We start from the raw sequence: 57,671 nt of genomic DNA on the forward strand, positions 1-57,671 counted from the left end.
AAAAGACTTAAAATCTTAAACGTTGACGTTTGGTTGTTTAGTTTTCAAGGTTCAAGTACTTCTTTCCGCTTCACTTCTTTATAAGGAAGAAACGCGGCGTTGCTCTCTCAAGCGACCAATATATCATAACATCTTTCAGCGTTTTAAGTCAATCACTTTTTTGAAAAACTTTTTCGCTTTGTCATTCAATTGTTTGCTGCGCTGTTGAAGCAACGAGGAATAATATATCATGGGACTTTGTACAAACGCAAGACTTTTGAAAAAGACTATTAATTTAGATTATTTATCACAATTTTCGTGTCATCCAAATCAATAGAAAAACGCCTGACACCTTTACCGGCTATCAGACGCAAAATCATTATCCCTGCACCCACTCTCTCCGTTTCAAATAGCCGATTGCCCCACTAACCATTACTGCACACACAACGATTGTGCTGATCACTGCCTTCCATAGACCATCAAGCATTTCACTCTGAATTGCCAGGTTTGAAAGCGCCAGTAAATGACCAGGCGTCCACATCATAGGTTCTACAAAAATAGAGGATGCTAACGCAAGAACGATTAATATGACCAATCCTGCTCCTGCCACAGCTGCACTCCTTTTCAAACATGTACTTAAAAACAATACCAATGTGACCGTGAATAACAGCCACATCATATAAAATAGTGAAGATAACAGAACCTGCTCAAATGCAATTGGGTCAAATAGTAAAAAAATATAATAAAGTGCTGCAGCCGCTCCAGTAAGATATGAAACGATTGCAAGGAGCATACCCGCTGCCCATTTAGCTAAAAAGTAACTGGCATGGGAAACAGGCTTAGCGAGTATCATAATGGCCGTCCCGCTCGAACGCTCTCCTGCAAGTGACCCCATCAATGCAAGTACGACTACAAATACACCAATCTGTGAAAACTGACCTAGCGTTTCTGCGAAAACCTGCTCGGAACCCGGGAGAGGGATTTCAAATACCGCACCTTCAGGAAGACCGCCAAACTCTTCAAGGATATCAGGGAGATAATAACTGGTCAGAGGCTGCATGATGCCAAGCGCAATAAAGACAAGCGGCATCCAGACCCATTTATAGCTTCTAGCCATTTCAAGCATTTCCTTTTTGAATAGTACGCTCATTTTTTCATCACCTCGTGGAAGACATCTTCAAGTGAAGCTGTACCGACTTCAAGTGAGCGAAGAGGCAGCTGATAGGTCAGTGCTTCCTCAAGAATGATTTTTCGGAGTTCAGCGGTTTCTTTCCCTTTAATCACTGCTGTGTTTTCACTTATCTCTATTAATAGACCAGGATGTCTTTCACCAAATGATTTACCCCATTCGAGAAGAGGCTGATCAGCACGTAAGACCATTTCAGGACGCTCGTATTGTAAATAGACACGATCAATTGAATCAAACAGCACTTTCTTTCCCTGATTCATCATTAGTACGTCATCGCATAATACCTGTGCATCATGAAGGACGTGAGTAGAATATAAAATCGTCATTTCCTTTTTTAATTCTTTTAACAGTGTCATGACTTCTTTTCTGCCTGCCGGATCGAGTGCTGAAACAGGTTCGTCCAGCAGAAGAATCTTCGGACTGTGAATGAGTGCCTGGGCAATCCCGAGACGCTGCTTCATGCCTCCTGAGAATCCACCGATTTTTTTGCCGGCGTGTGCTGAAAGCCCGACTCTCTCAAGCAGTTCATCTGCTTTTATCACTGTTTCCTGTTTTGACTTTTTTCCAAGTCTCCCTGCAAGAACGAGGTACTCTTTTGCTGTCATCCAACTATAGAATGAAGGGTACTGCGGCAGAAATCCGATATATTCCCGTGGATCTGCCGGCTGATGATCAAATTGAATGCTGCCTTTTGTCGGTGAGGACAATCCGCTGATCATATGAAGGGCAGTTGTTTTTCCGGCTCCATTAGGACCGACCAATGCTGTCGTTCTTCCGGGTTTTAAACTGAAAGAAAGCTGATCAACTGCCGTAACTGAACCGTATGTTTTTGTCAGTTCGTTAACTGTAATCATTTAGTTATCCCTTCTGCCAAATACGAAATATAAAATCGGACCTATCAGATTGATGACGATAATAACCAGTGCCCAGACCCATTTGGGACCATTAACAGAGGGTCTTTTGAATAAATCAACTAATGCTATCACTGCCAGAATGACATTAATAAAAGCAAGCGGCGCAATGATGGCGAAATTTACTCCATCCATTTATTTTCTCTCCTTTTTTGAAAATATGATTGCAGTACACGTGACCATAGCAGATAAAACAACAGTGGCATTGGTGTCTGAATCATTCCCCAGACTCCCCAGAACCACTTTGCATGCCCGCGTTTTCTTGCATCAGTAAATAAAAATGTACTTTGAGCAATCAGCAGACAGACAATCAATATAAAAAGCAGTGGGTTCACATCATTCATGTTGCTTCACCCTGCTTTTTCTTACGTACACAACGATCCCTGCAACCATTAAGAACAGAAGCTGGCCTGCTGCATATAAAATCGGTTCATTAATCAGAATTAATACAGTGATCGATACAATGAATAATGCAGCCACCATAAACCAGATGAGTTCTCTTTTCTGCCGCTGCCTGATTTCATTGATCATCAGGTTGAATGATTCACGCGGAGGCGCTGATTTCTCAAGCCGATCAAACGCCTGAAGACCTTTGATCAATTTTTCTTCCGTTTTGTCCTTCATCATCTTCCAGCTCCTTTCTTAATTTTGCCATTGCGTGATGCAGTCGGGATTTTATAGTCCCAATTGAAACGCTGCAGATAACTGCCATTTCTTCATAAGAATATCCGTAATAATATTTTAGAACGACTGGGATCCTGTGATGATCTTTAAGTGTTCTGAGTGCCTCGGCAACTTCTATTCCAATACCTTCTCCCAGCTGCCATTCAAGCTGCTGCTTATTCAAGTAATGCTGCTCCCGTTTTTTTCTGCGTTTTTTATCCAGCCATAAGTTGGTTGCGATCTGGATCATCCACGTTGAAAAGGAAGATTTCTCCTGACGGAACTGCGAGAATCGTTCGATACAGCGAATGACTGTATCCTGCGCAAGATCTTCCGCTTCAGCCGGATGCAGTGTCAGCTTCACAAGGTAAGCATATAAAAATGAATAGTTGTCATGCAGCCACTCACTCAGCTGCTCCGTTCGATCCCTGCTCATACCGCCCCTCCTTTTCTTGTTTGTATTGGTTATACGTTTAAGTTATTCAATTTGTTCAATTCAAAATTAATTTTTAATGAAAATGTTTTATCTATTGGAATGGTTCCGCTCCGCTTCAGACGGAGATCAGCAGCCCCCTTTATAAGCAGCCATATAAAAAAGGTTATTTCAATTAAGAAATAACCTGTTCAATATATAGCTTCCGTTCTTTTGACAGATCTATCATTTCTTCTGTCCCTGCCGCCTTTACGATAGGTCTTAACAAGTGCTGCGGCTGTGTGAAAATGACTTCTGCTGTCCGCTCATCAGACAATATAACGCGTGTGCCTGTTGCCAGCCCGCCTACAATTTCCTGAAGGGCTTTTAACAGCGCAATATCAAATTTGCCCATTTCATCTTCCCATATGACTTCCAGCGCTTTAAATGGTGATTTTTTTGCGCGGTAAAGCCGTTCTGACGTCATGGCATGAAATACGTCTGCGAGTGCAAGCACCTGGGATGAACGTGAAACCTCGCTGCCTCTGCTGCCTTTTGGATAGCCGCTCCCGTCAAGACGCTCATGATGCTGAAGGATTGCTGATTTCATTTCATTTCTTAACAGCGGACTGTCCATGACATACTGATAGCTGTATAACGGATGCTTACGGATTTCTGTTGCTTCTTCCTGATTGAGCGCACCTGATTTTTTTAAAATGGAAATAGGCATTTTTGCCATGCCGGTGTCAGTTAAGATGCCTGCTACAGCGAACTGCATACAACCTCCCTGATCGTATCCTGCTTTTTCAGCAAGCAGATAACTGATAATCGCAGTAGATACCGAATGATGCGCAATATAATTTTTAGCTTCCGACCAGCGGTGAAGCTGGTAAATGATGCTTTTGTCTTTTGAAGACTGTCTTAAAAGCGGCATCAGTCTGCTTTTTAAAGCAACGATATCTAACTTTCCACCAGATTGCCATGCATTAAAGACACCATTATAATAATTAATCAATTCTATGTATTGTTTTTTAAACGGCTGTGCTTCAAATTTTTCAGATGGTTCAATTGCCCCTTCACGAACAGGTTCAGCGTCCAAATCACTGCCATCTGCCAGCTTTGAAAAAACTTCAACCTGCTGAATATTAAAAGCTTTCAGCGCTTCAAGGTGAATGGCGCTAAGCTCAGTTCCTTTTTTTACAATCGGTTGAGTGGTTAAACCCATCACATTCTCAGCAATTTTGCATCCTTCCGTTAAATCATATACGCTTACTCTCACTGAGACACACCTCCTAACTTCTAGTTCTTTTTAATCATTTTATCACATAAAAAAAAGAAAGCAGGGGTTTTTTTCCTGCTTTCTTTTAAAAACTTATTCTTCTGTATCTGTATCTGTATCTGAAGAATCCGGTTGTGCATCCGGAGATTCTCCGTGCTCTTCCATATCTTCAACTGCTTCATCAAGCTCTTCTTCTTTTTCAATACGCGTGACAGTTGCAACGAGTTCTTCTTCACCAAGACGGATCAGCTTCACACCCTGTGTGCTTCTGCCTGTCTGTGAAATACCTTCTACGTCCATTCTGATCAGAACACCATGCGCTGTAATGATCATGATATCCTCTTCACCGGACACTGCTTTTACAGCAACTAAACGGCCGTTTTTCTCTGTAATGTTACATGTTTTAATCCCTTTACCGCCTCGTGACTGCACGCGGTATTCAGCTTCAGGCGTACGCTTCCCGTAACCATTTTCTGTTACGACAAGAATATCGTTTCCTTCGCCGAGTATTTCCATTCCAACCACGATATCATCCTGATTCAGCCTGATGCCCCGCACTCCGCCTGCTGTACGGCCCATTGATCTGATATCTGTTTCCGGGAAGCGAATCATCAGACCATTCTTAGTACCGATAATAATTTCGCGTTCACCATCAGTATATTTAACCGAAATCAGCTCATCATCATCACGGAGATTAATCGCAATCAGTCCGTTGTTTCGGATGTTAGCAAAGTCAGTCGCCGGTGTACGCTTGGAAACACCGCGTTTCGTCGTAAAGAAGAAATAAGAATTCTCATCAAACTCTTCTACACGAATCATCGCATTGATGGTTTCATCTTTATCTACCTCAAGCAGGTTGACCAGCGGCAGACCTTTCGCTGTCCGGCTGAATTCAGGGATTTCATACCCTTTCGAACGATACACTTTTCCTTTATTTGAAAAGAACAGGATGGTGTCATGGGTTGAAGTCGTCAGCAGATGTTCAACGAAGTCGTCATCATTCGTGCCCATTCCCTGTATCCCTCTGCCTCCACGCTTTTGCGTTCGGTATGTCGAAGCCGGAAGACGCTTGATATAACCGTTATGTGTAAGGGTGATAATCAGGTTTTCTTTCGGAATCAGATCTTCATCTTCAATCATTTCTGCTCCGCCTACTGTAATTTCAGTACGGCGTTTGTCGTTGAAGCGCTCTTTTACTTCAAGCAGCTCTTCACGAATGATTTCAAGCACACGTGATTCATTGGCAAGAATTTCTTTCAATTCTTTAATCAATTCAACAAGTGCCTGATACTCTTCTTCGATTTTATCGCGTTCAAGTCCTGTCAGACGCTGAAGACGCATATCAAGAATGGCCTGAGACTGCTTTTCAGAAAGGCTGAACTGTTCCATCAGTCCTTCTCTTGCAAGATCAGTCGTCTGTGAACCACGAATCAATGCGATGATTTGGTCGATATGATCAAGCGCAATGCGCAAACCTTCTAAAATATGTGCGCGTGCTTCTGCTTTACGCAGTTCAAATTCTGTTCTGCGTCGAATGACAACTTTTTGGTGTTCTAAGTAATAATGCAGTGCTTCTTTAAGATTTAATACTTTCGGGTGGCCGTCAACAAGTGCCAGCATATTAATCCCAAAACTTGTCTGAAGGGAGGTTTGCTTGTAAAGGTTGTTCAACAGTACGTTTGCATTAGCGTCACGTCGCACTTCAATCACAATACGCATACCGGTACGGTCAGACTCATCACGTAAATCTGTAATGCCGTCAATTTTCTTATCGCGAACCAGTTCTGCAATTTTTTCAATCAGCTTCGCCTTGTTGACCTGGTATGGAAGCTCATGGACAAGAATCGTTTCCCGGCCATTGGCTTTCTGTTCAATCTCCACCTTAGCACGCTGGACAACAGAACCGCGTCCTGTTTCGTACGCACGGCGAATACCGCTTCGTCCGAGAATGAGTGCACCTGTAGGGAAGTCCGGTCCTGGAATATACTCCATCAGTTCACCGATTGTAATTTCTGGGTGCTCACTGAAGGCAAGCAAGCCATCGATGACTTCTCCAAGCTGATGAGGCGGAATATTGGTTGCCATTCCGACTGCAATTCCGCTTGAACCATTTACAAGAAGGTTTGGAAAGCGTGATGGCAGAACGACCGGCTCACGTTCAGAACCATCATAGTTATCACGGTAGTCGATTGTATCTTTATTAATGTCACGAAGAATTTCCATTGAAATCTTCGACATTCTTGCTTCTGTATAACGCATCGCCGCTGCTGCGTCACCGTCGACAGAACCGAAGTTTCCGTGACCGTCAACGAGCATATAACGATAGCTGAAATCCTGCGCCATACGAACCATGGTGTCGTATACGGCAGAGTCACCGTGCGGGTGGTACTTACCGATTACTTCACCGACGATACGGGCAGATTTTTTATATGCTTTATCAGACGTCATACCGAGGTCATTCATCGCATACAGGATACGACGGTGAACCGGCTTTAGGCCGTCTCTTACATCAGGAAGTGCACGTGATACGATTACGCTCATCGCATAATCCATAAAAGATGTACGCATTTCCTGACTAATATTAATTTCATGAACATTCGAATTCGGCGTTTCAGCCATAACAGAAAAACCTCCTATTCCCTACAAATCACTCTGTTCTAAAGACTGGCTCTGTAAAGTTGGCTTCTGATTTCCGTTCCGGGCGGATGCTTTCCGCGGACGAACGCTCAGGTCAGGCAGAAAACCACTGCCTTCCGGGGTCTTTCACGATCGTTTTTCCGCAGGAGTCACCGCCCTGCACTTCAATCATCAGCTGTGAAATCTCACTTTTTATCTTTACAAAACGAAATGGAAGAAGGGATAGGACAGCCTACCCCTCCGCATTTATAAAAGTTATACGTCCAGATTTTTTACATAAGCAGCGTTTTCTTCGATAAACAGTCTGCGCGGTTCTACTTTGTCGCCCATCAGGATTTCGAATGTTTCGTCTGCTTCGATTGCATCTTTCAGACTCACCTGAAGCATCGTACGTGATTCAGGGTCCATCGTTGTTTCCCACAGCTGGGTAGGATTCATCTCTCCAAGACCCTTATAGCGCTGTAAGCCGGGCTTTGGTGTTGGCGACATTTCTGATAAGATGCGATTCATTTCACGTTCAGTATAGGCATACCGTATCGTTTTACCCTGCGTAATTTTATAAAGTGGCGGCTGAGCGATGTAGATATAGCCTGCCTCAATAATCTGACGCATATAGCGGTATAGGAATGTCAGCAGCAGTGTACGGATGTGCGCACCATCGACATCGGCATCTGTCATGATGACAACCTTATGATAACGGGCTTTGGAAATATCAAAGTCCTCGCCGATTCCTGTTCCAAGTGCCGTAATGATGGCACGGATTTCATTATTCGATAAGATTTTATCAAGACGCGCTTTTTCAACGTTGATGATCTTACCACGCAGCGGAAGAATCGCCTGGAAGTGACGGTCACGGCCCTGCTTGGCTGAACCACCGGCAGAGTCCCCCTCCACGACATAAATTTCACTGATGTGAGGATCTCTTGAAGAACAGTCAGCCAGCTTACCCGGAAGACTTGATACTTCAAGCGCACTCTTTCTGCGCGTCAGCTCACGTGCTTTTTTCGCCGCCATACGGGCACGCGCTGCCATAGAACCTTTATCAACGATCTGGCGTGCAACCTGAGGATTTTCCATCAAAAATTTCGTGAAGTGCTCTGAAAACAGCTGATCTGTAATCGTTCTTGCTTCTGAGTTACCAAGCTTCGTTTTCGTCTGTCCTTCAAACTGAGGGTCCGGATGCTTGATTGAAACAATCGCTGTCAGACCTTCCCGCACGTCTTCACCTGAAAGGTTACCGTCTGCATCCTTCAACAGGTTATTTCGTGAAGCATAATTATTAATCACGCGTGTAAGAGCAGTCCTGAACCCTGATTCATGCGTTCCGCCCTCGTACGTGTTGATATTATTTGCAAAAGAATAAATATTGCTTGAATAGCCCTGGTTGTACTGCATAGAGATTTCGATGGAAATGCCATCCTTTTCCCCTTCAAGAAATACAGGCTCAGGGTGGATCACTTCTTTCGTACGGTTCAAGTGCTCTACATATGACTTAATACCGCCTTCATAATAAAAACGCTTAAGGATATTGTTTCCTTCTTCATCCTTTTCACGCTGATCTTCTATTTCAAGTGTAAGTCCGCGATTTAAGAAAGCCAGCTCTCTTACTCGGTTTGCAAGCGTATCAAATTCATATTCAGTCGTCTCAGTAAAAATTTCTGTATCTGCTTTGAATCGGGTAACCGTTCCTGTATGGTCCGTTTCACCGATCACTTTCAAATCGAACTGAGGCACACCCTGTCTGTAAACCTGGTTATAGACTTTTCCATCACGATGGACATATACCTGCAGTTCTTCAGATAAAGCGTTAACGACAGATGCCCCAACGCCGTGAAGACCGCCGGAAACCTTGTAACCGCCACCGCCGAATTTACCTCCGGCGTGCAGCACAGTCATGATGACTTCAACAGCCGGGCGGCCCATCTTTTCATGATTACCGACCGGAATTCCACGTCCGTTATCTTCAACTTCAATCCAGTTATCTTCTGTGATTCTGATTGAAATTTTGTCACAGTGGCCTGCCAGTGCCTCATCAATACTATTATCAACAATTTCCCACACCAGGTGGTGAAGTCCTCTCGAGGCAGTTGATCCGATATACATTCCCGGACGCTTTCTTACTGCTTCAAGACCTTCAAGCACCTGTATCTGATTCTCATCATAGGCTTGGATTTTTGTATCTTCTGTTGCCACGCGATCTCACCTGCACTTTCTATTACTTACGGCCTAAAGGCCTGCTCATTTTTTCCGCTCTTTTTTTCAAGGTTGCTGAGGACAATGGGGATAAATAAACCTTGAAATCAGTGATGACAATTGATTTACAGGCTGATTGACAGAGATCAACGATGCCGTTGTCGTTATCTTTCATAAACTGCTCCATGATCAGAGAGTCTTCTGCTGCCTGTACATCCATAATCGCCACGATATCATTCATTCTAACCATTGCGTCCTCCCCAATATGCACATACATCTCGGGTCAGCCCCCTCCAGTTTTTTTCATCACACCATCTTCGACAATAAATGTTGTCGCTTCGTTCAGTGTCTGATGGTCAATCCCTTCCACGCTAGTGGTCGTTACAAAGGTCTGTACTTTGCCCTGAATCGTATTCAGTAAATGGGACTGGCGGTAATCATCCAGTTCCGACAGTACATCATCCAGAAGCAGAATCGGATATTCCCCGATCTCCGCATGGATCAATTCAATCTCAGCTAACTTGATTGAAAGGGCGGTGGTCCGCTGCTGACCCTGTGAGCCGAATGTCTGGACGTCATGACCATTCACCAAAAACTGCAAATCATCACGATGTGGCCCTGCCAATGTAACGCCGCGTTCAATCTCTCTTTGCCGGACTGATTCCAGCTTTTCACGGAAGATATTCTCAACTTCCTGCTGGTTATGCGCTGCTGTTACCTGAACAGATGGCTTGTACACGACTTCAAGTGCTTCAAGCCCCCGTGAGATTCCTTTATGAATCGGTTCCGCCCATTCCTGCAAAAGCTTTAAATATTGAAAACGGCGCACAACAATTCTGGCAGCCATCTCTACAAACTGGTCAGTTAATACTTCCAGCATGGTCTGATCTGTCTGCCTTCTTGACTGCAACTGTTTCAGATAGTGATTTCGCTGAAGCAGAATCTTCTGGTAAAGGCTGCTGTCATGTAAATAGACAGCTGAAACCTGGCCAATCTCCATATCAATAAAACGACGCCTTACTTGAGGGCTCCCCTTTACAAGGTGGAGATCTTCGGGCGCAAACATAACAACATTCATATGGCCGACATAGCGGCTAAGTTTTGATTGTTCAAGGTGATTGACTTTTGCTTTCTTCCCTTTTTTTGAAATCACAAGTTCCAAGGGAAGCGCACCGTGCTGCTTCATCACTCTACCTTCTATTTTAGCATACTCTTCATTCCATTGTATCAAATCTTTATCATTTGACGTTCTATGCGATTTTGCCATCGCCAGGACATAAATGGACTCCATGACGTTTGTCTTGCCCTGGGCGTTTTCTCCGAGGATTACGTTGACATTGTTATCAAAAGATAGTGTCAGCCCCTCATAATTTCGATAGTGAGTAAGCTTAAGCTGCTCAATGTGCATGCTGCTACCCTTCCGATTTTACTTGATACTTACCTACTTCAGGGATGAAAATCTCATCGCCGTCACGCAGCTTACGTCCTCTGCGCTGGTCCTGCTCATCATTAATAAATACATCGTGCTCGCCGAGGAACCATTTCGCCATACCTCCGCTTTGAATCACATTCGCTAATTTCAAAAATTGCCCCAGCGTAATATATTCAGTCTGAATCGTAATTTTTTCAGTCATATTCATCACTTCTTTCCAGATTGGCTTATCCTTTTATTTTACCCCAAACAGGCCCTGAAAACAAAGGAAACCTCATGCTTTAAAAATGGCGAAAACCGGACTCCTGCCTAAGGAATCCGGCTGCTTTGCTTAATATGTTAGTACGTTCTTACAGGTGTGATCAGCTGCAAAATAGAATCATCACCAGTTGGACGAAGCACGAAAGGTCTCATTGCACCGGTAAACTGAATATTCGTTTCAGCACCTTCAAGTACCTTCAGCGCATCCATCATATATTTTGCGCTGAATGAAATCGTCAATTCTTCCCCAGTCGTTGCATCGCTGTGAACTTCTTCCACAACTTTTCCGATCTCAGGCGTGTTCGATGAAATCTGAACATTGCCTTCGTCACTGATGTTCAGCTTTACGACATTGTTTCTTTCTTCTCTCGCTAAAAGAGAGGCACGATCAATCGCCTGAAGGAAATCCTTACCGCCGATTGTCATCTCCGTTTTACTTTCTGAAGGTACAAGACGTGATGTATCTGGATAATTCCCCTCCAGTAAACGCGAGAAGAATAAAACGTGTTTCGCACGGAAAAGAACCTGGTTTTCAGTCATCACGATTTCAGTTTCATCCGCCGTGTCATCAAGAATCTTATTCAGTTCATTCAGGCTTTTACCTGGAATCACTGCTTTATAAGGTTCTCCATTTCCACCGTTAATCGGCGCTTTGCGCATCGCCAGACGGTGGCTGTCTGTTGCAACACAGTTCAGGATACCATCTTCCACAGTCCAGTTTACACCTGTCAAGATAGGGCGTGTTTCTGACGCGGACACTGCAAAAACTGTTTGTCTGATCATTGTTTTTAAAAGGTTTGTAGGGATTTTCAGTACACTGTCTTCTTCAATTTCAGGCAGACGCGGATATTCTGATACGTCCTGGCCATTTAGGTTGAACTCTGATTTACCAGAACGAATGACTGTCTGAAGATGAGAATGTACTTCAATTTCAACTGTATCAAGCGGAAGCTTTTTAACAATACTTTCAAAGAACTTGGCCTGTAAAACGATCCCGCCGGTTTTCTCAACATTTACAATCTCTTTTCCATCTTCTTCTTTTGGAATAAAAGATTCAATTGAAATATCTGAGTCACTGCCAGTCAGTGTGATGCCTTCATCGTGTGCAGTAATTTTGATACCACTTAAAATTGGAATTGCCGTTCTTGATGATACTGCTTTGATCACGTCATTAACGCCATCAACCAGTCGATCTCGCTGGATCTGAAATTTCATGTGATATAGCCTCCAACTCTTCGCATTCTGCTGCGAGTTATATAATATATTATTTTTTAAATTAATAGTAATAGTACTAGTAGGTCCTGTGGATATGTGGATAAGCCTGTTAATGAATGATCATGCAGGTTTTCCACATGTGGATATCATGTGTTCAGGCATGTACCCTTCTTCCACACTTGTACACAGATTATTTTTGAAGGACAGCTTTGATTTCTTTGATCTCATGCTTCAAAGAGTCATCTTCAACAAGTAATCTTGAGATCTTTTCATGGGCATGAATAACGGTTGTATGATCACGACCGCCAAACTCCTCCCCGATTTTAGGCAAAGAGAAATCTGTCAGTTCTCTCGAAAGATACATGGCTATCTGGCGCGGGAAAGCAACCGTTTTTGTTCTCTTTTTTGCTTTAAAGTCTTCAAGCCTTACACTGAAGTGCTCCCCAACGGTTTTTTGAATATCCATGATCGTAATAACTCTGGGCTTTGAACTTGGCATAATATCTTTCAGTGCCTCTGCAGTCAGATCTGCATTGATATCTTTGCTGACCAGAGATGAGTATGCGACAACGCGGATCAGTGCACCTTCAAGTTCACGAATATTAGAATCTATTTGATTCGCAATATAAAGCATTGCTTCATTTGGAATATCCAACCCTTCAGCCTTTGCTTTTTTGCGTAAAATGGCGATCCTTGTTTCTAAATCAGGCGGCGTAATATCTGTAATCAGGCCCCATTCAAAACGGGAGCGCAGCCTGTCTTCCAATGTAGGAATTTCTTTGGGCGGCCGGTCACTGGAGATGACAATCTGCTTGCTCTCCTCGTGAAGTGTATTAAAAGTATGAAAGAATTCTTCTTGCGTTTGTTCTTTGCCGGCCAGAAATTGAATATCATCTATTAAGAGTACATCTACATTACGGTATTTATTGCGGAAATCCACCGCTTTGTTATCACGGATTGAATTAATAAATTCATTCGTAAATTTTTCTGAAGACAAATAAACGACTTTGGCGTTAGGGTTGTGCTCCAGTACGTAATGACCAATCGCGTGCATTAAGTGTGTTTTACCGAGTCCAACTCCACCATAAATAAACAGTGGGTTGTAAGCCTTCGCGGGTGCTTCTGCTACAGCAAGTGATGCAGCGTGTGCAAATCGGTTACCTGATCCAATAACGAAAGTATCAAATGTATACTTCGGATTCAGCATGCTTTTCGACCATTCCTGCTGTTCATCATCTACAACAGGCTTTTTAGGTGGCGCTGCCAGATCAAAATCATTGTCATCCTGATTTTGAGGAATAATAAATTTTATTGCGAGCTCTTCTCCGGTCACTTCTTTTAAAACCCCGGCGATCAGCTGAGAATAATGACCTTCAAGCCAGTCCCGTGCAAACTCATTCGGTGCGGTTACGGTTAATACATCGCGCTGAAGTGAGAATGCTTTGGTCGATTTCAGCCAGGTTTCGAAGCTGGGCTTACTGATTTTTTTCTCCATATCTTCAAGTGCGAGATTCCACAAATCCGTGATATTTTCCAACTAAATGCCCCCTCCTTTTGCTATTATTTTTCGAGAAAAACATTCCCGAAAGTGAAAATTCATATATATACATCATCATGAATAATGAAAAAAGCCGAATTCGTGATGTATCGACAATATTCAGCAGCTGTGGACAACTTTTTACATGCATGTGAAAACATTTATCCACAGGCTATCCACATTTGTGGATAATATAAATCTGTCAAAAGTTATACAGAGTGAAAACACAACTATAATATCAAATAAAACCAATCAGTGCAATGTCTGATCATATTTATCCACATCCCCTTCAACAGGTGGATTTTGACTATCCACAAGGGGTGAACCTGTGAAAAAGGTGTCGATAAGCGCTGTGGATAATATTTTCTGGTCGGAATTTGATGTGCAAAGTTATTAACAGATTGAGAGAATTTGAGTTTGCTGCTAAATATATTCAGATTGAAATGAGAGATAAATTTTTTAGTGTGCGAAAATAGATTTCGTTTTTCTTTGTGTAGAGTGAAGAAATATGATGCGTAGATTTTAATGTCTGTCGAATCAGGTAATGAATTTTGGGAATGGTGGCTTTCTTCTATAGTAGAGAGTTTGGAAGTAAATATACTTTCCGCTGAGTTCCTGGCAGAATCCGAAGTAACAAGTTGCGCGTATCTCAGAAGTTGTGGTGCTGGTCTCATGTCTAATGGTGCAACCACCCGGCGCTTAAGTGTTAAGGGCCGGGTGGTGTGGTCGTGGACCGTGTTTCTATTGTCCAACCGAAGACTCCGTGTAGATCTCCGCAGCTGTTACTTCCCACTTTTTAAATTTGAATATTTCTCCCCTGGTCTCATAACTAAATTATTTTTTAATTTTCTATTGAATGCATTGTGCAGTGATGTTATGATGTAGTGGTTGCACGAATTGAACATTGACAGTTGATATTTGTCATCGCTATAATGACTTAGAATGTTTAGAGTTCTGATCATATATATAAATGATCTTTTTAGGAGGTGTCTTACTATGAAACGTACATTTCAACCAAATACTCGTAAGAGAAGTAAAGTACACGGATTCCGCGCACGCATGAGCACGAAGAACGGACGCAAAGTTCTTGCTCGTCGTCGTCAACGTGGACGTAAAGTATTGTCTGCTTAAGACCACTGATTCCACTCAGTGGTCTTTTTTCGCTTAAATACCGGAAAATCTCGAAAACTGTGGGTGGCCTGATGAAAAAAGAGCAGAGAATTAAGAAGAACCCTGAGTTCCAGGCAGTTTTTAAAAAAGGAACGTCTATGGCGAACCGCCAGTTTGTTTTGTACCGTTTGAAAAAGCAGGATCAGAAAGCGTTTCGTCTTGGAATGTCTGTCAGCAAAAAAGTCGGAAATGCAGTGATGCGCGTGCAAATTAAACGTTATATCAGACAGGTGTTTCATGAACTGTCAAATGAGCTGAATCCTTCTTATGATTACGTTGTGATTGCGAGAAAACCGGCAGCTGATTTGAATTTTCATGAAACGAAAAAAAGCCTGACACATGTGTTGAAAAAGTCACGCGTTCTTAAAAGTGAAAGTTCTGAGAAATAGAGGTTCAATTTGACCAAACGTGATACAATAACGGGTGGTTATTAAATTTGAAAGAATTAAATGGTAGACAGGGAGGAACATATTCGTGAAGAAGAAGCTCTTTCCCTTTATGATGTTTGCGGTCGTAGCTGTTTTCCTGGCAGGTTGTACGGAAATTGATCAGCCGATCACATCAGACAGTGAAGGGATTTGGAATAGTTATTTTGTGTACCCGCTATCTTGGCTGATTACACAAATTGCTGAATTTTTTAATGAAAACTATGGTCTCGGGATTGTACTTGTTACATTAATTATTCGTTTTGTATTGCTGCCGCTTATGATTAAGCAGACAAAAAATACGAAGCGTATGCAGGAAATACAGCCTGAAATGAAGAAATTACGTGAAGAGTATTCTTCTAAAGATTCTCAAACACAGCAAAAGCTTCAGCAGGAAACAATGGCGATGTTCCAAAAGCACGGTGTAAACCCGCTTGCCGGCTGTTTCCCATTGTTGATTCAAATGCCAATTCTGATTGCGTTCTATCATGCAATTGTAAGAACGACAGAAATTGCAAACCATAATTTCCTGTGGTTCGACCTTGGTGAACCGGATCCATTCTTTATTTTGCCGATTGTTACTGGTTTAACGACCTTCCTTCAGCAAAAAATTATGATGGCTGGCAATCCCGCAGGTATGAACCCGCAAATGCAGATGATGCTATATCTGATGCCGGTAATGATCGCAGTATTTGCTTTCATTTTCCCAACTGCTCTGTCTCTTTATTGGGTAGTCGGTAACATCTTTATGATTCTTCAGACATTACTTATTAATGGTTCATTTAAGAAAAAGCAGGCTGAAAGCTCAACTTGATAGGAGGGGCTGTATGTGAATGAGGAAATCACACTGACTGGTGCTACTGTAAAAGAGGCTGTATCTGAAGCGCTTGTGAAACTGGGAATTTCTGAAGAACGGGCTGAAATTTCAGTTCTTGACGAAGGAAAGAAAGGTTTTTTGGGGATTGGTTCACGCCCAGCAAAGGTTCAGGTCATCCGGAAAAAAGATGCGATTGAAGAAGTAGATCGCTACTTGAAGGACATAGCCCGACAAATGGGCGTTGAACTGACAACCTCTACCCAGCGTGAAGGAAAAATTGTGACAATATTGCTTGAAAGTGAAAAAGTTGCTCTATTGATTGGCAAACGGGGTCAAACGCTTAACGCGCTTCAGACCCTTACCCAGCTTATTGCAAACCGCTATACCGAACAATTTGTAACAATTGTGTTAGACGCAGAAGATTATCGTGAAAGAAGACGTGTAACACTCGGTCAGCTGGCTGAACGTAAAGCAGAACAGGCACTTCGGACAAGACGTCCGGTGAAGCTTGAGCCTATGCCGTCTTTTGAACGAAAAATCATTCACAGTGCATTGACATCAAGACGTGATATTGAAACTCATTCAGAAGGACGAGAGCCCCACCGCTACTTGGTAATCACTGCTAAATATTAAAAAAATCAGCTGTCTTTATGGCAGCTGATTTTTTTAATGAAGATTGTTTATGGTGGCAGATGATTTCCACGGCCGGGGGCTGAGCCGCCTCAAGCTTAAGCTCTTGGGGGGCTCAGCTGTTACGCTTTTCGCGCTGGAGTCGCCGCCTTCCACTCCAATCATCAAATGCAGGAAATTTAATGAGTAAATTCAAATATTAATGTAAATTATTTATATATTAATTTTAAATATATTCCATAAAGTTAATATATTTAATCTAAATAATTTAGTTTAACTAACCTCTTTCTAATATACAACGAATTGTAAAACAAGGTTTAATCACTGCATTCTTAGTGCAGCGTCCGCCTGAAGCGCAGCAAAACGATTACAAAAATAAAATCGAATTATCCACATGTGAATAACGTATTCCTTTACCATACCTTGTGGATAATGCCAACTGATTTCCTTTTTAAAATGGGAAAAGTGTGGTATTCTAATGATTTAGAGAGCGAAATAATGGAGGCCTTCTGTGTGGAAGGCCCTTCTTAATGTATATAGAAAGAAAAATGAGGTGACACGAAATGGAGTTTGACACGATTGCAGCAATTTCTACACCAATGGGTGAAGGCGCGATCGCAATAGTAAGGTTGAGTGGTGATGATGCTTTCACGATTGCTGACCGTGTATATAAAAGTGGCGGGAAGCAGCTGCAGTCTGTCCCATCACACACGATTCACTACGGTCATATAGTGGACCCTAAAACAGACGAAACCATCGAAGAAGTGATGGTTTCTGTTATGAAAGGTCCTAAAACATTTACCCGTGAAGATGTGGTGGAAATCAACTGTCACGGCGGTGTTGTCAGTGTGAATCGCGTACTTCAGCTTTTACTGCGTGAAGGTGCAAGACTTGCTGAGCCTGGTGAATTTACAAAGCGTGCGTTTTTAAATGGGCGTATTGATTTGTCGCAGGCCGAAGCAGTGATGGATCTGATCCGTGCAAAAACGGACCGTGCGATGAATGTCGCAATGAATCAGATGCAGGGAAGATTATCACGCCTGGTGCAGTCACTGCGTCAGGAGATTTTGGAGATTTTGGCGCAGGTGGAAGTGAACATTGATTATCCTGAATATGATGATGTGGAAGAAATGACATTGAATATGATGATGGAAAAATCACGATATGTGCGTGATGAGGTTGAAAAGCTGCTGAAAACATCGGAACAGGGGAAAATTCTGCGTGAAGGCCTCTCAACCGTGATTATCGGCAGACCGAATGTCGGAAAATCTTCCTTATTAAATAGTCTCGTGCAGGAAAATAAAGCGATTGTCACAGATGTTCCTGGAACGACGCGTGATGTCATTGAAGAGTATGTCAATGTCAGAGGCGTACCACTCAAGCTTGTTGATACGGCTGGTATCCGCGAAACGGAAGATATTGTGGAGCGGATCGGCGTTGAGCGATCGCGTCAGGTATTAAAGGAAGCGGATCTCATTTTACTTGTTCTGAATCACGGTGAAGAGCTGTCTGATGAAGACCGCAGACTGTTCGAAGCAGTCAGTGGCATGGATGTCATTGTGATTGTCAATAAAACGGATTTAGATCAGGTGATTGATTTAAATGAAGCAAAGCAGCTTTCCGGAGATCACAAACTTGTCACGACCTCTCTTTTAAAAGAACAGGGAGTAGACGAGCTTGAAGAGTCAATTGCGTCATTATTCTTTGACGGTTCAGTCGATCTTGGGGACGGTACGTATGTATCGAACAGCCGTCACATTGCGCTTCTGCATCAGGCGCTTCAGGCAATTGAAGAAGCGATTGAGGGTGCTGAAATGGGTACACCAGTTGATATGGTCCAGATCGACCTCCGACGCACGTGGGAGATCTTAGGTGAAATGATCGGAGATACCGTTCAGGAAAGCCTCATCGACCAGCTATTCTCGCAATTCTGCCTAGGGAAATAAGATAACTATAATAACTGCTACCCTTCGTTTCAGGCGGACGCTTTCCGCAGGGTCGGCGGTGAGCCTCCTCGGCTTCGCCTGCGGGGTCTCACCTGTCCGACTTCTCCTGCTGGAGTCACCGCCTTCCACTGCGGGTAGCGCGAATTTTTCTTCTAACCAGTCAATTGATAAAAAACTGACCCAACTTTCAAAGGGTGGTTTATTTAAAAATATATTTACTTGGACCAGTATGAAATAGGCAATTTATTTAAATGCACTTAGCTGATTGGAGCGTAAGGCGGGGACTCCGGCGCGAAAAGCGTGACAGCTGAGACCCCGCAACCGCAGGTGAGGAGGCATGGATAGGATCAAAAAAACGGTCCACACCCGGAAAGCCTCCGCCTGAAGCGGAAATCAGCGGCACTGGTTCAGCTAAAAAGGAGGAATTTCATCATTATGGTGAAAAAATTTGAAGCAGGAAATTATGATGTCATCGTTATTGGTGCCGGTCATGCGGGTGTGGAAGCGGGTCTTGCTTCTGCGCGTATGGGTGCAAAAACACTAATGTTAACAATTAATCTGGATATGGTCGCATTCATGCCATGTAACCCTTCAGTCGGTGGTCCGGCTAAAGGAATTGTGGTGCGTGAAATTGACGCACTTGGCGGTCAGATGGGACGTACAATTGATAAGACGCATATTCAGATGCGTATGCTGAATACAGGAAAAGGACCTGCAGTGAGAGCGCTTCGTGCACAGGCTGATAAGGTTTTGTATCAGCAAATGATGAAAGAAACGATTGAAAATGAGCCGGATATGACGCTTCTTCAGGGAATGGTTGAAGAGTTGATTATAAAAGACGGCGAGTGTCACGGTGTTGTGACGAATACGGGCGCAACATTCCGTGCAAAAACAACGATTATCACGGCAGGTACATTTCTGCGTGGTGAAGTCATTATTGGCGACTTGAAGTATTCAAGTGGACCGAATAATCAGCAGCCGTCGATCGGACTTGCAGATCACATGAGAGCGCTTGGCTTTGACGTTGTCCGTTTTAAAACCGGAACACCGCCGCGTGTGAACAGCTCAACGATTGATTATACAAAAACTGAGATTCAGCCTGGTGATGAAACACCACGCGCTTTCAGTTATGAAACAACTGAATTTATTACAGATCAGCTGCCTTGCTGGCTGACCTATACAAACGCTGAAACACATCAGATTATTGATGATAATTTACACCGTTCAGCGATGTACTCAGGTATGATAAAAGGTACAGGTCCACGATACTGTCCTTCAATAGAAGATAAAGTAGTGCGCTTTAACGATAAGCCGCGACATCAGATTTTCCTTGAGCCGGAGGGCCGCAATACGAAGGAAGTCTATGTACAGGGACTTTCAACTAGTCTGCCTGAAGATGTCCAGCAGCAGATTCTGGCGACAATTCCGGGACTTGAAAATGCGCAGATGATGCGTTCCGGTTACGCAATTGAATACGATGCGATGGTACCGACTCAGCTGTGGCCAACGCTTGAAACGAAAAAAATCCGTAACCTGTATACTGCCGGTCAGATCAACGGTACATCAGGCTATGAAGAAGCAGCCGGTCAGGGGCTGATGGCTGGTATTAATGCAGCACGCAGAGCATTTGATAAAGAAGAAGTCATCCTGAGTCGTTCAGATGCATACATTGGCGTACTGATCGACGATCTTGTCACAAAAGGTACCAATGAGCCGTATCGTCTGTTGACGTCCCGTGCTGAATACCGCCTGCTTCTGCGTCACGATAATGCAGATCTTCGACTGACTGATGTCGGGCACGAAATTGGTCTGATTTCTGAAGAGCGTTACAGCCGTTTTAATAAAAAGAAAGCATTGATTGAAGCGGAAATTGAGCGCCTGCAGCAAATAATTATTAAGCCGAATGAAACGACGCAAACACTGCTTGAAGAAGCCGGCAGTTCGATCCTGAAGGACGGAATTCGCGGAACAGACCTTTTAAGAAGACCGGAAATCACGTACAATCATATTAGAGCACTTTCACCTGCAGAGACTGAGCTTCCTGCTGATGTAGAGGAACAGGTCGAGATTCAGGTGAAATATGAAGGTTATATCGAAAAATCCCTTCAGCAGGTTGATAAGCTGAAGAGGATGGAGAATAAGAAAATTCCAGAAGGCATTGATTATGATGCGATCTCAGGGCTCGCTTCAGAAGCAAGACAGAAGCTGCGTGAAGTTCAGCCGCTGTCAATTGCCCAGGCATCACGCATCTCCGGAGTAAATCCGGCTGATATCTCAATTCTACTTGTCTATATTGAACAAGGAAAAATTGCAAAAGTATCCGGCGAATGATCTAAAGGAGAACAATATGACAGAACAGCAGTTTTATGAACAGCTAAAAGCAAATGGCATCACGTTAAGCGACACTCAGCTTCAGCAGTTCAGCAAATATCATGAAATACTTGTTGAATGGAACGAAAAAATGAATCTGACAGCCATCACTGATCGTGAAGAAGTTTATTTAAAGCATTTTTACGACTCAATCACAGCTGCATTTTACATTGATTTCTCACAGCCGATGAGCATTTGTGATGTTGGAGCGGGTGCAGGTTTTCCGAGTATTCCCCTGAAAATCTGTTTTCCGCATCTAAAAGTTTCAATCGTTGATTCGTTAAATAAACGGATTACGTTTTTGAATCATTTAGCTGATGAGCTGAAGCTTGAAAATGTCCACTTTTTCCATGACCGCGCAGAGACGTTCGGGCAGAATCCTCAACATCGTGAACAGTATGATCTGGTTACAGCAAGAGCAGTTGCGAGATTATCTGTCCTATCGGAGCTGTGTATGCCCCTTGTGAAAATGGGCGGACGCTTTGCAGCTATGAAAGGTGCAGGCGCTGCTGAAGAACTTTCCCAGGGGAAAAAAGCGATTACGATGCTCGGCGGAAAAGAAACAGCCGTTCATTCTTTCACACTTCCTGAAGAAGAAAGTGAGAGATCCGTAATTGTGGTGGAAAAAGCAAAATCAACACCGAAGAAATATCCAAGAAAGCCGGGAACACCGAATAAATCTCCGCTTTCATAATGGCGTATAGTTTTTCATAAAGGGTGGTGTGTCTTGATGAAGACTCCGTTTTCTCGGATCTTTGGCCTTGGTGATAAGGACGAGCCTGTTTCTCCTGAAACCACGGAAGAAAAAGAAGAAGTGAACCAAGAAGAAGTGAAACAAATCGACATTCATCAGATTAAACCGAACCGTTTTCAGCCGAGAACGATTTTTGATGATGAAAAAATAGATGAGCTGGCACGAACCATTCATACACACGGCATCATTCAGCCGATCGTTGTTCGCGAAAGCGATGACGGATCTTATGAAATTATTGCCGGTGAACGCAGATGGCGGGCGATGAAATCGCTCGAATGGAAAACCGTTCCCGCTATCGTGAAGAATATGAGTGATACGGAGACAGCATCTGTTGCTTTAATTGAAAACCTTCAGCGCGAAGAACTTTCTCCCGTGGAAGAAGCGATGGCTTACCAAAGGCTCCTGGATCTTCATGAATTGACACAAGAAGCCCTGGCACAGCGCCTTGGAAAAGGTCAGTCAACAGTCGCAAACAAGCTGCGTCTTTTAAAGCTGCCTGAATTTGTTCAGGAAAGCATTATTCAAAAAAAGATGACGGAGCGTCATGCACGTGCACTGATTCCTTTAAAAGATGCTGAGCTTCAGCATAAAGTAGCAGAAGAAATCATCGAACAGCACCTGAACGTGAAACAGACTGAGCAGCGCGTTCAGAAATTACTTGAGAAATCAGAGAATAAGCCAAAACCGAAGCGTAAGGCATTTAACAAAGATGTGCGGATTGCCGTCAATACGATCCGCCAGTCGCTTAGTATGATCTCTGACTCCGGTATGAAGCTGGATTCTAAAGAAGAAGAGTATGATGATTACTATCAGATTACGATCAAGCTGCCTAAAAAGAAGAAGTAGATTGATAGAGAAGCCCGCCTATGTGTGGGCTTTTTTTGTTTTGTGGGTGTTGCGGTTGTGCGGCTCGACGGTTGTAACACAAAACCTGGCCGTCACATGCCTGAACCCGGTCCCGCTAAACCAGCAGCGATGTCGCCCACACCCTGTTGGATGCTATCCAGAAACTTAAAGGCAGGTTTCCTAAGTGCATACAGTGCCGTTTGAGCGGAGTTGTCGCTGTTCCGGGGGAAGTGGTAGCGATTAATCTTCAACTTGTAGCGATCCACCCTGCAGCTTGTTGTGATTCCACCCAAGCATGTAGCCAGCCGTCCTTAACTTGTCGCTATCTCTGATTTCCGCACCAAATCCTCACAAAAAACAACCACTCTACTTTTCCAGACAATCTCTGTTAAAATAAACTTAATATTTTCATAGACCGAAGCATTCACAAAAAGGGGACGGGTGACACAAATGGGGCGAATGATTGCGATTGCGAATCAAAAAGGCGGTGTGGGCAAAACCACGACGGCTGTTAATGTCAGTGCATGTCTTGCTTATTTGGGAAAAAAGGTTTTACTCGTTGATGTGGATCCGCAGGGGAATGCGACAAGCGGTGTCGGCATCAACAAAGGGGATGTAGATGAGAGCATTTATGAAGTATTGATTGAAGATATTGCTGCTCACAGCGTCATCAGGGGTACGTCTGTTGAAAATCTGTATGCCATTCCTGCTACGATTTCTCTTGCGGGCGCGGAAATTGAACTTGTCTCGATGGTTTCCCGGGAAATAAGATTGAAAACAGCGCTTGAAAACGTTCAGCAGCAGTTTGATTATATTATTATTGACTGTCCGCCATCTTTAGGAATGTTAACCATCAACGCACTGACTGCGTCAGATGCCTGCATCATTCCCGTACAGTGTGAATACTATGCGCTTGAAGGACTGAGCCAGCTGTTAAATACAGTACGGCTTGTGCAAAAACACCTGAATCATCACCTGCTCATTGACGGTGTGTTACTAACGATGCTTGATGCCAGGACAAACCTTGGTATTCAGGTCATCGGAGAAGTGAAAAAGTATTTCCAGGATAAAGTGTATCGTACAATCATCCCAAGAAATGTAAGATTAAGCGAAGCACCAAGTCACGGGCTGCCTGTCATTTTATATGATCCAAAGTCAAAGGGTGCCGAGGTATACCTCGAATTAGCAAAGGAAGTGATTAAAAATGGCTAAAGGTTTAGGTAAAGGTGTAAGTAATCTTTTTAAAGATATGTCTTCTATTCATGATGAGCATGTTCAGCAGCTGTCTGTGAAAGATATCAGACCGAACCCTTATCAACCGAGAAAGATATTTGAAGAAACCCCGCTTGAGGAGCTGACGCATTCTGTAAAAGAGCATGGAATTTTGCAGCCGATCATTGTGCGTAAAAGTTTGAAAGGATTTGAAATTGTAGCCGGAGAACGCCGTTTCAGAGCAGCTAAAGCAGCTGATATGGCACACGTCCCGGCAGTTGTGCGTGATTTAAATGACCGTCAGATGATGGAGCTTTCAGTGCTTGAAAATTTACAAAGAGAAGATTTAACGCCTGTTGAAGAAGCGAAAGCCTATGAAACGCTGATGAATAAACTGCAGATTTCGCAGGAGGAGCTTGCTAAAAAAGTGGGGAAAAGCAGACCGCATATTGCCAATCACTTACGACTTCTACAGCTTTCTGACGGCATTCAAAAGAAGATGTCCCAAAGAAAACTATCAATGGGCCATGGCCGTGCCCTTGCAGGATTAAAGGATCCTGAAGCAGCAGATCAGCTTGCAGAAAAAGTTGTGAAAGAAGGTCTGAATGTACGCCAGCTTGAGAAAATCATTCAGGAGGTCGGAAATACGCGCAAAGAAAAGCCGAAAACGAAACTCGATCCGCATTTAAAACAGCAGGAAACGGTTTTGAGAGAACGTTTTGGGACGAGCGTAGCGATAAAAAAAAGTAAAAATAAAGGCAAAATTGAAATTGAATTCATGTCTGAAGACGATCTTCAGCGAATTTTGACACTGCTGGGTGATGAAAGCGCTGAGTGAATTACCTGCTAATAGATAGAGAGAAGAAATGAGGGTTGAATTTGGTATTGTTGGGGACGCTTGTAAATGGACTGTTAATTATCCTCGGTACACTGATCGGAAAACTGCTTCACAGAATACCGGAGCGGATGAAAGCAACGGTCATGTCCGCGATTGGCCTGGCAGTTGTCGTTCTTGGGCTGCAAATGGGGCTTTCAAGCAACAACTACCTGGTTGTCATCATCAGTCTTGTGCTTGGAGCGGTCATCGGTGAATGGATGGGGCTTGATGACAAGTTAAATGCGATGGGCAGATGGATCGAAAGAAAAGTCGGGTCAAAAGGGGAAACGAGCATTTCACAGGGATTTGTTACCGCAACTCTCATTTTTGTCATTGGCGCAATGGGTGTGATCGGTGCGCTGGACTCAGGGCTGCGCGGTGATCACCAGGTGCTGTTTACAAAATCTATTATTGATGGTTTTGTATCGATTATTTTAACGTCAACACTTGGCGTGGGCGTGTTGTTTTCTGCGATTCCGGTCGTGCTTTATCAGGGAGGTATCGCACTTTTTGCGACTCAGATTGATAAGTTTGTACCTGAAGTGCTGATGGATCAATTCATTGCTGAAATGACATCAGCAGGCGGCATCATGATTTTTGCGATCGGATTAAATCTGATTGGAATCACGAAAATCCGAGTGGCCAACCTGCTCCCGGGAATTATGATCGTCGCGGCTATTGTGACAATTGTTCACCTATATGAAGCGTATGGGATGTAGCTAATTTTTTACGGAAAAGAATATTGGAAAAATGGATCGCATCAGTAATTTTTGAGGCCATTTCATTTACCAGGTAAAGGCGTGTATTTTGCAGCATCGCATGCTCCATGAATCCGCCGGCGTTCACAATCCCGGTAATATGCATATCGCCGACTGGCGGCAGCTGTTTTTGAACCCCTGCACCAGGGAAAATCGGTCCTTCCCCGACTTCAATGTAACCGATATTGCGGAATTGACCGAGACACGCATCAATCGCTACTACAAATGCATCTTCATATTCCATACGGATTTTTTCAGCAGTTTCTGCCAGATTCAGTGCGTGAACAGGATCTTTTAATGTCCCATGCAGTTCGAAAAATGGAAGTTTTCTCTTTTCAAGCAGTGATCCGGTCAGTGGACCGAGTGAATCACCGGTTGAACGGTCAGTTCCTATACATACATAGACAATCGGGCGGTCAACGGGATATTTTGAAGCCAGTGTACGTGCAAGTCTATGCGGGGTCATGTGGTCCTCTAAATGACTGCGGCAGCTTGTATGTGTGTATTGACTTGGTGGTATCGCTTCGTTCATGATAGCCAGCTCCTCTCACTTCTACAGTATGGGCAAAGCACTATTTTTTATTCTGTTAATTCATTATATAATACATTTTGTTCTTTTTAAAGAACAAAATGTTTTTCTTCTTATAATTTGGAGAAAAAATTGAACGCTGATAAAATAAAGAATAGCTTGATATGATTTTTTAAAGAAAACAGGAAGTGATCTGTATGGAAAACGATACACCTATAGAAGAAGCGGTGGATATTGGCGCTTTTGCACGTGCATGGGAGTCTATCATTGCTTATCTCACAGATGAAGCAGTCTGGATTTCATTTGGATTGACTGCGATAAAAATTATTCTGATCATCGTGATTGCAGGAATTGTGGTCCGGGTCGTAAAAAAAGTAATTGTAAATGTTTTTAAGGTGCGTGCCCGTGGACCTGTACAGGTATCGGCCCGACGAGAAAATACGCTGCTTAAGCTGCTGCAGAATGTTGTTTCCTATGTCGTTTACTTTATAGCTGTTTTAGCAGTACTCTCTGCATTTGAAATCGATGTGCGTGGGTTGATTGCAGGTGCTGGTATCATTGGTCTTGCAGTTGGTTTCGGTGCACAGAACCTTGTGCGGGATATTATTACCGGATTCTTTATTATTTTTGAAGACCAGTTTTCAGTAGGAGACTACGTGAGAATCGGTCAGGCAGAAGGACACGTTGAAGAGATTGGTCTTCGCACGACGAAAATTAAGAGCTGGACCGGGGAACTTCATATTTTTCCTAATGGAATCATTACAGAGGTAACGAATTACTCGATCCATAACAGTGTAGCTGTCGTGGATATCAGTATTGCTTACGAAGAAGACGTTGAGAAGGCTGAACAGGCGCTGCGAGAGTTCTGCGATTCATTGGAAGGAAAATACGAAGAGATTCTAATGAAGCCTGAATTACTCGGAATTCAGACCCTGGGTGCCTCAGATGTCGTGATGAGAATCATTGCTGAGACTCAGCCGATGAAGCACTGGTATATTGCCAGGGAGCTTCGCCGTGAAATAAAACAACATCTTGATACACTTGGTATCGAAATTCCGTTCCCTCGTATGGTAATGTATTCGAGAGAAGAAGCCGTCGGAGAGCAGGACGGACAAAAATAAAAGTGTCAAAGGAAGAGGAGGCGTTCTGTTTGGAAGAGAAAGAATTTGGTCTGAATGACGTCGTCGAAATGAAAAAACCCCATCCGTGCGGAGTGAACCAGTGGAAGGTGATCCGGATGGGTATGGATATCAGAATTAAATGTGAAGGCTGTTCTCACAGCGTCATGATTCCCCGCAAGGAATTTTCCCGTAAAATGAAGAAAGTACTTGTGAGGCATGAAGAATAAGCAGTTTTAATAAATGGAGAAGGCCGTATAGGATCATGAATGATCTTATGCGGTTTTTTTTGAGCCTACCGGCTAAGGAGAATTTACGGTCATATCCGGGAAATCCCAGGTCAGATTGTAATTGATTTCGGTTCACAATTTTGGGATTTAAGGTCATATCCGTGTCTGGGCTGAGATTTCGGATCATATTCCATTATTTTCAGGTCGTTTAAACCTGGTTGCGGGTCATATTCGGACAAACTCAGGTCGCATCGCCTGTCACACTACACGCTCATACTCTTGTATTTATAATCGTAACTCTATATAATTGTGTGAGGTTTGAATATGACACGTCACATGAATATGTTTCTAATAGAAGATTCAAGGAGTGAACGAAATGGCTTTAACAGCTGGAATTGTAGGTTTGCCAAACGTTGGGAAGTCTACTTTATTTAATGCAATTACAAAAGCAGGTGCTGAATCTGCAAACTATCCGTTCTGTACGATTGACCCGAACGTCGGAATCGTTGAAGTGCCGGATCACCGTTTGAACAAGCTGACTGAGCTTGTTCAACCGAAGAAAACTGTTCCGACTGCTTTCGAATTTACTGATATCGCCGGCATTGTAAAAGGCGCAAGTAAAGGTGAAGGTCTCGGAAATAAATTCCTTTCACATATCCGTGAAGTAGATGCGATTGTTCAGGTTGTGCGCTGCTTTGCAGACGACAATATCACACACGTTTCAGGAAAAGTGGATCCGATTGATGATATCGAAGTCATCAACCTTGAACTGATTCTGGCTGATCTTGAAGCAATCGATAAGCGTATTGGCCGCGTGACTAAAATGGCGAAGCAGAAAGACAAAGAAGCAGTCATCGAAATGACCGTACTTGAAAAAATCAAGGAAGCGCTTGAAAATAATCAGGCTGCACGAACGGTTGAACTGAATGAAGAACAGGCTAAAATTGCAAAAGGTCTCCACCTTTTAACAGGTAAGCCGATGCTTTATGCAGCAAACGTAAGTGAAGATGAAATCGCAGACCCTTCAGATAACGAATACGTACAGCGCGTTCGTGAATTCGCAAAAGAAGATAATGCAGAAGTGATCGTTGTCTGTGCGAAAATTGAAGAAGAAATTGCTGAGCTTGATGAAGATGAAAAAGCCATGTTCCTTTCTGAGCTTAACATTGAAGAATCAGGCCTTGACCAGCTGATCCGTGCAACATATGATCTGCTTGGCCTTGCTACTTACTTTACAGCTGGCGTTCAGGAAGTCCGCGCATGGACATTCCGTCACGGTATGAAAGCACCTCAGTGTGCCGGCGTCATTCACACTGATTTCGAACGCGGGTTCATTCGTGCAGAAACCGTTTCTTATGACGATCTTATCAAGTCGGGCGGTATGTCACCAGCGAAAGAAGCCGGTAAAGTACGCCTTGAAGGTAAAGAGTATATTGTAAAAGACGGAGATGTCATTCACTTCCGTTTTAACGTATAAGAAATGTTACAGCCTCCGGGAGAAATTCCGGAGGTTTTACTTTGGTTTCTGAATAGGTCAAATGACATGATTCTGCGAACGACTGATGTTTTTCTTTGAACATGCCCTGATTTTCTTGGGACCACTCCCTCTATTCTCTGAACCAACAGCTTTTTTCTCCGAACCAGCCACACCACATGTTTCTAAGAACAAATACCTCTCACCTCCAGCTGGACAACGCCCCCTCAATCCATTACAATAAATAAGAACAAATGTTCTATTTCTGTTTGGGGAAGAACAGGAATCTCTAAATCACATTGTTACTCTTGTCCAATAGATTTTGATGTGCTATAATGTATCCTTGTGAGTAATAGAATTCATTTATTACTCCTTGTTTCCTGACAGCAGGAGACCGCATAGACCATAAGGAGGTGAAAACCGATGAGAAAGTACGAAATTATGTACATTGTCCGTCCGGACGTTGATGAGGATCAAAAGAAAGCTGTAAATGAGCGTTTCGCAGAAATCCTTACTTCAAATGGAGCGGAAATCATCGAGTCAAAAGAGTGGGGTAAGCGTAGATTTGCTTTTGAAATCAACGAGTACCGTGAAGGATTTTACCAGATCGTTAAGTTGAGCTCAGGTTCTGAAGCTATCAACGAATTCGACCGTCTGGCTAAGATCAGCGATGATATCGTTCGCCACATGACGATTCGCGAAGAAGATAACTAATCTCTAAAATATAGTTCCTTGCAAGAGCCGGTCCATACCAGCTCTCGCAAAAATAAAGGAGTTGGTTCTGATGATGAATCGAGTCGTATTAGTCGGTCGATTAACGAAGGATCCGGACTTGCGCTATACGCCAAGCGGTGTAGCAGTTGCAACATTCACACTCGCTGTCAATCGTGCTTTCACGAACCAGCAGGGAGACCGTGAAGCGGATTTTATTAACTGCGTTGTCTGGAGACGTCCAGCTGAAAACGTAGCAAACTTCCTTAAAAAAGGAAGCCTTGCAGGCGTTGATGGACGCATTCAGACGCGAAGCTATGAGAACCAGGAAGGCAAACGCGTGTATGTCACTGAAGTGAATGCAGAAAGTGTTCAATTCCTGGAGCCGAAGAACGCTTCAGGCGGCGGCCAGTCCGGCGGCGGAAGCAATCAAGGGTATCAGGACAATAATAACTTCGGTCAGAATCAACCGCGTGAAAACCAAAGTAATCAAGGCAACCAGAACAATCAGAACTACACAAGAGTGGACAAGGACCCATTCTCAAATGACGGTCAGCCGATCGACATTTCAGATGATGATCTGCCATTCTAAAAAGTGTAGCACTATAAAAATTTAAACAAGAAGGAGGGGAATCCCATGGCAGGAGGACGCAGAGGCGGTAAGCGTCGTAAAAAGGTGTGTTACTTTACTTCAAACGGTATTACACACATCGATTATAAAGACGTTGACCTACTAAGAAAGTTTATCTCAGAGCGTGGAAAAATTCTTCCACGTCGTGTAACTGGAACAAGCGCTAAGTATCAGCGCAGACTGACAGTTGCAGTTAAGCGCGCACGTACAATGGCGCTACTACCATTCGTTTCTGGCGAATAATAGAGCGTAAAGCTGTCGGCCTTTTGGTCAGACAGCTTTTTTTATGACCATGAGGTAAATAGCGGTGATGGAATTCCTTCAAGTATGATGACGAGTCCTTCATTTTCGCTTTGAATTCCATTAGTGTTGTCTTATATGTCTTATATAAATATGCTTCCATCATTTCGTTCTGTTTATCCCTCAATACAGATCAGACTTTAATTCCCACACTTTAGCTGTCATCTTGGAAAGAATCATGTATCAGCCACCCTCAATCATCAAAATACCATGACTTTTAACCTAAATAAATCCATTGATCTGAAAATTATATCGTTACATCGTGACGTACGAACTAAACTATTTGTAATAGCCCCTCAACATTTTCACATATCATCCGATCTATATATATAGGTCTGGCTTAGTGTTTAAATCTGGACTTGAATTCAATCGTATGAGGTGAACAGGGTGAAACTAAAATCAATTAAAACGAAACTAATTATGACAACATCGCTGGTATTAATTACAGCGTTTGCAGTACTGCTCAGTCTCACTGGCTGGCAGCTTCATGACCGCACACAGGAAAATGTACTCCAGCAGGCAGAAGGCATTGCCGGAGAGCTAGAAAATTCAACTGAAACGTTTCTTGATCAGTATGGACGAAGCATTGAACAGGTGGCTTCTACGACAACTGCTATTCAATATGCAGAATCAGCACTTGAAGACGGAGATGCTGCGAGTACCAATGAGCTTGAACAATTATTAGAAGAATATTTAACAATCTATGCAGATCCTTCCTCAATTTATGTGGCAGCTGATAATGGATCTTTGCTAATATCTCCAAATGTGGATCTTCCGGCAGATTTTGACGCGACTACACGTGACTGGTATCAGCAGGCTGCTGCAGAACCGGATGCTGTAATATGGAGTGAGCCCTATATTGATGAGGCGACTGGTGAATATGTAATTACGGCCGCTAAAGCAATGCAAAGCGGTACACAACTGGTTGGTGTCGTTGGTGTAGATGTGAAACTTGGAGATTTAACAACAAAGCTTGGAGAAACACAAATCGGCTATAATGGTTATCCGTTTGTGCTTTCAAGTGAAGGTGTTGCGATTGTTCACCCGACACTCCAAAGTGAAAGTCTGATGGACCTCGAATTTATTCAGGACCTCTTTGCCCAGGAGCAGGAAAGCGGACGTATCGATTATACCTATGATGGTGCAGATAAACTGATGGTATACTCAACGGCAAGTAATACGAACTGGAAGATCGGTGTGGCATTCGACCAGTCGGATATTGCGGCTGAATCACTTTCTATTTTAGTGTTACTGATGATTATTGGTGTTGTAACACTGATTATTGCAGGGGTAATCATGTCAATTGTAGCCAGCAGATTTTCAAAGCCGATTGTGAAGCTGAGTGAATCCGTGCGCGAGGTTGCAAACGGTGATCTGAGTACACGTGCGAATGTAAAATCTAACGATGAGATTGGTGAACTTGCGACTCAATTTAACATGATGGTTGATCATATGAATGAAATTTTGACAACGGTGAAAACGTCTGTTGAAGAAGTTCGTGGCTCAGCTGAAGGGTTGAGCGCAGTAGCGGAAGAAACGAATGCTTCAAGTGAGCAGGTGGCCAGTGCGGTAAGTGATATTGCAGATGGTGCATCGCAATCAGCTGAGGAAGCGGATGAAGCAAACCGACAGTCATACAACCTCGGAGAAAAAATTAATGCGATTTCAGAGCAGTCCAAGCAAATGTCAGAAGTGGCAAGTGAAGCGGGCAGTGTAAATGCCAGCGGATTGAGCCAGATGAAACAGCTGAAAGAATACCATACATCTTCTACCGGCTTTATCCAGTCGATGGAATCTGTCATTACAGATCTTGAAACCAAAGTTCAGACAATTGAAACGGTGATGGCAACCATTACTGAAATTTCATCCCAGACCAACCTGTTAGCTCTTAATGCGTCAATTGAGGCAGCGCGTGCAGGTGAGCATGGTAAAGGTTTTGCGGTTGTAGCAGATGAAGTCAGAAAGCTTGCTGAGCAATCAGTGAGGGCGACTGATGAAGTGAAACAAACGATTGCTGATATTCAGGACAGCTCAAAGCGTGCCGTAAATGAAATGGGACGCACGAAAGAGAATTTCGATCATCAGTCAGTTGTTGTTGAACAGACGAACGAAATTTTTGATCAGATATCTGATTTCATGGGCACGATGGAAACGTCAATTCTCGCTGTATACCGTGAAATTCAGGATGTGTCGACGAGTAAAGAAGCTGTGGCGCGTGTGATTCAGGAAATGGCGGCTATGGCAGAAGAAACAGCTGCATCATGCCAGCAGGTGTCAGCTTCAACTGATGAACAGGTGAAAGCGATTCAGACAGTCACTGAATCTGCAGAACGCTTGAGTGAGCTGAGCGATGATCTGCAGCAGGCAGTGAACCGCTTCCGGCTGGATGAGCATAAAGAAGCATAACAGGAAAGCCTTCGGATCATTGTGGGATCACTGGGAAAATCACTAAAAGCGACCGGTTCATTTCCGTTTCAGGCGGAGGCTTTCCGGACGTGGACCGTTTTTTGGTCCCATTCGAAAGCCTCCTCGGCAAGCCTGCGGGGTCTTAGTTGACACGCTAATCGTCCCGGAGTCCCCACCTTCCACTGCAATGAACCTAAGCTTTTTATAAAATTTAATGTCATGAAAAGGAAGATGATGCTCAAGCGTCATCTTCCTTTTTTCTCTTTTAATAGAAAAATTTATTATTTTCCAAGGACTCTTATTGTGATCCGGAGGCTCTTTCAAATTCATCAATAAAGTGAACGACAGCGATGAGGAATTACACACAATAAGGGGCTGCGGGTTGAAGGGGAACGGACAGATAGATAGAATAGATAGGTATCAAGTCTTGATTAGAAAATTTGAGGTGTATGAATGAACAATACAAATACGTTGAAGCTGACTGAAGGCGCGATGATGACTGCATTTTTCGCCGTTTTATTACTGATTACGGTTTATGTGCCGTTTATTTCGGTTGTGTCCGGTCTGTTTTTACTGATGCCTTTTCTACTATACAGTGTGAAATACTCTATTCGCGCTTCACTGCTGATGTTTGCAGCATCTTTAGGCGTAGCAGGAATCGTAGGCGGTGTGTTTTCGATCCCTATTGCCATTTTATACGGTACGACTGGCGTTGTGATGGGCTGGCTCGTTCAACAGGGTAAGAGCAAGTTTATGATTTTCATGATTTCAACGCTTGTTTTTGCTGTAAATCTGGTCGTACAGTATTTATTTTCGATTCTCCTTTTTGGGGTTAATATGATTGATGAGTTTTTCACTTTAATGGATGACTCGCTGGAGCAGGCGATTTCCCTTTACTCAGCAGCAGGAATTGATACAGGTAATGTGCAGGAACAATTTGCACAAGTTATGCTGACTTTTGAAACGCTGCTGCCATCGTTAATTGTTCTATCTTCAGCATTGCTGATCTGGATTATGATGATCATTAATTTCCCGCTTGTTAAGCGCCTTACGAAAAGGGACTTACCGAATTTCGAATCGTTTCGCAATCTATCTTTACCAAAAAACGTCATCTGGTATTACCTGATCATTCTGTTGACAGCACTCATTGCAACACCTGAGCAGGGGACCATGTTTGCTTATGCCTTAATTAATCTGCAATTTGGATTTGAGCTGTTAATGGTTCTTCAGGGTCTTGCTTTCATTCATTTCTATGGTCATTCAAAAGGCTGGAGCAAGAGTCTTTTGGTGATTTTGACCATATTAGGCGTATTAATCAATCCATTGACGCGAATTTTAGGTATAATAGACTTAGGTTTTGATTTGCGAAAAAGGATCAGTGCTAAAAAGTAAAGGCACATTCTTTCTTTAGAATGGATAAAATAAAGCATAAATCATGCAACGGGTGAACCGTTTTGGGAGATGGAAGCATGCCAACATATTTTCAACACCGGATTTTACGCCGGCTGCTGCTTGGGCTTGCGCTGGTTGTCCTTCTGATTGCGGCGGTATTATTTTTATATAACTGGATGTTTGCAGTCGGTACGCTGATTCTGGCAGTGCCGATCTTATGGTTCGCTTTTGCGTACGAAAAGCGGTTCTTTAACGATACTGAAGAATACATTGCGACGCTCTCCTACAGGGTGAAAAGGGTAGGGGAAGAAGCGCTGATGGAAATGCCGGTCGGAATTCTGCTGTATAATGATGATTTTTTTGTAGAGTGGTCAAATCCTTATTTGTCCGCTTTTATTGAAGATGGTCCGATGATTGGCCGGTCTTTATATGATGTAGCTGATGTGCTGGTACCGGTGATTAAGAAAGAAAGCACTGCTGAGGAGACGGTTTCGTGGCAGGGACGCATCTTTCGGGTAATTCACAGACAGGACGAAAAGCTGCTGTATTTCTTTGATGTAACCGAGCAATCTGTAGTCGAAGAACAGTATGCGGCTGACCGTACTGTAATCTCCGTTATTTTTCTGGATAACTATGATGAATTAACGCAGGGGATGGATGACTCTGCCCGCAGTAATATTAACAGTTCAGTTACCACACTGCTTAATCAGTGGGCGACAGAACATGATATTTATGTGAAAAGGGTGTCATCTGACCGTTTTCTTGCGGTGATGAATGAGCGTATTTTACGTGATTTAGAGCATGAGAAATTTACGATTCTGGATTCGATCCGGGATATGACGTCGAAGCAAAATGTCCCGCTGACGCTCAGCATTGGAATCGGGTCGGGCGCTGAGACACTTCCTGAGCTTGGACGTCAGGCGCAGTCCAGCCTTGATCTTGCACTTGGACGCGGTGGCGATCAGGTCGTCATTAACCAGGCGAATGGAAAAGTGAAGTTTTACGGCGGAAAAACGAATCCAATGGAAAAGAGGACGCGTGTGCGTGCGAGAGTCATTTCCCATGCTTTACGTGAACTGATGGTCAGTAGTGATAAAGTGATTGTCATGGGACATAAGCGTCCTGATATGGATGCGGTTGGAGCGGCAATTGGTGTGAGAAAGATTGCACAGATGAACCAGAGAGAAGGTTTTGTCGCACTTAACTTTACTGAAATCGACAGCGGTGTAAATCGCCTGATTGATGAAATTAAAACGAAGCCCGACTTATTTTCTCATATCATCACACCTGAAGAAGCGCTGGATATGGTGACAGATGATACCTTACTGGTCATCGTGGATACGCATAAGCCGAGTCTTGTAATTGAAGAGAAGCTTCTTAACAAGGCAGAGAAAGTTGTTGTCATTGATCACCACCGCCGTGGAGAAGAATTTATTGATCATCCGCTGCTTGTCTATATGGAGCCTTACGCTTCCTCCACTGCGGAGCTTGTCACAGAGCTGCTGGATTATCAGCCGAAAACAGAGAAAATCACAATGCTTGAAGCGACTGCGCTACTTGCTGGTATAATAGTGGACACGAAAAGCTTTACGATGCGTACGGGTTCAAGGACGTTTGATGCCGCTTCTTATCTGAGAACGCTTGGGGCAGATACAGTGCTTGTCCAGCAGTTTTTAAGGGAAGATGTAACAACGTACGTTGAACGTGCGCGACTCGTTGAAACGGTCACTTTCTATAAGCACGGGATGGCGATTGCCATTGGTGACGATGACAGGGTACATGATTCCGTCATTATTGCACAGGCGGCCGATACGCTGCTGCAAATGGAAGATGTCGCCGCGTCATTCGTTGTCGCTTTCCGTGACGAAAATGTTGTAGGGATCAGTGCAAGATCTCTTGGTACAGTCAATGTCCAGCTGATCATGGAAAAATTGAATGGCGGAGGTCATTTAACGAACTCAGCCACGCAGCTTAAAAATATGACCATTGATGAGGCGGTTGAACAGCTGAAACAGGCAATCAATGAACACATCGAAGGAGGAACTGAAGAATCATGAAAGTAATTTTCCTACAAGACGTTAAAGGTAAAGGCAAAAAAGGAGAAGTGAAAAACGTAGCGGACGGCTATGCACACAACTACCTTCTGAAAAATAATCTGGCTGCTGAAGCAAACGCAGGAAACGTCAGCCAATTGAACGCGCAAAAGAAAAAGAAAGAGCAGGAAGCGCAGCAGGTGCTTGAAGAAGCGAAGCAGCTGAAGGCAAAAATGGAAGAGCTGACAGTTGAACTGACAGCAAAATCCGGTGAAGACGGCCGCCTTTTCGGTTCTGTAACTTCTAAGCAAATCGCTGAAGAGCTGAAAAAAACGCACGGCATCAAAGTCGATAAGCGTAAAATTGAAATGAGCGATGCAATTCGTTCACTTGGCTATACGAATGTACCGGCGAAAATTCATAATGACGTAACAGCTACTGTAAAGGTTCACGTGACAGAGGAATAATTTAGGGTCTTCGGAACCACTCACATACGTGATATACTCAATATATAGCGTATAAAACAGAAACAAATATAAGTGCCGGGACTGTGCGAATTTCCTGAGAGGGAGCGCAGTCCCGGCCTTTTATAAAGCATCACAGGAGGGATCCGACGTGAACGAACAGTATGCGGACCGAATGCCGCCGCAAAACATAGAAGCCGAGCAGGCCGTGCTTGGTGCCATCTTTTTAGAACCCCAGTCACTGATATCTGCACAGGAAGTCCTCATGCCCGAAGATTTTTACCGCAGCGCCCACCAGCGCATTTTTGACGTAATGATTAATTTAAGTGATAAAGGTAAAGCGATTGACCTCGTAACGGTAACGGAAGAGTTGTCAGCAATGAAAGAGCTTGAAGACATTGGTGGAATCTCGTATTTGACTGATCTCGCAGGCTTTGTGCCGACTGCTGCAAACCTTGAATATTACGCGCATATTGTGGAAGAGAAGGCACTTTTAAGAAGGCTGATCCGTACCGCAACAACAATCGCTCAGGATAGTTATTCACGTGAAGATGAAGTTGAAAACCTTTTAGCTGAAGCCGAACGAAACATAATGGAAGTGGCGAACCGTAAAAACACGAGTGCCTTCCATTCAATGAAAGATGTGCTCGTGCGCACGTACGATAACATTGAAATCCTGAACAGTACGCAGGGTGAAGTGACAGGGATTGCGACAGGATTTAACGAGCTTGACCGTATGACGGCGGGATTTCAGCGGAATGACCTGATCATCGTCGCTGCACGTCCGTCAGTAGGTAAGACGGCTTTCGCGTTAAATATCGCTCAGAACGTAGCAACAAAAACGGGTGAAAATGTTGCGATTTTCAGTCTTGAGATGGGTGCAGAGCAGCTCGTCATGCGTATGCTCTGCGCTGAAGGTAATATCAATGCCCAGAATCTGCGTACAGGTGCCCTCACAGACGAGGACTGGCGCAAGCTGACCATGGCCATGGGAAGTCTTTCAAACGCCGGTATCTACATTGACGACACGCCTGGTGTGCGTGTGCAGGATATCCGGGCAAAATGCCGCCGTCTGAAACAGGAACACGGACTTGGCATGATTTTAATTGACTACATGCAGCTGATCCACGGTACCGGAAAGCCTGGAGAAAACCGTCAGCAGGAAGTCTCTGAGATTTCCCGTTCATTAAAAGGGCTGGCGCGTGAGCTTGAAGTGCCGGTGATCGCACTTTCTCAGCTTTCACGTGGTGTAGAATCACGTCAGGACAAGCGTCCGATGATGTCTGACTTACGTGAATCAGGAAGTATTGAGCAGGATGCCGATATCGTGGCCTTCCTTTATCGTGATGACTATTATGATAAAGAAAGTGAAAACCAGAATACGATTGAAATCATCATCGCCAAACAGCGTAACGGCCCGGTTGGTACGGTCGCCTTAGCGTTTATCAAAGAATACAATAAATTCGTTAACCTCGAGCGGCGTCTCGACGATCCAAATATGCCGCCTGGTGCGTAAAGCCTCCTTTATGGGGGCTTTTTTGCTGCGCGCTTCGGGGCCAAGGAAGGAACGGCGCGCGTGCCGGATGTTGTGTTTCAGCCGGTGAGTGCACGGTTTTGGTTCGTGAGTGCACGACACACCCGGGTTGAGTGCATAATACGCCGCCGCGAGTGCACGCTTTCCCAAATCGGATGTTCTGATACCAAAATCAGTTGCAGTACTTTTCCTCTTCATGCCTTTAAGAAACAAAAAGACAGTTACCTGACAACATCCAGGGCTGCTTCGCGTAGTATGCAGGAGTTTGGGTGTTGAGTACATACTTTTGCATGGTGAGTGCACGACACACCCGGGTTGAGTGCACAACCCATCGCCGCGAGTGCACAATCCTCCAAATCGGATGTCCAATCCACAACATCGCATGCAGTCAACCAGTTTCCTATTCTCTCGAAATAAACGAATATAAATAACGTTTTCATAAATAATGTTCGTCTTTTTGCATTGACTACCCCCTCAATGACTGGTAAACTGATCTTGTTTGATAAAAAGGGTGTAACAGCCTGACGGAGGTGCGTTCCATGTCTTCAGTAGTTGTAGTAGGAACTCAATGGGGAGATGAAGGTAAAGGTAAGATCACTGACTTTCTCTCAGAACATGCAGAAGTAATTGCACGCTATCAGGGCGGTAATAATGCAGGTCATACAATTAAATTTGATGGTGAAACATATAAACTTCATCTTATTCCATCCGGTATCTTTTACAAAGATAAGATTTCTGTAATCGGTAACGGTATGGTTGTAGATCCAAAAGCGCTTGTGCAGGAGCTGAAATATCTTCATGATCGCGGTGTCAGTACGGAGAATCTTCGCATCAGTAACCGTGCGCACGTCATTCTTCCTTACCATTTGAAATTGGATGAAGTGGAAGAAGAGCGTAAAGGTGCAAATAAAATCGGCACAACGAAAAAAGGAATCGGACCGGCTTACATGGATAAAGCAGCCCGCGCCGGAATCCGTATCGCCGATCTTTTAGATAAAGATTCGTTTGAAGAGAAGCTTGAACATAATTTAGTTGAAAAGAACCGTATGCTTGAGCGCTTCTATGAAGTTGAAGGGTTTAAAATGGAAGATGTTTTTGAAGAGTATTATGAATATGGTCAGCAGATCGCAAAGTACGTATGTGATACATCTGTCGTATTAAACGATGCACTTGATGAAGCGCGCCGTGTACTTTTTGAAGGTGCTCAGGGTGTGATGCTTGATATTGACCAGGGTACATACCCGTATGTGACATCTTCGAACCCGGTAGCGGGCGGCGTAACGATTGGTTCAGGTGTTGGTCCAACGAAAATCGGTCACGTGGTAGGTGTTTCAAAAGCTTATACAACGCGTGTTGGTGACGGACCATTCCCAACAGAGCTTCACGATGAAATCGGCAGTAAGATCCGTGAAGTGGGCCGTGAATATGGAACAACAACCGGCCGTGCGCGCCGCGTTGGCTGGTTCGACAGTGTCGTGGTACGTCATGCCCGCCGTGTGAGCGGTTTGACAGATCTTTCACTGAACTCAATTGATGTATTAACAGGCATCAAAAAACTGAAAATCTGTACAGCTTACCGCCTCGGCGATGAGATTATTACAGAATACCCGGCAAACCTTCGCACACTGGCGAAATGTGAGCCGATCTATGAAGAACTTCCGGGCTGGGATGAAGACATTACAGGCGTTACTTCACTTGATGAGCTGCCTGAAAATGCACGTCACTATCTGGAGCGCGTGTCACAGCTAACAGGTATCCCGCTATCAATCTTCTCAGTAGGACCTGACCGCACACAGACAAACGTTGTGAAAAGCGTGTGGAGAGTAGAAAAATAATAAAATGAAAAAAGGGTATCTGACCAACTTGGCAGATACCCTTTTTATTATAAAATTTTAACATCCCAATCTTTAACGGCCTGCTGAACGTTAGAAAATGTTTGTATGTCCTTAAAGTGAATGCCGTTTAACACGATATGCTGTGCAAGTTCAGGACGTAAACCGCTCACATTGACATCAACACCGAGCAATTTCAGTACATTCGTGATATCAAACACGTGACCCGCTACCTCATTATCAACCGTGACGATCCCTGAGAAATCAATAATGACACAATCCAGTTCCATTTCGCTCATGGCAGGAATTGTTTTGGTCATCAGGTGCTCTGCCCGTGCAGCGTCAATTTTTCCGACGAGAGGCAAAACCACAACGCCTGGCTGAATTGGAACGATCGGCGCAGAAAGCTCAAGAATTTCTCTACGGCTTTCTTCATTAATCCTGTTCTTGTATCGTTCAAATATCAATACAGATTCACGCATATTGATATCAAGAATAAAATTCAATCGATTTAAAACGAAAAGCGTGTCTTTAGTTGAAAGGTTATTGTTCAAACAGATTGTGCCAATCAGGTCACTGAAATACATGCGTGTGTCCGGATAAGGTTTAATGAGTGAAGAAAGCTTATCAATCATTGATACTTGCTGCTCAATGTTTTCTTTGCTCCACTTCAAATATTTTTCCTCCACCGATTCTTCCTTTTCAACAATTAATGTCTCAGAGAAAAATTCAAAGAAACGACCGTTATTTTTACGTGCGTCTTCAACCATATGCTTCGGAATTTCTATATCTACTTTTCCAAGACTGTAAACCAGCAGCTTTTCCCCAAGTTCTTGCCCATTCTCTTTCAGGTATGCAGCGAAATCCTGAATTGAACCCATGTAAATCCCTCAATTCTTTAATAATTGGTGATGTATTTGTAGCGGTGAGTGCTGACTTAAACGCCTCCCTCCGCTTTTCTCTTGTCCAGCTCCGGGCGCTAGCTCCTCGGGTCATAAGTCACGCAGCGAAAAAGGGAAAGTGCACCCTTTTCCCGCTCCGCGTCTTATGCCTGTCGGATCTGAACGAGCGCCCTCCGCTTTTCTTAGTGAATCGCTTTTTTCTTGAATCTTCCGCCTCTCACTTCGGCGATGCTGCCGACTGCGAGGAAGGCGTTTGGGTCTATGTCTTCTACTATACCCTTCAGCTTGGCTTCTTCAAGCCTGGTGATCACACAAAAAACAACTTTTTTCTGATGTAGAGTGAAGCCACCCTGGCCGTTCAGGTAAGTCACCCCGCGACCCAGACGGTCAATAATCGCATCTCCAATTTCTAAATAGTTGTCACTGATGATCCATGCGGCTTTAGATTCATCCATTCCCTGAATCACAATATCTATCACTTTAAATGCAATAAAATAAGCCATTAACGAATACATGGCACGGTCCCAACTGAAAACAAACCCTGCTACTGTAAAAATAAATAAGTTAAAAAACATAATCATTTCCCCGACTGAAAAGGGGAGATTCTTGTTGAATAGAATTGCGAGAATTTCTGTTCCATCAAGTGAACCACCATATCGGATCACAATTCCTACACCAGCACCGAGTACGATACCGCCAAACACAGTGGCCAGCAGTAAATCGTCTGTAAATACTTCCGCGCTGTGAAGGATATAGGTGGAAATTGATAAAACAGAAATACCAAGCAGAGTAGAAAGCGCAAATGTTTTTCCAATCTGCTTATAGCCAATGAAGAAAAAAGGAATATTAAGTACAAATATAAAAAGTCCGAGCTTCCATCCTGTCAGATAGGAAAGGATAATTGAAATACCGACAATTCCGCCATCAAGCACCTGATTAGGTACCAAAAAAAGTTCCAGCCCCACAGCCATCAGCACTGCGCCAAGGCAAATAAAGAAAATACGCTTACTAATCATCTTTAAGGAAAGCTTCTTGTGCTGACTCCTCTTCTTAGCAGATACAGGAGGCAATTCATTCTTCTTCCGTTTACTTGGCAATACGCATCCCTCCCGGTGGTATAGATGTCTATATTATACATGATTAAAAGAAAAGCGGAAGCAGGCGTTTAGGGGCGTATGCGGTGGACTGAAGTGATTAAGATAAAGGAATCACGGTGAACGCAGTGAGCAGATGATGACTTATCGAAATGAGTTGAGGGAAGCGCACTAGCCCCTGCCTGCTGCAGCTGGACAAAAGAAAAGCGGAAGCAGGCGTTTAGAGGCGTTCAACCTGGAAAATCTTCCAGTTGAAAAAACCCGCAAACGCGGGTCATTCAACTGTGTCATATAAAACATTCAGGCGTTTATAGGTCTTATCATCGCAAATAACATATAAATTATCGCCTTCCTTTAAAGGCTTCCTGATCGCATCCTGAAAGTCCATATCATCATTGACCGCAATCAATACAGCCCCGTCATCAAGCAGTTTTTGTGAAGCATCACGATAGGTTTTCCACGCAGATTTTGATTTAATCACATAAATATTATTACCGAACCGCTTACTGAGAAGCTGTCTGAAAATCGTTGTTGTACCAGGCTGAAGTGTCGCTTTAGCCATCAGAAGTGAAACAGAATCATCAGATAAAATAAAGTCATCAACGCGAATATGATTGAATTTAGAGATATGACGCTCTTCACAGATTTCAACCACTGTCTGAATATCCACTTGATGCTCTACGGATAAAGCCTCTACTGCAGAAGCGATTAACAGACTTTTACCATCTCTTAAAACTGTATCTTCAATGTCAGGATCTGAAAAAATGGCCACTCTTTTCGCTTCAGTAATATTCGCTTTATGTAAAATGCGTTCTTCACTAGGGTCCCCACTAATAAAATGAACTTTTTCATCAATCATAGGGGCTTCAGGAGCATCTTCTACAAGCACGATTTCAGCCCCGTTGTTATGGTATAGTACTTCCTTGATCGCCTGCTCAGTCTTCTTTGACCAGCCGATATATACATAATGACCACTTTTTTTATACACGAGTCTTCCCTCCTTTTTTAAACGCTGGTATGTACTTGCTGCTTCCACAATCTTTCCAATCAGCACCCCAATCAGACCAATTCCGAAGATAAACAGAAAGATCCCAACCAGTCTGCCGGCTACTGTGACAGGAAAGAAATCACCATATCCAACCGTTGTCAGCGTAGTCATTGTCCACCAGAAACTATCAAACAGTGTTGGGAAAGTTTCGGGCTCGATATAATAAACTGAGAACGTCCCGAATAGAATAATAAATGCTGATAAAATAGCTATGACACGGAAATCCATCTCAGAAAGCTGTTTCCAGAGCTTCATAAATATATGCATGACTTATCCCCCCTTTGTAATCAATACGTCTTTTATATTGAGAAGTTTCATATATATATAGATTTTAACTTTCTTTTAAGCTTCCGCATAGCCCGGACTTATCCGGAAAGATGAACAATGACTTCATTGTAAGCCACTGAAAAATGCAGATTCTTCAGTGGCCTGACTTCATTGATACTATTCTTTTTGATAGTGATCCCCCTTCATTTTAAAAAACTATAAAAATATTTTAAAAAAAGATTGTCACCTTTTGAAAGGTTATGGTATAGTTAGTTTCGTTGCTAAGGTAGCGCCAAACAATGGCCCGTTGGTCAAGCGGTTAAGACACCGCCCTTTCACGGCGGTAACACGGGTTCGAATCCCGTACGGGTCACCATAATACATATTATCGAAAACTTATCTGGTCCCGTGGTGTAGCGGTTAACATGCCTGCCTGTCACGCAGGAGATCGCCGGTTCGATCCCGGTCGGGACCGCCATTTAGGCTTTGTAGCTCAGTCGGTAGAGCAATGGACTGAAAATCCATGTGTCGGCGGTTCGATTCCGTCCAAAGCCATAAGATACGCTGCAATCGTGGCGTATTTTTTTTATTCTCCAAACCCTCTTATATAACCTCTTCTCTCTATCTTTAAACATCTCATTTACATAACAAAATCATTACAGTCAATAAATTGTCACTTTTTCAAACCCGGCACAGACGATACGATCAGGTTATTGGAAATTACTGGAGTATTCCGTCAATATATCGTTTTTTACAGTTAGGCAACATGACTTGTATGACATCCCCTGTATGGTACATTTGGATGGCGCATTTTTAGCGGCGTTGATTCAACCTTACTTTATGGAGGAAAAAATAATGAAAAATCTATATAAAGAGCAAAACCTTTTAACAATAAAATCAGACATCAGTCTTAAAATATTTGCTGCAGGCGTCATGCTGTCATCAGCCCTCTGGGGGTTTGGCGGGGAAGCTGCTGCTGAATCACGTGGACTGACAGTGGTTCATCACGTTTATGCAGGGGAAGCGTATGTAGGTGTTGTAACAGACCCGGATGATCTTACTGCCTGGGCAGAGAAAAAGGAAGAAACGCTTGAAGAAGAGTCTTCCACAGATGTAACGCATAACCTTTCTCTTATTCCAGAACAAGTGTTTAATCCTCATACAGAAGATGAGGAATTAATTGATCAGGCAAAAGATGCAGCTGCATTTGTAACAGATGCATACGAACTTACGATTGGAAAGCATACTGCTGCGTATGTGAAAAACAAAGAAGAAGCTGAAGAAGCACTGCGTCAGCTTAAGTTAACTGTTGTATCAGAGGAAGAGCTTGACCGCTTTGAACAGGGTGATTTGAGCAAAGACTTAGAACCAGGGGACAGCCGCATTGCTGATATTGAGCTAAAAGGAATTGGAGAACAGGAAGAAACACAGGTAGAACCTGACGCTCTTTCTACACCTGAAGAAGCAGCTGAAAAGCTTTTAGCCGGAACGACATCAATCATTGACTATGAAGTGGCAGAAGGCGAATCGAAAGAAGAGATTCTTGAACTTTTTGAAATGGATGAGGAATTGTTTGATGAACTGAATCAGCATGCCGGGAACCTTTCAGCTGGATTAATGGTCAAGGTTGAGGAAAAAGTAGCCGGTGTTGAAGTTCGGGTGAAAAAAGAGTCACGTATTCAGGAAACAATTGAATTTGATGAAGTCATAAAAGACGACAGCGGGATGCTGAAAGGTGAAACAAGCGTAGAACAGGAAGGCCAGGATGGCGAAAAAGTATATACGCAGATGATTACCGAAGTAAATGGGAAGCAGACCGCTAAATCAGATGAAGATGAAGAAGTCACAAAAGAAGCAAAAAATCACATCGTGCTTGAAGGAACAAAAGAAATTCCTTCTAAAGGAACAGGGTCTCTGGTTTGGCCTGCAGATGGCGGATATATTTCAAGTCACCAGGGACCGCGTTGGGGCGATCATCATAAGGGTATTGATATTGCAAGCCCTGACAGTCTGACTATTGGTAACGTGGATCATGGTGTTGTTGTGTCTGCCGGATTTGAAGGTGACTATGGAAACAAGGTTGTGATTGATCATAACAATGGCATGCGCACCATCTATGCCCATTTGAGTGAAATTCACGTACAGCCGGGTCAGACGGTTGCCAAAGGTGAATCGCTTGGTTTGATGGGTACAACCGGATTCTCTACCGGTATCCACCTTCACTTTGAAATATATGTAAACGGCGATTTGAAAAACCCGATGGACTATTTGCAACATTAATAATGGCACTGCTGCCGGTACAGGTTAGAACAAAATCTGGACACCGGCAGCAGTTTTGTATATCTTGGATGAAACATTGGATTAAATGGTTATGTTAGAGTTCAATGATGATTCTGCACGCTTGAAGCGGAAATCAACAGCAACCTTTAACAGAGCTTACTAAAAAGCTATTTCCCGGGAAATCACCTGTTAAAATAGGGTAAAGAGTGAATTATCGACGTTAACGTGATACATTTACTATAAGACTAAATAACGCTCATAGATTACGAATTCAAAGGAGACTCATGAGATGGACAAAAAGATTTTAGTTGTTGACGATGAAAAGCCAATTGCAGATATACTACAGTTTAATTTAAAAAAAGAAGGTTACGAGGTTCACTGTGCTTATGACGGTGATGAGGCGCTTGAGAAAGTGGAAGAAATCAAGCCTGACCTGATTCTTCTTGATATTATGCTTCCTGGAAGAGACGGCATGGAAGTATGCCGTGAAGTACGAAAGAATTATGAGATGCCGATTATTATGCTGACTGCAAAAGATTCTGAGATTGATAAAGTACTTGGACTTGAGCTTGGGGCAGATGATTACGTAACGAAACCTTTCAGTACGCGTGAACTTGTTGCGCGTGTGAAGGCTAATATGCGCCGCCATCAGGCATTAAAAGGGCAGGTTGAAGAAGAGAACCTGACAAATGAAATTACAGTCGGTGTACTGACGATTCACCCGGATGCCTACATGGTTACTAAGCGCGGTGAAACGATTGAGCTGACTCATCGTGAATTTGAACTGCTTCATTACTTATCAAAGCATATTGGACAAGTTATGACGCGTGAGCATTTGCTTCAGACTGTATGGGGCTATGATTACTACGGTGATGTGCGAACAGTTGATGTAACAGTCCGCCGTTTGCGTGAAAAGATTGAAGATAATCCGAGTCACCCACTCTGGATCGTGACGCGCCGAGGCGTCGGTTATTACCTGAGAAACCCGGATCAGGATTAGACTTAAATGAGAAAGGTTAATTTCTTTCAATCTATACATTTAAAGTTTGTGCTGATATACGTACTCTTAATCGCATTAGCTATGCAGATTATTGGCGTTTATTTTGTGCGTGAGCTTGAAGACACGCTTCTCGAAAACTTTAAAACATCGATTGAAGACCGCATGAGCCCCCTTGAATACAGCATTACAGAAGAAATTAAAGCTGACCTGGCGGGCGAACGGTCAGATGATGAACCTTCATTACAAGAGTCCATCCAGGTTTTGCTGGGTGGACTTAATTCTGAAGATATCGAGGAAGTACGTATTATCGACGCAAGAAACCGGGTGCTCGGAACTTCGGATGATAATAATCAGCCAGTCGTGGGTCAACGGATGAATAATGAACTGCTACAGCGAATGTTTATTGAAGGAGGACCTCCTCCAAACAGTTTAAATGAAACATATGTAGACCGTGAAACCGGAGAGCGGATGTGGGTGCTTGCGATGCCACTGATCGAAGGCAGTGACGTCATCGGGGCGATTCACGTTGAATCAAGGATTGAAAACGTTTATTCCCAAATGGATCAAATTAATGGCATTCTGGCGGGAGGAACAGCGATTTCACTTGTGATTACCGCGATTCTCGGTGTGCTGCTTGCCCAGACGATTACAAGACCCATTGCAGATATGAGAAGTCATGCTGTAGATATGGCAAAAGGGAATTTTTCCAGAAAAGTTAAAGTGTATGGACATGATGAAATTGGTCAGCTAGCGATTACCTTTAACAATCTGACGAAAAGACTTCAGGAAGCGCGTGTGACGACTGAAGCGGAGAAAAGGAAACTCTCCAGTGTCCTCAGTTATATGACAGATGGCGTGATTGCTACAGACCGGCGAGGCAGGGTGATTTTGATTAATGATCCGGCTGCTGCGATGCTGAGTGTTTCACGTGAAACAGTGCTCTCGATGTCTCTGCCGGAATTGCTTGGCATTGAAGATGAGTATTCCTTTGAAGATCTTTCAAGCCAGAATGAGTCACTCATTCTAAATTTCGGTACACAGGCAAAACCTTATATTTTACGTTGCAACTTTTCAGCCATACAAAAAGAAACAGGTTTTGTCAGCGGGTTGATTGCCGTGCTGCATGATATTACCGAGCAGGAAAAAATCGATGCAGAACGCCGCGAATTTGTAGCAAATGTATCTCACGAACTGCGTACACCGCTAACAACGATGCGCAGTTATCTGGAAGCACTTGCTGAAGGTGCGTGGGAAGACGAGGAAATTGCTCCTCAATTCCTTCATACAACGCAAACTGAAACTGAACGGATGATCCGTCTGGTCAACGATTTACTGCAGCTGTCGAAAATGGACAGCCGTGACTATCGATTAAATAAAGACTGGGTTAACTTTATTGCATTTTATCAGCGGATTATTGACCGTTTTGACATGGGGCGTTCTCAGAACGTGTCATTTAAAGTGAAGCTGCCGAAAGAGCCTGTCTATGCGGAAATTGATACAGATAAAATGACACAGGTGCTCGATAACATTATCTCGAATGCGCTGAAGTACTCACCTGAAGGCGGTCAAATTGGTTTTAAGGTTGAGTTGAAGGAGCGCGAAAAAGAAATGGTAATCAGCGTGTCTGATCAGGGTGTCGGGATCCCGCGTGAGAATCTGAAGAATATTTTTGAACGTTTCTACCGTGTGGACAAAGCCAGAACGAGACAGCTGGGCGGTACAGGTCTTGGACTTGCGATTGCAAAAGAGATGATCACTGCTCACGGCGGTCAGGTCTGGGCTTCAAGTGTGGAAGGAAGAGGTACAACCATTTATTTCACACTGCCATATGATCCGGAAAGTGAGGATGAATGGGCATGAAAAGAATGGAACTGTTAAAAACAATTCTGCTGTCAACGCTTGTGACTTTAAGCTTACTGCTCACTTGGAATGTCTGGTCTTATCAGCCTGCAAGTGATCCTTATGATGAATCTGAGACTACAGTGGAGAACGTAGCAATTGCTGATGAACGCAACAGCAGCGAGCTGATTCAGCCATCCCGTTTTCTGGTGCACGGGGAAGTTGCGGTCAGCGGGACATCTGATGAAACTAACATTAATACACTGACTTCACTGATGGAAGAATGGAATATTTATAACGTTCAGCAGAATTATTCATTTAACGAAGAAGAATTTCAGGATATTGTGCACGGTTCTAATAGAATCGAAGTGCTGTATCCGGCTGAGATCCCGTTCAGTGCATATCGCGATATTTTAAACTTTGAAAACAGCAGTCTGCCTGAAGATGCATTTGACCGTGTGGTGATTGATCTGTCGGGCCAGGATGATACGCCATTCACTCTTTACTTCGTCCATTATGAGAATAGAGTCATCTATGAAGGACGTGTGGATGCGACTCATCTGGAAGAACTGAATAACCAGATTGTGTCCGGTGCGGCAACTGCTTATTCTCCATATTTTGCTCATGATACAGGTGAACGGTTTATTTATCTGCCTGTTGAGCGCAGGGAGTATCTTAAATATCTTTATAAAATGAGTACCATTGATATCAACCTGTTCAGAAGGGCACTGTTTCAGGACCCTGATGCAGTAACGATGAACCAGTTTGGTGCTTCGCGCGATCAGTATTTTGATCAGTCGTCGAACTTAATGGAGGTTGACCGTAACAACAATACGCTCAGCTATGTGAATCCATCTGCAGAGCTTTCAACAGTCGGCAGAGCGGGCGAACTGTTCCAAAAGAGTAGACGGTTTGTGAATGAGCATGAAGGATGGGTGGATACGTATTATCTCTATAACCTTGATGCGATGGATCAGGAAGTGACATATCGTATGCACGAGCAGGGGCTGCCGGTCTTTAATGACAATGGTGCTGCTGAGATCTATCAGGAGTGGGGAGAAACGAGAATCCATCAGTATGCCCGCTCATTTTTATCGAAGCAGGTTGAGATACCGGTAGAATCCGATAGAGTGTCAATCGGGTCGGGCTATGAAGCCATTGAAGCAATTGAAAGTATAGAGGATTACGAGCCTGAGCGATTGCAGGATGTCACAGTCGGCTACTATATGACTAAGAATTCAACTGATAATACGTATACGCTTGATCCTGTCTGGTACTATAAATATAATGGCAGCTGGGCGAGAGTACCGGTAATAGGAGGAGGGGATCCGGTTGGACTGGAGTAAAACGAAAACCATCTTTATCGTTGTATTTCTTATACTGGATATCTTCCTCTTTATCCTGTTTGTTCAAAAATACGAAGACAGTCAGCTCGAAATAATTGGTGACCTCTCGACAACGGAAAGAATTGCCGATGAAAACGTCACATTAGGTGAACTGCCGGATGCGGACGACAGCCGTCCCTACCTGAACGCTGAATTTTCTCTTTTTATGAATTCAGATATACAGGGGCTGGAGGGGCAAAGCGCAACGATCCGGGAAGGGCAGATTCTAAGCTCAATTCTGAGTGATCCCATCGCAATTGCAGATCCTGAAAACCCAGAAGAATTGAATGAGCAAATAGAAGACTATGTGTTATATGGGGATCAATATACGTTCTGGGACTACGATGAAGAAGACAATCAGCTGATCTACTTTCAAACGTTTGAAGACTTTACCCTTTACTACAACCTGAACGCGCAAATTGCCGTTCAGCTGAATGAAAATAATGAAGCAATCTCTTATGAGCAAACGCACCTGACGTCTTTAGAGGAGTTCACAGAAGAACAGCAGCTCAGAGAACCGAGAGCAGTACTTGAAACCTTTTATGACCGTAACCTGATTCAGCCAAATTCAACGGCAGTAAATCTTCAACTGGGTTACTATCCGCTTTTCGTACAGGAAGCAGGAAGTGATTCAGGAGATGGCGCAACACAGGTGCTGACGCCTACCTGGAAGATGACGATTGAAAATGAAAACGGTGATCGGAATGAGTTATTCATGAATGCTGTAGACGGCAGTATTTTTGATATGAGTCAGGTCAATCTCGATTTTGAACAGCTGGAAGAAAACGACGAAACTGCGGAGTGAAGCAATATGACGATGCATATGAGTGTACTGGCAAGCGGCAGTACAGGCAATGCAACTTTTATAGAAAATGAGCAGCATTCCTTTCTGGTAGATGCCGGCCTCAGCGGCAAACAGATGGAAGGACTCTTCAGCCAGATTGACCGTTCAATTAAAGATCTGAGCGGCATTCTGGTGACACACGAACACAGCGACCATATTAAAGGCCTTGGCATACTGGCCCGCCGCTACAATTTGCCGATTTATGCAAATGAAAAAACGTGGCACGCGATGGAACCGCTCATTGGAAAGGTGAACAGCGAACAAAAGTTTATTTTCCCGATGGAGACAGTCCAGTCATTTGGCAGTCTGGATATTGAATCATTCGGTGTGTCACATGATGCCGCGGAGCCAATGTTTTACGTGTTTCATGAGAATGGCAAGAAAATCGTGCTCATTACAGACACAGGATATGTGAGTGAACGTATGAAAGGGATCATTAAAGGTGCAGATGTCTACGTCTTTGAAAGCAACCATGATGTGGGCATGCTGCGCATGTGCCATTATCCATGGAGCATCAAGCGCCGGATTCTGAGTGATGTCGGTCACGTTTCCAATGAAGACGCGGCGATTGCCATGAGCGAAGTGCTGACGGATGAGACAAAACGCATCTACTTATCTCACCTTTCTAAAGACAATAATATGAAGGATCTCGCCCGCATGAGTGTCTCGCAAACACTTGAGGGCTGCGGATTAAAGGTTGGAGAAACATTCGACCTTTATGACACAGATGCAAAAACGGCAACAGAACTTTATAAAATTGTGTAGCACTGCCTTCGGGTGGTGCTGTTTTTTTGGCTGTCGTGTGTGGGGTGGTTCGGAGAAAATGTGGTGATGTTCGTAGAAAAACATGTGACGTTCAAAGAACCGGAGGTCATATTCTAAGAAAAACAGACATGGTTCGTAGAAAAAACACGATGGTTCTTAGAAAAGTATCATTAGACCTACGCCGCACCCCTTCCCATTACCACCACAGACTTTCCAACACCTTTGTGACATCAGGCAAATCCGGTCCCTTTTTCGCACAAATCAAGTAGACTGATAGGAGGAGAAAATAGGAGGAGGGGTATCAAATCGAATGGTATAATATTCGCGCACTCATTATTTCATCCACACAGATTGCGCTGCTCATTTCATTTGCTGTTGCCTGGTTTCGTATCCGGCAATCAGACAAATTTTTAGCATCCAAGGTATCGAACCTGTTTTATACATTTGTACTCGTCTGGAAATTTTCAAGTATCCTCTTCTATTTTAATTACATTTTAAAAGCGCCCATGTCCATTCTGTATTACAATGGAGGCGATTTAGGATTATTACTTGCCGTCGCAGCGGTTTTGCTTCAGCTCATCTATTACAGCCGAAAAACGCCGGAGATCACAGTATACTGGCTGCCCGCATGGCTGATCGTATTAACCGTTACAGAAGCAGTTAAGCTGATACTAACTGCCTCTTCAATCATAGACGCACTGCTCGCAGGCGTATTCTTAGTACTGCTTGTACTCATTTGGCCAAAAACGAGCCGCCTTTTGAAAGAAGCCCCATGGCTGAGCCTGCTGATTGTGCTTGCGCTTCAGTGGCTGACGGTTTCGCTAAATGGAGATTTTATCACTGCCGGACTCATTTATAGCTGGCTGATCAGTATCACAGTCTGGTTTTTAACAATAAGGAGGATTCACCGATGATCCCACGACTATTAGCCTTCGGATTAGTAGGAGTATTAGTAGCATTATTAATTGTAAATGTCATGAACGACCAAAAAGAACGCCAGGAGCTCGATGCACTTCAGGAACAATACGCCGTCGCACCTGCTGATAACGAAAGCGCAGCGCCAGTTGAATCCAGCGGCGCTGTAAAAGAAGGTAACCCCGTACCTGATGTTCAGGCACCGACACTTGACGGTGAAATCGTTAATCTCAAAGACTACCGGGGTCAGAAAGTTATTCTGAACTTCTGGGCAACCTGGTGCCCGCCATGTATGGCAGAAATGCCTCATATGCAGGAGTACTATGAAAATGAAGCTAAGGATCAGAACGTTGAGATTCTGGCTGTTAACCTGACAAGTAAAGATAACGGCATTGATAAAATCAACTCGTTTGTAGACGACTACGGGCTAACCTTCCCTATTCTGCTTGATGAAACCGGGATTATGGGAGAAGAATTTCAGGCATTTTATATCCCAACGACTTATTTGATTGATGAAGAAGGTGTAATCCAGCGCAAGCTGATGGGCCCGATGGATCGGGAAATGATGATTGATATGATGGAGGACCTTTAAAAAACCGCCAAAGGGTGGTTTTTTGTTTTGCGGTATGGTGGTTCGCGGGTATTTAGTGGATGTTCGGAGGTAAACCTCTCATGTTCAACGGTTAACGTGCTATGTTCGAAAGAAAATCAGTGTGGTTCGCCACTCGCATGACAATCTTCGACGTTTCATGTAATTTGACCTATGTTCAATACGCAAAAAACTGCCAGCCAGGGCTGGCAGTAGAGTCTATATTAAAAAATACTAAAATCCCATTCCTCAGAAATCTGTCTCAGCAGCATTGTTCCTGCAGCACTGTTCCCATTTGCATCAATCGCCGGGCTGAATACAGCGATGCCGCAGCCTTTCCGGAATGCTTTTTCGGGTGAGTGCCATTTTGGCGGAACGGATGCCAGGATGCCTCCGGACACGCCACTTTTTGCGGGAATTCCTACGTGCGCAGCGAATTTACCTGATGAATTGTACATGCCGCATGTGACCATCAGGACTTTCGCAATTCTGGCTACGTCACTGCTGAAGATCTGCTGCTTTTCAATTGGGTCATACCCATCGTGCGCAATGACCAGCCCTATTTTAGCGAGGTCTTTAAGATCTATACTGATCGCACACAAACGGATGTAGATATCAAGCGCTTCCTCAACATCGAGGTCCAGCAAACTTGATTCTTTCAGGTAGTAAGCGAGCGCGCGATTACGGTGAGCCGTTTTCCATTCCGACTCATAGACCTCCTGATCAAGCTCAAGCTGCCGGCCGATCATGCCTTCTACAAACAACAGAAATCTTTCAAATTTCTCAGAGACATTATCGCCGGGCAGCATGGAAGCTACCGTGATAGCACCCGCGTTAATAAGCGGATTAAATGGTTTACCCGGTCTGTGGATTTCAAATGGAATAATTGAGTTAAACGATTCTCCGGTCGGCTCAACGTCCACTTTGTCCAATACAAAATCCAGTCCTTTAAAATGACACAGGGCAACAAAACTGATGATCTTGGAAATACTCTGCAGCGTAAATGTTACGTCACTTTCCCCGGCCATATAAGTGTCCCCGTCAATATCCATGATACAAATACCAAGCTGATCACGATCCTGATTCGCAAGAGCCGGTATGTATTGTGCTGGCTCACCAAGCATTGTGTGTGAGCGGTTATCTTCAACCCATTGCTTCAGCTTTTCATAAACTTCTTCACTTCTCATTTCCCCAGCCTCCTGTTATAAAGTTCATGATTGTCTTTTCCCTTTCCGATGAATATCTAACCGTTTGGAAAAATGGACGTCTTTTTTAGTATTCAAATTAAGTCAGTTCTCATACTTTACAGTCATTGAGTGATTTTTTGCACATTGCAGACAATTTTTTTAAAACATTAAGCTTTTTTTCATCTGATTTTCATTTTCGCTGACTATAATGTGAAATATAGCAGAAGCAAGCAATTGAAAGGATGATATAAATGGGTTATTACGACGATCATACAAATTCAGAACGCTCCACTAAAAAAGGTGGAAACAAAGCAGGCTATTTCTTTTCAAGTCTTGTCGGGGTGATTGTCGGTGCGCTGATGGTCGCATTGGCTTTTCCAATGATGGACAGTGGAGGAAATAATGTTTTAAACAATTCAGGCACATCTGAACAGTCGGCTGCTGAAACGCAGTCAGTATCTTACGATGTGACAACTGACGTGACAAGCGCCGTTGAAAAAGCTGGAGATGCAGTTGTTGGCGTAACAAACCTGCAGGCAGGCGGTTCAATGTTTGGTCAGCAGCAAAGCGAAGCACAGGAAGCAGGAACAGGCTCCGGTGTCATTTATAAAGAAGAAGGTGACAGCGCATTTATCGTGACAAACTACCATGTGATCCAAGGCAGTGATCAGGTAGAAGTAACGCTTGCTGATGGCACGAAAGAGGAAGCGACCGTACTCGGCGGGGATCAATGGACTGACCTAGCAGTGCTTCAAATCAGCGGTGAAAATGTAGAAACAGTCGCTGAATTTGGAGATTCACAGGCACTTAAGCCCGGAGAACCAGTTATCGCAATCGGTAATCCGCTTGGACTGCAGTTCTCAGGATCAGTGACAACCGGTGTTGTATCAGGCGTTGAACGTACGATTCCAGTAGACATTAATCAGGATGGTCAGGTTGACTGGCAGGCAGAAGTGATTCAAACGGATGCAGCGATTAACCCCGGTAACTCAGGCGGGGCGCTCGTGAATAGCCAGGGTCAGCTGATCGGGATCAACTCTATGAAAATCGCCCAGTCATCCGTTGAAGGAATCGGGCTTGCCATTCCAATCGACATGGCCCAGCCGATTATAGAAGATCTCGAAGCGAAAGGTGAAGTAGACCGTCCAACAATGGGCATCACATTATTTGACCTTGCAAACGTACCGGCTGTCTATCAGAAGCAGGAGCTTAACTTACCTGAAGAAGTGACAACAGGCGTCGTAGTTGAACGGGTAGTAGAAGGTTCAGCAGCTGATAATGCAGGACTGGAAGACATGGATGTCATCGTCGAAATGGATGGCGAAAAAATCAACAACAGCATGGAACTCCGCCAGCACCTTTACACTGAAAAAAGCGTAGGAGATGACATGCAGGTGAAAGTATACCGCAACGGTGAAATGGTAGAAGTGACACTCACACTGACTGATGATTCACAGTTATAAAGAAAAGCTTAGCAAAATCTAAATTATCTCCTCCCAAAGGAGTTCATATAGATGTCAAGTCCACACAAACTACAGAAAAACTCTATTTCTTAAGCCTATTTTCAGCAGGAGCCCTCCACGCTCCTGCTCTTTTTTTTGGAGCTCTAATGATTGTTTTTGTAAAGCTGATGATTGGAGTGTAAGGCGGTGACACCTGCGGAAAAACGGTCGTGAAAGACCCCGGAAGGCAGTGGTTTTCTGCCTGGCCTGAGCGTTCGTCCGCGGAAAGCATCCGCCTGGAATGGAAATCAGAAGTCAATTTGTTAAAAACCTATTCATGATACAATCACATCAAAAGGTGGTGACACGTTTGCGCATTTTATGTTGTAAAGAACATGTCGAATTAGCACTCGATGTGGTGGTAGATGAAACAGAAGAAGTCCCCCATTTAGAGACAGTGGATAACCATGAAGAGTTGTCCACAAAGTGTGAATACTGCGATGGCAGAGCCATATATATTGTGGAGAACAAATGATCTCATACGAAATGTGGATAGAAATTGTGGATATGTGTATAACTTTTGTGGACAACCTGTTTATAGAGGTCGAATAACCTCAATCCAATTTCTACACCATATGACAAAAATCTATCCACAGTGGACAAATAGAAAAGTGGAGACGAGCGATTAGGGGCGTACACGTTGGACTGAAGCGTCGGAGATAAAGGAAACACGGTGAACGAAGTGAGCCGATGTTGACTTATCGGACAGAGCTGAAGGAAACGTGCCAGCTCCTGCAAGTCGGAACTGGACAAATAGAAAAGTGGAAGCAGGCGCGCTGAAACATAAAACGATATAGATCTGAAGTAATGAAACTGATAAAACTCATCAGTAAGCTCACAAACTCGGTAAGTGAACTCACAAACTTCGCCGCTCAACTCACAAATCCGCTCCGCAAGCTCACAGTTCACACATTACTGACCGACTATTTCTCCAAATCAAAAAAGCCATTTCCGGGCTCAACCCGAAAATGGCTTTTAACGTGAGCTTTGTGATGTTTCCAGCTCTTCATTCCAAATAAAGTAGTCATTCTTGCCGTTCCTTTTGATCTTGTACATCGCCTGATCTGCTTTATGAATCAACGTCTCAAGCTTTGTACCGTGTTCAGGATAACAGCTCACACCCAGACTGAAACGGATAATAAGCGGGGTGTTGTCGACCCAGAACGGGCGGTCTTCAAAGCTATCCATTAAACGGGTCAGCAGCCGTTTGAATTCATCGTCTTCATTGCACTGTACAAACGCGAAAAACTCATCACCGCCGACTCTGGCGGCAAGTCCTTTTTCACCTACAGTTTCCTTCAGCACCTCACCGACATGCATTAAAAATTCATCGCCTGTCTGATGACCGAACGTATCATTGACTGATTTAAAATCATCGAGATCCAGGATCAGCATCGCGGTAGGCTGAGATCCTTTTAATACAGTGGCAGCTTCCTCGTAAAAGGCGCGGCGGTTTGGCAGCTTTGTCAGCGCATCGTGATAGGCAAGGAAACGGATCGTTTCTTCCGCCTCTTTATACATTTGAACGTCTCTTAAAATGCATAAAATATAAAGGTTATGCTCGACAAAAACAAAATCTCCGTCGATCAAAATGTATTTCTTTGCACCATCTTCTGTCGTGATCCGCGACTCATACTGGCTGATCCGCTGGCCTCTTTCAAACATATACTGAAACCGGGTTAATGCGCCTTCTTTCCGATCATCGGAAATATAATTGGTAAACTGCTTTCCTTTTAAATTTTTTACATTTAAAAAAGACAGTGCTGCAGGGTTTGCACTTTCAATAATTCCTTCATGGTCAATCAGTAAAATAGGTGAAGGATTAATTTCGTGCAAAGTAGAGAAGCGTTTATGATAGGAAGCGAGAAAATCAAATTTTTTCATTCC

Annotated in this window: 53 protein-coding genes and 3 tRNA genes (1 of these 56 running past the window's edge); 36 read left to right on the top strand and 20 right to left on the bottom strand. The window is 43.6% G+C overall.

The genetic code is table 11. From position 1 onward, the window contains the following. Positions 1 to 358: 358 nt before the first annotated feature. The 14 genes from E2626_RS07525 to dnaA all read right to left on the bottom strand — a co-directional run bounded on the left by E2626_RS07525 (position 359) and on the right by dnaA (position 13,708). Positions 359 to 1,129 carry an ABC transporter permease subunit gene (locus tag E2626_RS07525; protein WP_134381141.1) on the bottom strand — a complete coding sequence of 257 codons (771 nt, stop codon included), beginning with the start codon at positions 1,127 to 1,129 and terminating at the stop codon, positions 359 to 361. Then, entirely contained in the window at positions 1,126 to 2,022 is an 897-nt protein-coding gene (locus E2626_RS07530) for an ABC transporter ATP-binding protein (protein WP_134381142.1), read from the bottom strand. Before E2626_RS07530 ends, E2626_RS07525 begins: the two co-directional genes overlap by 4 nt. Further along, positions 2,023 to 2,214, bottom strand: coding sequence for a PLD nuclease N-terminal domain-containing protein (locus E2626_RS07535; RefSeq protein ID WP_134381143.1), 192 nt, complete (start codon positions 2,212 to 2,214; stop codon positions 2,023 to 2,025). Beyond that, positions 2,202 to 2,423 (bottom strand): transcriptional regulator, encoded by a 222-nt coding sequence (locus E2626_RS07540; protein WP_134381144.1) that lies wholly within the window; start codon positions 2,421 to 2,423, stop codon positions 2,202 to 2,204. The genes E2626_RS07535 and E2626_RS07540 overlap by 13 nt, the downstream gene beginning before the upstream one ends. Then, complete coding sequence (locus E2626_RS07545) at positions 2,416 to 2,703, bottom strand: DUF5345 family protein (RefSeq protein WP_134381145.1); 288 nt, start codon at positions 2,701 to 2,703, stop codon at positions 2,416 to 2,418. Before E2626_RS07545 ends, E2626_RS07540 begins: the two co-directional genes overlap by 8 nt. After that, positions 2,654 to 3,178: a sigma-70 family RNA polymerase sigma factor gene (locus tag E2626_RS07550; protein WP_134381146.1), complete on the bottom strand. Its 525-nt coding sequence runs from the start codon at positions 3,176 to 3,178 to the stop codon at positions 2,654 to 2,656. The genes E2626_RS07545 and E2626_RS07550 overlap by 50 nt, the downstream gene beginning before the upstream one ends. Positions 3,179 to 3,350: 172 nt before the next feature. Beyond that, entirely contained in the window at positions 3,351 to 4,433 is a 1,083-nt protein-coding gene (locus tag E2626_RS07555; RefSeq protein ID WP_134381147.1) for an HD-GYP domain-containing protein, read from the bottom strand. A gap of 93 nt (positions 4,434 to 4,526) precedes the next feature. Then, the gene (gyrA, locus tag E2626_RS07560; RefSeq protein ID WP_134381148.1) at positions 4,527 to 7,052 is read right to left on the bottom strand and encodes a DNA gyrase subunit A; all 2,526 of its coding nucleotides are present in this window, start codon (positions 7,050 to 7,052) and stop codon (positions 4,527 to 4,529) included. A 273-nt stretch (positions 7,053 to 7,325) separates the two neighbouring features. After that, positions 7,326 to 9,263: a DNA topoisomerase (ATP-hydrolyzing) subunit B gene (gene gyrB / locus E2626_RS07565; protein ID WP_134381149.1), complete on the bottom strand. Its 1,938-nt coding sequence runs from the start codon at positions 9,261 to 9,263 to the stop codon at positions 7,326 to 7,328. Positions 9,264 to 9,285: 22 nt separating this feature from the next. After that, positions 9,286 to 9,540 carry an extracellular matrix regulator RemB gene (gene remB, locus E2626_RS07570; RefSeq protein ID WP_134381150.1) on the bottom strand — a complete coding sequence of 85 codons (255 nt, stop codon included), beginning with the start codon at positions 9,538 to 9,540 and terminating at the stop codon, positions 9,286 to 9,288. A gap of 6 nt (positions 9,541 to 9,546) precedes the next feature. Further along, positions 9,547 to 10,671 (bottom strand): DNA replication/repair protein RecF, encoded by a 1,125-nt coding sequence (gene recF / locus E2626_RS07575; protein ID WP_134381151.1) that lies wholly within the window; start codon positions 10,669 to 10,671, stop codon positions 9,547 to 9,549. A gap of 4 nt (positions 10,672 to 10,675) precedes the next feature. Next, positions 10,676 to 10,897, bottom strand: coding sequence for a S4 domain-containing protein YaaA (gene yaaA, locus E2626_RS07580; protein ID WP_134381152.1), 222 nt, complete (start codon positions 10,895 to 10,897; stop codon positions 10,676 to 10,678). Positions 10,898 to 11,034: 137 nt separating this feature from the next. Continuing rightward, on the bottom strand, positions 11,035 to 12,171 hold the full coding sequence (dnaN, locus tag E2626_RS07585; RefSeq protein WP_134381153.1) for a DNA polymerase III subunit beta: 1,137 nt from the start codon (positions 12,169 to 12,171) through the stop codon (positions 11,035 to 11,037). A gap of 190 nt (positions 12,172 to 12,361) precedes the next feature. Continuing rightward, positions 12,362 to 13,708 carry a chromosomal replication initiator protein DnaA gene (gene dnaA, locus E2626_RS07590; RefSeq protein ID WP_134381154.1) on the bottom strand — a complete coding sequence of 449 codons (1,347 nt, stop codon included), beginning with the start codon at positions 13,706 to 13,708 and terminating at the stop codon, positions 12,362 to 12,364. A gap of 996 nt (positions 13,709 to 14,704) precedes the next feature. Between dnaA and rpmH the strand changes: the two genes are divergently transcribed. The 11 genes from rpmH (at position 14,705) to E2626_RS07645 (ending at position 25,474) form a co-directional block, all read left to right on the top strand. Continuing rightward, positions 14,705 to 14,839 carry a 50S ribosomal protein L34 gene (gene rpmH / locus E2626_RS07595; protein ID WP_082029149.1) on the top strand — a complete coding sequence of 45 codons (135 nt, stop codon included), beginning with the start codon at positions 14,705 to 14,707 and terminating at the stop codon, positions 14,837 to 14,839. Between the two features lie 71 nt (positions 14,840 to 14,910). After that, on the top strand, positions 14,911 to 15,267 hold the full coding sequence (gene rnpA / locus E2626_RS07600) for a ribonuclease P protein component (protein ID WP_134381155.1): 357 nt from the start codon (positions 14,911 to 14,913) through the stop codon (positions 15,265 to 15,267). A gap of 85 nt (positions 15,268 to 15,352) precedes the next feature. Beyond that, positions 15,353 to 16,117: a YidC family membrane integrase SpoIIIJ gene (gene spoIIIJ / locus E2626_RS07605; protein WP_279587259.1), complete on the top strand. Its 765-nt coding sequence runs from the start codon at positions 15,353 to 15,355 to the stop codon at positions 16,115 to 16,117. Positions 16,118 to 16,132: 15 nt separating this feature from the next. Then, positions 16,133 to 16,753: an RNA-binding cell elongation regulator Jag/EloR gene (gene jag, locus E2626_RS07610; RefSeq protein WP_134381156.1), complete on the top strand. Its 621-nt coding sequence runs from the start codon at positions 16,133 to 16,135 to the stop codon at positions 16,751 to 16,753. 560 nt (positions 16,754 to 17,313) lie between these two features. After that, positions 17,314 to 18,696, top strand: coding sequence for a tRNA uridine-5-carboxymethylaminomethyl(34) synthesis GTPase MnmE (gene mnmE / locus E2626_RS07615; RefSeq protein WP_134381157.1), 1,383 nt, complete (start codon positions 17,314 to 17,316; stop codon positions 18,694 to 18,696). 435 nt (positions 18,697 to 19,131) lie between these two features. Beyond that, positions 19,132 to 21,027: a tRNA uridine-5-carboxymethylaminomethyl(34) synthesis enzyme MnmG gene (gene mnmG, locus E2626_RS07620; RefSeq protein ID WP_134381158.1), complete on the top strand. Its 1,896-nt coding sequence runs from the start codon at positions 19,132 to 19,134 to the stop codon at positions 21,025 to 21,027. A gap of 16 nt (positions 21,028 to 21,043) precedes the next feature. Next, positions 21,044 to 21,760 (top strand): 16S rRNA (guanine(527)-N(7))-methyltransferase RsmG, encoded by a 717-nt coding sequence (gene rsmG, locus E2626_RS07625; RefSeq protein WP_134381159.1) that lies wholly within the window; start codon positions 21,044 to 21,046, stop codon positions 21,758 to 21,760. 36 nt (positions 21,761 to 21,796) lie between these two features. Next, positions 21,797 to 22,666, top strand: a complete 870-nt coding sequence (noc, locus tag E2626_RS07630; RefSeq protein ID WP_134381160.1) for a nucleoid occlusion protein — start codon at positions 21,797 to 21,799, stop codon at positions 22,664 to 22,666. A 450-nt stretch (positions 22,667 to 23,116) separates the two neighbouring features. Further along, positions 23,117 to 23,878 carry a ParA family protein gene (locus E2626_RS07635; protein ID WP_134381161.1) on the top strand — a complete coding sequence of 254 codons (762 nt, stop codon included), beginning with the start codon at positions 23,117 to 23,119 and terminating at the stop codon, positions 23,876 to 23,878. Then, on the top strand, positions 23,871 to 24,716 hold the full coding sequence (locus E2626_RS07640; protein WP_134381162.1) for a ParB/RepB/Spo0J family partition protein: 846 nt from the start codon (positions 23,871 to 23,873) through the stop codon (positions 24,714 to 24,716). The genes E2626_RS07635 and E2626_RS07640 overlap by 8 nt, the downstream gene beginning before the upstream one ends. 41 nt (positions 24,717 to 24,757) lie before the next feature. After that, complete coding sequence (locus tag E2626_RS07645) at positions 24,758 to 25,474, top strand: DUF554 domain-containing protein (RefSeq protein WP_134381163.1); 717 nt, start codon at positions 24,758 to 24,760, stop codon at positions 25,472 to 25,474. Here E2626_RS07645 and yyaC read toward each other — a convergent pair. Next, positions 25,431 to 26,045 carry a spore protease YyaC gene (gene yyaC, locus E2626_RS07650; protein ID WP_134381164.1) on the bottom strand — a complete coding sequence of 205 codons (615 nt, stop codon included), beginning with the start codon at positions 26,043 to 26,045 and terminating at the stop codon, positions 25,431 to 25,433. The two genes, E2626_RS07645 and yyaC, sit on opposite strands and share 44 nt — an antisense overlap. A gap of 194 nt (positions 26,046 to 26,239) precedes the next feature. Between yyaC and E2626_RS07655 the strand changes: the two genes are divergently transcribed. From E2626_RS07655 to E2626_RS07710, 12 genes are all read left to right on the top strand, one after another. Then, the gene (locus E2626_RS07655; RefSeq protein WP_134381165.1) at positions 26,240 to 27,163 is read left to right on the top strand and encodes a mechanosensitive ion channel family protein; all 924 of its coding nucleotides are present in this window, start codon (positions 26,240 to 26,242) and stop codon (positions 27,161 to 27,163) included. Positions 27,164 to 27,192: 29 nt separating this feature from the next. Then, a complete protein-coding gene (locus tag E2626_RS07660) occupies positions 27,193 to 27,390 on the top strand; it encodes a DUF951 domain-containing protein (RefSeq protein ID WP_134381166.1) in 198 nt (65 codons plus the stop codon). Positions 27,391 to 27,766: 376 nt separating this feature from the next. Then, positions 27,767 to 28,867: a redox-regulated ATPase YchF gene (gene ychF, locus E2626_RS07665; protein WP_134381167.1), complete on the top strand. Its 1,101-nt coding sequence runs from the start codon at positions 27,767 to 27,769 to the stop codon at positions 28,865 to 28,867. 420 nt (positions 28,868 to 29,287) lie between these two features. Beyond that, positions 29,288 to 29,578: a 30S ribosomal protein S6 gene (gene rpsF, locus E2626_RS07670; protein ID WP_134381168.1), complete on the top strand. Its 291-nt coding sequence runs from the start codon at positions 29,288 to 29,290 to the stop codon at positions 29,576 to 29,578. 70 nt (positions 29,579 to 29,648) lie between these two features. Then, entirely contained in the window at positions 29,649 to 30,167 is a 519-nt protein-coding gene (ssb, locus tag E2626_RS07675) for a single-stranded DNA-binding protein (protein WP_134381169.1), read from the top strand. 45 nt (positions 30,168 to 30,212) lie between these two features. Further along, on the top strand, positions 30,213 to 30,449 hold the full coding sequence (gene rpsR / locus E2626_RS07680; RefSeq protein ID WP_134381170.1) for a 30S ribosomal protein S18: 237 nt from the start codon (positions 30,213 to 30,215) through the stop codon (positions 30,447 to 30,449). A gap of 444 nt (positions 30,450 to 30,893) precedes the next feature. Continuing rightward, positions 30,894 to 32,912: a methyl-accepting chemotaxis protein gene (locus tag E2626_RS07685; protein ID WP_134381171.1), complete on the top strand. Its 2,019-nt coding sequence runs from the start codon at positions 30,894 to 30,896 to the stop codon at positions 32,910 to 32,912. 453 nt (positions 32,913 to 33,365) lie between these two features. Further along, positions 33,366 to 34,304 carry a YybS family protein gene (locus E2626_RS07690; RefSeq protein ID WP_134381172.1) on the top strand — a complete coding sequence of 313 codons (939 nt, stop codon included), beginning with the start codon at positions 33,366 to 33,368 and terminating at the stop codon, positions 34,302 to 34,304. Positions 34,305 to 34,381: 77 nt separating this feature from the next. Continuing rightward, entirely contained in the window at positions 34,382 to 36,361 is a 1,980-nt protein-coding gene (locus tag E2626_RS07695) for a DHH family phosphoesterase (RefSeq protein ID WP_134381173.1), read from the top strand. After that, positions 36,358 to 36,804 (top strand): 50S ribosomal protein L9, encoded by a 447-nt coding sequence (gene rplI, locus E2626_RS07700; protein WP_134381174.1) that lies wholly within the window; start codon positions 36,358 to 36,360, stop codon positions 36,802 to 36,804. The genes E2626_RS07695 and rplI overlap by 4 nt, the downstream gene beginning before the upstream one ends. Positions 36,805 to 36,952: 148 nt before the next feature. Continuing rightward, positions 36,953 to 38,317, top strand: coding sequence for a replicative DNA helicase (gene dnaB, locus E2626_RS07705; RefSeq protein WP_134381175.1), 1,365 nt, complete (start codon positions 36,953 to 36,955; stop codon positions 38,315 to 38,317). A 557-nt stretch (positions 38,318 to 38,874) separates the two neighbouring features. Next, entirely contained in the window at positions 38,875 to 40,170 is a 1,296-nt protein-coding gene (locus E2626_RS07710) for an adenylosuccinate synthase (RefSeq protein WP_134381176.1), read from the top strand. Positions 40,171 to 40,217: 47 nt separating this feature from the next. Here the strand turns inward: E2626_RS07710 and E2626_RS07715 are convergent, their stop codons facing one another. The 3 genes from E2626_RS07715 to E2626_RS07725 form a co-directional block, all read right to left on the bottom strand. Beyond that, complete coding sequence (locus E2626_RS07715; protein WP_134381177.1) at positions 40,218 to 41,048, bottom strand: STAS domain-containing protein; 831 nt, start codon at positions 41,046 to 41,048, stop codon at positions 40,218 to 40,220. 203 nt (positions 41,049 to 41,251) lie between these two features. Further along, positions 41,252 to 42,085 (bottom strand): YitT family protein, encoded by an 834-nt coding sequence (locus E2626_RS07720; RefSeq protein ID WP_134381490.1) that lies wholly within the window; start codon positions 42,083 to 42,085, stop codon positions 41,252 to 41,254. 352 nt (positions 42,086 to 42,437) lie between these two features. Further along, the gene (locus E2626_RS07725) at positions 42,438 to 43,478 is read right to left on the bottom strand and encodes a potassium channel family protein (protein ID WP_134381178.1); all 1,041 of its coding nucleotides are present in this window, start codon (positions 43,476 to 43,478) and stop codon (positions 42,438 to 42,440) included. Between the two features lie 301 nt (positions 43,479 to 43,779). Here E2626_RS07725 and E2626_RS07730 point away from each other — a divergent pair. From E2626_RS07730 to E2626_RS07780, 11 genes are all read left to right on the top strand, one after another. Next, positions 43,780 to 43,854 (top strand) — tRNA-Glu (locus E2626_RS07730). A 26-nt stretch (positions 43,855 to 43,880) separates the two neighbouring features. Continuing rightward, positions 43,881 to 43,956, top strand: a tRNA-Asp gene (locus E2626_RS07735). A gap of 4 nt (positions 43,957 to 43,960) precedes the next feature. Beyond that, a tRNA-Phe gene (locus E2626_RS07740) sits at positions 43,961 to 44,033 on the top strand. 300 nt (positions 44,034 to 44,333) lie between these two features. Further along, positions 44,334 to 45,758: a peptidoglycan DD-metalloendopeptidase family protein gene (locus tag E2626_RS07745; protein WP_166786768.1), complete on the top strand. Its 1,425-nt coding sequence runs from the start codon at positions 44,334 to 44,336 to the stop codon at positions 45,756 to 45,758. A 289-nt stretch (positions 45,759 to 46,047) separates the two neighbouring features. After that, positions 46,048 to 46,758, top strand: a complete 711-nt coding sequence (gene yycF / locus E2626_RS07750) for a response regulator YycF (RefSeq protein ID WP_039812910.1) — start codon at positions 46,048 to 46,050, stop codon at positions 46,756 to 46,758. A gap of 6 nt (positions 46,759 to 46,764) precedes the next feature. Further along, positions 46,765 to 48,618, top strand: a complete 1,854-nt coding sequence (gene walK / locus E2626_RS07755) for a cell wall metabolism sensor histidine kinase WalK (RefSeq protein ID WP_134381180.1) — start codon at positions 46,765 to 46,767, stop codon at positions 48,616 to 48,618. Continuing rightward, positions 48,615 to 49,943, top strand: a complete 1,329-nt coding sequence (locus E2626_RS07760) for a YycH family regulatory protein (RefSeq protein WP_166786769.1) — start codon at positions 48,615 to 48,617, stop codon at positions 49,941 to 49,943. Before walK ends, E2626_RS07760 begins: the two co-directional genes overlap by 4 nt. Beyond that, positions 49,930 to 50,787: a two-component system regulatory protein YycI gene (locus E2626_RS07765; protein ID WP_166786770.1), complete on the top strand. Its 858-nt coding sequence runs from the start codon at positions 49,930 to 49,932 to the stop codon at positions 50,785 to 50,787. The genes E2626_RS07760 and E2626_RS07765 overlap by 14 nt, the downstream gene beginning before the upstream one ends. Positions 50,788 to 50,793: 6 nt before the next feature. After that, a complete protein-coding gene (locus tag E2626_RS07770; RefSeq protein ID WP_134381183.1) occupies positions 50,794 to 51,591 on the top strand; it encodes an MBL fold metallo-hydrolase in 798 nt (265 codons plus the stop codon). A gap of 506 nt (positions 51,592 to 52,097) precedes the next feature. Beyond that, a complete protein-coding gene (locus E2626_RS07775) occupies positions 52,098 to 52,505 on the top strand; it encodes a hypothetical protein (protein WP_134381184.1) in 408 nt (135 codons plus the stop codon). Beyond that, on the top strand, positions 52,502 to 53,098 hold the full coding sequence (locus E2626_RS07780) for a peroxiredoxin family protein (protein ID WP_134381185.1): 597 nt from the start codon (positions 52,502 to 52,504) through the stop codon (positions 53,096 to 53,098). The genes E2626_RS07775 and E2626_RS07780 overlap by 4 nt, the downstream gene beginning before the upstream one ends. Before the next feature lie 221 nt (positions 53,099 to 53,319). Here the strand turns inward: E2626_RS07780 and E2626_RS07785 are convergent, their stop codons facing one another. Further along, entirely contained in the window at positions 53,320 to 54,282 is a 963-nt protein-coding gene (locus E2626_RS07785; RefSeq protein ID WP_134381186.1) for a glutaminase, read from the bottom strand. 251 nt (positions 54,283 to 54,533) lie between these two features. Here E2626_RS07785 and E2626_RS07790 point away from each other — a divergent pair, with 251 nt between their 5' ends. Continuing rightward, a complete protein-coding gene (locus E2626_RS07790; RefSeq protein ID WP_134381187.1) occupies positions 54,534 to 55,745 on the top strand; it encodes a S1C family serine protease in 1,212 nt (403 codons plus the stop codon). 340 nt (positions 55,746 to 56,085) lie between these two features. Beyond that, entirely contained in the window at positions 56,086 to 56,259 is a 174-nt protein-coding gene (locus tag E2626_RS07795) for a CxxH/CxxC protein (RefSeq protein ID WP_424955127.1), read from the top strand. Positions 56,260 to 56,759: 500 nt separating this feature from the next. On the opposite strand, the gene E2626_RS07800 is transcribed toward E2626_RS07795, so the two are convergent. Continuing rightward, positions 56,760 to 57,671: the 3' portion of a sensor domain-containing diguanylate cyclase gene (locus E2626_RS07800; RefSeq protein WP_134381188.1), read on the bottom strand. It continues 663 nt past the right edge of the window; only the last 912 of its 1,575 coding nucleotides appear in the window; its start codon lies beyond the right edge, outside the window; the stop codon is at positions 56,760 to 56,762.

This window comes from Jeotgalibacillus salarius (assembly GCF_004405125.1).
Classification (GTDB): Bacteria; Bacillota; Bacilli; order Bacillales; family Jeotgalibacillaceae; genus Jeotgalibacillus; species Jeotgalibacillus salarius.

Excerpts from the sequence above, each read along its gene's own strand:
- E2626_RS07710 (WP_134381176.1), top strand. The coding sequence starts at position 38,875 with ATGTCTTCAGTAGTTGTAGTAGGAACTCAATGGGGAGATGAAGGTAAA.
- recF (WP_134381151.1), bottom strand. The coding sequence starts at position 10,671 with ATGCACATTGAGCAGCTTAAGCTTACTCACTATCGAAATTATGAGGGG.
- rpmH (WP_082029149.1), top strand. The coding sequence starts at position 14,705 with ATGAAACGTACATTTCAACCAAATACTCGTAAGAGAAGTAAAGTACAC.
- dnaN (WP_134381153.1), bottom strand. The coding sequence starts at position 12,171 with ATGAAATTTCAGATCCAGCGAGATCGACTGGTTGATGGCGTTAATGAC.
- rplI (WP_134381174.1), top strand. The coding sequence starts at position 36,358 with ATGAAAGTAATTTTCCTACAAGACGTTAAAGGTAAAGGCAAAAAAGGA.
- E2626_RS07635 (WP_134381161.1), top strand. The coding sequence starts at position 23,117 with ATGGGGCGAATGATTGCGATTGCGAATCAAAAAGGCGGTGTGGGCAAA.
- E2626_RS07780 (WP_134381185.1), top strand. The coding sequence starts at position 52,502 with ATGATCCCACGACTATTAGCCTTCGGATTAGTAGGAGTATTAGTAGCA.
- noc (WP_134381160.1), top strand. The coding sequence starts at position 21,797 with ATGAAGACTCCGTTTTCTCGGATCTTTGGCCTTGGTGATAAGGACGAG.
- E2626_RS07695 (WP_134381173.1), top strand. The coding sequence starts at position 34,382 with ATGCCAACATATTTTCAACACCGGATTTTACGCCGGCTGCTGCTTGGG.
- E2626_RS07745 (WP_166786768.1), top strand. The coding sequence starts at position 44,334 with ATGAAAAATCTATATAAAGAGCAAAACCTTTTAACAATAAAATCAGAC.
- mnmG (WP_134381158.1), top strand. The coding sequence starts at position 19,132 with ATGGTGAAAAAATTTGAAGCAGGAAATTATGATGTCATCGTTATTGGT.
- rpsF (WP_134381168.1), top strand. The coding sequence starts at position 29,288 with ATGAGAAAGTACGAAATTATGTACATTGTCCGTCCGGACGTTGATGAG.
- mnmE (WP_134381157.1), top strand. The coding sequence starts at position 17,314 with ATGGAGTTTGACACGATTGCAGCAATTTCTACACCAATGGGTGAAGGC.
- E2626_RS07550 (WP_134381146.1), bottom strand. The coding sequence starts at position 3,178 with ATGAGCAGGGATCGAACGGAGCAGCTGAGTGAGTGGCTGCATGACAAC.
- E2626_RS07530 (WP_134381142.1), bottom strand. The coding sequence starts at position 2,022 with ATGATTACAGTTAACGAACTGACAAAAACATACGGTTCAGTTACGGCA.
- E2626_RS07535 (WP_134381143.1), bottom strand. The coding sequence starts at position 2,214 with ATGGATGGAGTAAATTTCGCCATCATTGCGCCGCTTGCTTTTATTAAT.
- rnpA (WP_134381155.1), top strand. The coding sequence starts at position 14,911 with ATGAAAAAAGAGCAGAGAATTAAGAAGAACCCTGAGTTCCAGGCAGTT.
- E2626_RS07525 (WP_134381141.1), bottom strand. The coding sequence starts at position 1,129 with ATGAGCGTACTATTCAAAAAGGAAATGCTTGAAATGGCTAGAAGCTAT.
- E2626_RS07720 (WP_134381490.1), bottom strand. The coding sequence starts at position 42,085 with ATGATTAGTAAGCGTATTTTCTTTATTTGCCTTGGCGCAGTGCTGATG.
- E2626_RS07715 (WP_134381177.1), bottom strand. The coding sequence starts at position 41,048 with ATGGGTTCAATTCAGGATTTCGCTGCATACCTGAAAGAGAATGGGCAA.
- ychF (WP_134381167.1), top strand. The coding sequence starts at position 27,767 with ATGGCTTTAACAGCTGGAATTGTAGGTTTGCCAAACGTTGGGAAGTCT.
- yaaA (WP_134381152.1), bottom strand. The coding sequence starts at position 10,897 with ATGACTGAAAAAATTACGATTCAGACTGAATATATTACGCTGGGGCAA.
- E2626_RS07775 (WP_134381184.1), top strand. The coding sequence starts at position 52,098 with ATGTCCATTCTGTATTACAATGGAGGCGATTTAGGATTATTACTTGCC.
- E2626_RS07640 (WP_134381162.1), top strand. The coding sequence starts at position 23,871 with ATGGCTAAAGGTTTAGGTAAAGGTGTAAGTAATCTTTTTAAAGATATG.
- E2626_RS07770 (WP_134381183.1), top strand. The coding sequence starts at position 50,794 with ATGACGATGCATATGAGTGTACTGGCAAGCGGCAGTACAGGCAATGCA.
- yyaC (WP_134381164.1), bottom strand. The coding sequence starts at position 26,045 with ATGAACGAAGCGATACCACCAAGTCAATACACACATACAAGCTGCCGC.
- rsmG (WP_134381159.1), top strand. The coding sequence starts at position 21,044 with ATGACAGAACAGCAGTTTTATGAACAGCTAAAAGCAAATGGCATCACG.
- E2626_RS07690 (WP_134381172.1), top strand. The coding sequence starts at position 33,366 with ATGAACAATACAAATACGTTGAAGCTGACTGAAGGCGCGATGATGACT.
- rpsR (WP_134381170.1), top strand. The coding sequence starts at position 30,213 with ATGGCAGGAGGACGCAGAGGCGGTAAGCGTCGTAAAAAGGTGTGTTAC.
- E2626_RS07790 (WP_134381187.1), top strand. The coding sequence starts at position 54,534 with ATGGGTTATTACGACGATCATACAAATTCAGAACGCTCCACTAAAAAA.
- E2626_RS07760 (WP_166786769.1), top strand. The coding sequence starts at position 48,615 with ATGAAAAGAATGGAACTGTTAAAAACAATTCTGCTGTCAACGCTTGTG.
- gyrA (WP_134381148.1), bottom strand. The coding sequence starts at position 7,052 with ATGGCTGAAACGCCGAATTCGAATGTTCATGAAATTAATATTAGTCAG.
- walK (WP_134381180.1), top strand. The coding sequence starts at position 46,765 with ATGAGAAAGGTTAATTTCTTTCAATCTATACATTTAAAGTTTGTGCTG.
- yycF (WP_039812910.1), top strand. The coding sequence starts at position 46,048 with ATGGACAAAAAGATTTTAGTTGTTGACGATGAAAAGCCAATTGCAGAT.
- ssb (WP_134381169.1), top strand. The coding sequence starts at position 29,649 with ATGATGAATCGAGTCGTATTAGTCGGTCGATTAACGAAGGATCCGGAC.
- E2626_RS07655 (WP_134381165.1), top strand. The coding sequence starts at position 26,240 with ATGGAAAACGATACACCTATAGAAGAAGCGGTGGATATTGGCGCTTTT.
- E2626_RS07540 (WP_134381144.1), bottom strand. The coding sequence starts at position 2,423 with ATGAATGATGTGAACCCACTGCTTTTTATATTGATTGTCTGTCTGCTG.
- remB (WP_134381150.1), bottom strand. The coding sequence starts at position 9,540 with ATGTATGTGCATATTGGGGAGGACGCAATGGTTAGAATGAATGATATC.
- E2626_RS07785 (WP_134381186.1), bottom strand. The coding sequence starts at position 54,282 with ATGAGAAGTGAAGAAGTTTATGAAAAGCTGAAGCAATGGGTTGAAGAT.
- E2626_RS07725 (WP_134381178.1), bottom strand. The coding sequence starts at position 43,478 with ATGCATATATTTATGAAGCTCTGGAAACAGCTTTCTGAGATGGATTTC.
- E2626_RS07545 (WP_134381145.1), bottom strand. The coding sequence starts at position 2,703 with ATGAAGGACAAAACGGAAGAAAAATTGATCAAAGGTCTTCAGGCGTTT.